The sequence below is a fragment of the Brevibacillus sp. SAFN-007a genome (assembly GCF_051967035.1).
Lineage (GTDB): Bacteria > Bacillota > Bacilli > Brevibacillales > Brevibacillaceae > Brevibacillus.
The window spans coordinates 1-57,671 of record NZ_JBQCKK010000002.1 but is presented as its reverse complement, the minus strand read 5'-3'; the positions used below and the strand labels follow the sequence as shown (position 1 = coordinate 57,671).

Annotated in this window: 55 protein-coding genes and 2 tRNA genes (1 of these 57 running past the window's edge); 12 read left to right on the top strand and 45 right to left on the bottom strand. The window is 50.7% G+C overall.

The window, feature by feature from the left end:
• From ACTHO6_RS03755 to ACTHO6_RS03710, 10 genes are all read right to left on the bottom strand, one after another.
• Nucleotides 1–393 carry the beginning of an alpha/beta hydrolase gene (locus ACTHO6_RS03755; RefSeq protein WP_440239517.1) on the bottom strand. The gene continues 423 nt to the left of window position 1, outside the view, so only the first 393 of its 816 coding nucleotides appear in the window; the start codon lies at nt 391–393; its stop codon lies beyond the left edge, outside the window.
• Nucleotides 390–1,418 carry an ABC transporter substrate-binding protein gene (locus tag ACTHO6_RS03750; protein WP_440240084.1) on the bottom strand — a complete coding sequence of 343 codons (1,029 nt, stop codon included), beginning with the start codon at nt 1,416–1,418 and terminating at the stop codon, nt 390–392. Before ACTHO6_RS03750 ends, ACTHO6_RS03755 begins: the two co-directional genes overlap by 4 nt.
• Nucleotides 1,419–1,478: 60 nt before the next feature.
• Nucleotides 1,479–2,666, bottom strand: a complete 1,188-nt coding sequence (locus ACTHO6_RS03745; protein ID WP_440239515.1) for a helix-turn-helix domain-containing protein — start codon at nt 2,664–2,666, stop codon at nt 1,479–1,481.
• Nucleotides 2,667–2,773: 107 nt separating this feature from the next.
• Entirely contained in the window at nt 2,774–3,766 is a 993-nt protein-coding gene (locus ACTHO6_RS03740) for an ABC transporter substrate-binding protein (RefSeq protein WP_440239513.1), read from the bottom strand.
• Between the two features lie 187 nt (nt 3,767–3,953).
• A complete protein-coding gene (locus tag ACTHO6_RS03735) occupies nt 3,954–5,498 on the bottom strand; it encodes a malate:quinone oxidoreductase (RefSeq protein WP_440240082.1) in 1,545 nt (514 codons plus the stop codon).
• A gap of 304 nt (nt 5,499–5,802) precedes the next feature.
• A complete protein-coding gene (locus ACTHO6_RS03730) occupies nt 5,803–6,444 on the bottom strand; it encodes an ABC transporter ATP-binding protein (protein ID WP_440239511.1) in 642 nt (213 codons plus the stop codon).
• Nucleotides 6,441–8,741, bottom strand: coding sequence for a DUF1430 domain-containing protein (locus ACTHO6_RS03725; protein WP_440239509.1), 2,301 nt, complete (start codon nt 8,739–8,741; stop codon nt 6,441–6,443). Before ACTHO6_RS03725 ends, ACTHO6_RS03730 begins: the two co-directional genes overlap by 4 nt.
• A gap of 1,380 nt (nt 8,742–10,121) precedes the next feature.
• Nucleotides 10,122–10,601: a 23S rRNA (pseudouridine(1915)-N(3))-methyltransferase RlmH gene (gene rlmH, locus ACTHO6_RS03720; protein ID WP_440239507.1), complete on the bottom strand. Its 480-nt coding sequence runs from the start codon at nt 10,599–10,601 to the stop codon at nt 10,122–10,124.
• A gap of 6 nt (nt 10,602–10,607) precedes the next feature.
• A complete protein-coding gene (locus ACTHO6_RS03715) occupies nt 10,608–10,841 on the bottom strand; it encodes a CxxH/CxxC protein (protein WP_440239505.1) in 234 nt (77 codons plus the stop codon).
• A 389-nt stretch (nt 10,842–11,230) separates the two neighbouring features.
• Complete coding sequence (locus ACTHO6_RS03710; protein WP_440239503.1) at nt 11,231–12,451, bottom strand: S1C family serine protease; 1,221 nt, start codon at nt 12,449–12,451, stop codon at nt 11,231–11,233.
• 275 nt (nt 12,452–12,726) lie between these two features.
• Here ACTHO6_RS03710 and ACTHO6_RS03705 point away from each other — a divergent pair, with 275 nt between their 5' ends.
• On the top strand, nt 12,727–12,963 hold the full coding sequence (locus ACTHO6_RS03705; RefSeq protein ID WP_440239501.1) for a hypothetical protein: 237 nt from the start codon (nt 12,727–12,729) through the stop codon (nt 12,961–12,963).
• On the opposite strand, the gene ACTHO6_RS03700 is transcribed toward ACTHO6_RS03705, so the two are convergent.
• From ACTHO6_RS03700 to ychF, 16 genes are all read right to left on the bottom strand, one after another.
• Nucleotides 12,958–13,746: an MBL fold metallo-hydrolase gene (locus tag ACTHO6_RS03700; RefSeq protein ID WP_440239499.1), complete on the bottom strand. Its 789-nt coding sequence runs from the start codon at nt 13,744–13,746 to the stop codon at nt 12,958–12,960. The two genes, ACTHO6_RS03705 and ACTHO6_RS03700, sit on opposite strands and share 6 nt — an antisense overlap.
• Before the next feature lie 18 nt (nt 13,747–13,764).
• Nucleotides 13,765–14,562: a two-component system regulatory protein YycI gene (locus ACTHO6_RS03695; RefSeq protein WP_440239497.1), complete on the bottom strand. Its 798-nt coding sequence runs from the start codon at nt 14,560–14,562 to the stop codon at nt 13,765–13,767.
• Nucleotides 14,549–15,937 carry a YycH family regulatory protein gene (locus tag ACTHO6_RS03690; RefSeq protein WP_440239495.1) on the bottom strand — a complete coding sequence of 463 codons (1,389 nt, stop codon included), beginning with the start codon at nt 15,935–15,937 and terminating at the stop codon, nt 14,549–14,551. The genes ACTHO6_RS03695 and ACTHO6_RS03690 overlap by 14 nt, the downstream gene beginning before the upstream one ends.
• Nucleotides 15,934–17,757, bottom strand: coding sequence for a cell wall metabolism sensor histidine kinase WalK (gene walK / locus ACTHO6_RS03685; RefSeq protein ID WP_440240080.1), 1,824 nt, complete (start codon nt 17,755–17,757; stop codon nt 15,934–15,936). Before walK ends, ACTHO6_RS03690 begins: the two co-directional genes overlap by 4 nt.
• Complete coding sequence (gene yycF / locus ACTHO6_RS03680; RefSeq protein WP_440239493.1) at nt 17,757–18,467, bottom strand: response regulator YycF; 711 nt, start codon at nt 18,465–18,467, stop codon at nt 17,757–17,759. The genes walK and yycF overlap by 1 nt, the downstream gene beginning before the upstream one ends.
• A 184-nt stretch (nt 18,468–18,651) precedes the next feature.
• Nucleotides 18,652–20,148: a peptidoglycan DD-metalloendopeptidase family protein gene (locus ACTHO6_RS03675; protein WP_440239491.1), complete on the bottom strand. Its 1,497-nt coding sequence runs from the start codon at nt 20,146–20,148 to the stop codon at nt 18,652–18,654.
• A gap of 393 nt (nt 20,149–20,541) precedes the next feature.
• The gene (locus ACTHO6_RS03670) at nt 20,542–20,751 is read right to left on the bottom strand and encodes a hypothetical protein (protein ID WP_440240078.1); all 210 of its coding nucleotides are present in this window, start codon (nt 20,749–20,751) and stop codon (nt 20,542–20,544) included.
• Nucleotides 20,752–20,920: 169 nt separating this feature from the next.
• Entirely contained in the window at nt 20,921–22,207 is a 1,287-nt protein-coding gene (locus ACTHO6_RS03665) for an adenylosuccinate synthase (protein WP_440239489.1), read from the bottom strand.
• A gap of 184 nt (nt 22,208–22,391) precedes the next feature.
• Nucleotides 22,392–23,741 (bottom strand): replicative DNA helicase, encoded by a 1,350-nt coding sequence (gene dnaB / locus ACTHO6_RS03660; protein WP_440239487.1) that lies wholly within the window; start codon nt 23,739–23,741, stop codon nt 22,392–22,394.
• Nucleotides 23,742–23,765: 24 nt separating this feature from the next.
• Entirely contained in the window at nt 23,766–24,209 is a 444-nt protein-coding gene (gene rplI, locus ACTHO6_RS03655; protein WP_440240076.1) for a 50S ribosomal protein L9, read from the bottom strand.
• Between the two features lie 26 nt (nt 24,210–24,235).
• Nucleotides 24,236–26,173: a DHH family phosphoesterase gene (locus ACTHO6_RS03650; protein ID WP_440239485.1), complete on the bottom strand. Its 1,938-nt coding sequence runs from the start codon at nt 26,171–26,173 to the stop codon at nt 24,236–24,238.
• A 4-nt stretch (nt 26,174–26,177) separates the two neighbouring features.
• Entirely contained in the window at nt 26,178–27,086 is a 909-nt protein-coding gene (locus ACTHO6_RS03645) for a DUF2232 domain-containing protein (protein ID WP_440239483.1), read from the bottom strand.
• Between the two features lie 85 nt (nt 27,087–27,171).
• The gene (rpsR, locus tag ACTHO6_RS03640; protein WP_440239481.1) at nt 27,172–27,402 is read right to left on the bottom strand and encodes a 30S ribosomal protein S18; all 231 of its coding nucleotides are present in this window, start codon (nt 27,400–27,402) and stop codon (nt 27,172–27,174) included.
• Nucleotides 27,403–27,443: 41 nt separating this feature from the next.
• Nucleotides 27,444–27,923 (bottom strand): single-stranded DNA-binding protein, encoded by a 480-nt coding sequence (locus tag ACTHO6_RS03635; RefSeq protein ID WP_440239479.1) that lies wholly within the window; start codon nt 27,921–27,923, stop codon nt 27,444–27,446.
• 29 nt (nt 27,924–27,952) lie between these two features.
• Nucleotides 27,953–28,240, bottom strand: coding sequence for a 30S ribosomal protein S6 (rpsF, locus tag ACTHO6_RS03630; protein ID WP_440239477.1), 288 nt, complete (start codon nt 28,238–28,240; stop codon nt 27,953–27,955).
• 143 nt (nt 28,241–28,383) lie between these two features.
• Nucleotides 28,384–29,484, bottom strand: a complete 1,101-nt coding sequence (ychF, locus tag ACTHO6_RS03625) for a redox-regulated ATPase YchF (protein WP_440239475.1) — start codon at nt 29,482–29,484, stop codon at nt 28,384–28,386.
• Between the two features lie 239 nt (nt 29,485–29,723).
• On the opposite strand from ychF, the gene ACTHO6_RS03620 reads away from it, so the two are divergent.
• The gene (locus ACTHO6_RS03620; protein WP_440239473.1) at nt 29,724–30,347 is read left to right on the top strand and encodes an NAD(P)-dependent oxidoreductase; all 624 of its coding nucleotides are present in this window, start codon (nt 29,724–29,726) and stop codon (nt 30,345–30,347) included.
• A gap of 90 nt (nt 30,348–30,437) precedes the next feature.
• Here the strand turns inward: ACTHO6_RS03620 and pepF are convergent, their stop codons facing one another.
• Entirely contained in the window at nt 30,438–32,348 is a 1,911-nt protein-coding gene (gene pepF, locus ACTHO6_RS03615; protein WP_440239471.1) for an oligoendopeptidase F, read from the bottom strand.
• A gap of 360 nt (nt 32,349–32,708) precedes the next feature.
• Between pepF and ACTHO6_RS03610 the strand changes: the two genes are divergently transcribed.
• Nucleotides 32,709–32,795: a YjcZ family sporulation protein gene (locus tag ACTHO6_RS03610; protein WP_017246824.1), complete on the top strand. Its 87-nt coding sequence runs from the start codon at nt 32,709–32,711 to the stop codon at nt 32,793–32,795.
• A 324-nt stretch (nt 32,796–33,119) separates the two neighbouring features.
• Here ACTHO6_RS03610 and ACTHO6_RS03605 read toward each other — a convergent pair whose 3' ends face one another.
• Genes ACTHO6_RS03605 through ACTHO6_RS03595 form a run of 3 tightly spaced genes read right to left on the bottom strand, consistent with a single transcriptional unit; the run spans nt 33,120 to nt 34,523 of the window.
• A complete protein-coding gene (locus ACTHO6_RS03605) occupies nt 33,120–33,329 on the bottom strand; it encodes a DUF951 domain-containing protein (protein ID WP_440239469.1) in 210 nt (69 codons plus the stop codon).
• Between the two features lie 19 nt (nt 33,330–33,348).
• Nucleotides 33,349–34,245 carry a mechanosensitive ion channel family protein gene (locus ACTHO6_RS03600; protein WP_440239467.1) on the bottom strand — a complete coding sequence of 299 codons (897 nt, stop codon included), beginning with the start codon at nt 34,243–34,245 and terminating at the stop codon, nt 33,349–33,351.
• Complete coding sequence (locus tag ACTHO6_RS03595; RefSeq protein ID WP_440239465.1) at nt 34,242–34,523, bottom strand: DUF3343 domain-containing protein; 282 nt, start codon at nt 34,521–34,523, stop codon at nt 34,242–34,244. Before ACTHO6_RS03595 ends, ACTHO6_RS03600 begins: the two co-directional genes overlap by 4 nt.
• 217 nt (nt 34,524–34,740) lie before the next feature.
• On the opposite strand from ACTHO6_RS03595, the gene yyaC reads away from it, so the two are divergent.
• On the top strand, nt 34,741–35,346 hold the full coding sequence (gene yyaC, locus ACTHO6_RS03590) for a spore protease YyaC (protein WP_440239463.1): 606 nt from the start codon (nt 34,741–34,743) through the stop codon (nt 35,344–35,346).
• 78 nt (nt 35,347–35,424) lie between these two features.
• Here yyaC and ACTHO6_RS03585 read toward each other — a convergent pair whose 3' ends face one another.
• The 15 genes from ACTHO6_RS03585 to rpmH all read right to left on the bottom strand — a co-directional run bounded on the left by ACTHO6_RS03585 (nt 35,425) and on the right by rpmH (nt 50,336).
• A complete protein-coding gene (locus ACTHO6_RS03585) occupies nt 35,425–36,324 on the bottom strand; it encodes a diacylglycerol/lipid kinase family protein (RefSeq protein ID WP_440239461.1) in 900 nt (299 codons plus the stop codon).
• Between the two features lie 175 nt (nt 36,325–36,499).
• Entirely contained in the window at nt 36,500–37,210 is a 711-nt protein-coding gene (locus tag ACTHO6_RS03580) for a DUF554 domain-containing protein (RefSeq protein ID WP_440239459.1), read from the bottom strand.
• 23 nt (nt 37,211–37,233) lie between these two features.
• Nucleotides 37,234–38,388, bottom strand: coding sequence for an aminotransferase class V-fold PLP-dependent enzyme (locus tag ACTHO6_RS03575; protein ID WP_440239457.1), 1,155 nt, complete (start codon nt 38,386–38,388; stop codon nt 37,234–37,236).
• Between the two features lie 15 nt (nt 38,389–38,403).
• Nucleotides 38,404–39,249 carry a ParB/RepB/Spo0J family partition protein gene (locus tag ACTHO6_RS03570; RefSeq protein WP_440239455.1) on the bottom strand — a complete coding sequence of 282 codons (846 nt, stop codon included), beginning with the start codon at nt 39,247–39,249 and terminating at the stop codon, nt 38,404–38,406.
• Entirely contained in the window at nt 39,246–40,004 is a 759-nt protein-coding gene (locus ACTHO6_RS03565; protein ID WP_007779793.1) for a ParA family protein, read from the bottom strand. The genes ACTHO6_RS03570 and ACTHO6_RS03565 overlap by 4 nt, the downstream gene beginning before the upstream one ends.
• A gap of 854 nt (nt 40,005–40,858) precedes the next feature.
• Complete coding sequence (gene noc / locus ACTHO6_RS03560; protein ID WP_440239453.1) at nt 40,859–41,704, bottom strand: nucleoid occlusion protein; 846 nt, start codon at nt 41,702–41,704, stop codon at nt 40,859–40,861.
• A gap of 863 nt (nt 41,705–42,567) precedes the next feature.
• Nucleotides 42,568–43,128, bottom strand: a complete 561-nt coding sequence (locus tag ACTHO6_RS03555) for an MgtC/SapB family protein (RefSeq protein WP_440239451.1) — start codon at nt 43,126–43,128, stop codon at nt 42,568–42,570.
• Nucleotides 43,129–43,309: 181 nt separating this feature from the next.
• Nucleotides 43,310–44,026, bottom strand: a complete 717-nt coding sequence (rsmG, locus tag ACTHO6_RS03550; RefSeq protein WP_440239449.1) for a 16S rRNA (guanine(527)-N(7))-methyltransferase RsmG — start codon at nt 44,024–44,026, stop codon at nt 43,310–43,312.
• A 13-nt stretch (nt 44,027–44,039) separates the two neighbouring features.
• Nucleotides 44,040–45,938 (bottom strand): tRNA uridine-5-carboxymethylaminomethyl(34) synthesis enzyme MnmG, encoded by a 1,899-nt coding sequence (mnmG, locus tag ACTHO6_RS03545; RefSeq protein ID WP_440239447.1) that lies wholly within the window; start codon nt 45,936–45,938, stop codon nt 44,040–44,042.
• Nucleotides 45,939–46,121: 183 nt separating this feature from the next.
• Complete coding sequence (gene mnmE / locus ACTHO6_RS03540; RefSeq protein ID WP_440239445.1) at nt 46,122–47,498, bottom strand: tRNA uridine-5-carboxymethylaminomethyl(34) synthesis GTPase MnmE; 1,377 nt, start codon at nt 47,496–47,498, stop codon at nt 46,122–46,124.
• A 339-nt stretch (nt 47,499–47,837) separates the two neighbouring features.
• A complete protein-coding gene (jag, locus tag ACTHO6_RS03535; protein WP_440239443.1) occupies nt 47,838–48,467 on the bottom strand; it encodes an RNA-binding cell elongation regulator Jag/EloR in 630 nt (209 codons plus the stop codon).
• Nucleotides 48,464–49,222 carry a membrane protein insertase YidC gene (yidC, locus tag ACTHO6_RS03530; RefSeq protein WP_440239441.1) on the bottom strand — a complete coding sequence of 253 codons (759 nt, stop codon included), beginning with the start codon at nt 49,220–49,222 and terminating at the stop codon, nt 48,464–48,466. Before yidC ends, jag begins: the two co-directional genes overlap by 4 nt.
• Before the next feature lie 37 nt (nt 49,223–49,259).
• Nucleotides 49,260–49,484, bottom strand: coding sequence for a membrane protein insertion efficiency factor YidD (yidD, locus tag ACTHO6_RS03525; RefSeq protein WP_083955845.1), 225 nt, complete (start codon nt 49,482–49,484; stop codon nt 49,260–49,262).
• Nucleotides 49,485–49,488: 4 nt separating this feature from the next.
• On the bottom strand, nt 49,489–49,863 hold the full coding sequence (gene rnpA / locus ACTHO6_RS03520; protein WP_440239439.1) for a ribonuclease P protein component: 375 nt from the start codon (nt 49,861–49,863) through the stop codon (nt 49,489–49,491).
• A 338-nt stretch (nt 49,864–50,201) separates the two neighbouring features.
• Nucleotides 50,202–50,336, bottom strand: coding sequence for a 50S ribosomal protein L34 (gene rpmH, locus ACTHO6_RS03515; protein WP_440239437.1), 135 nt, complete (start codon nt 50,334–50,336; stop codon nt 50,202–50,204).
• Nucleotides 50,337–50,918: 582 nt separating this feature from the next.
• Here rpmH and dnaA point away from each other — a divergent pair.
• From dnaA to ACTHO6_RS03475, 8 genes are all read left to right on the top strand, one after another.
• A complete protein-coding gene (dnaA, locus tag ACTHO6_RS03510; protein ID WP_440239435.1) occupies nt 50,919–52,280 on the top strand; it encodes a chromosomal replication initiator protein DnaA in 1,362 nt (453 codons plus the stop codon).
• Nucleotides 52,281–52,485: 205 nt separating this feature from the next.
• Entirely contained in the window at nt 52,486–53,625 is a 1,140-nt protein-coding gene (gene dnaN, locus ACTHO6_RS03505; protein ID WP_440239433.1) for a DNA polymerase III subunit beta, read from the top strand.
• A gap of 48 nt (nt 53,626–53,673) precedes the next feature.
• A complete protein-coding gene (yaaA, locus tag ACTHO6_RS03500; protein ID WP_440239431.1) occupies nt 53,674–53,889 on the top strand; it encodes a S4 domain-containing protein YaaA in 216 nt (71 codons plus the stop codon).
• A gap of 16 nt (nt 53,890–53,905) precedes the next feature.
• The gene (gene recF, locus ACTHO6_RS03495; protein ID WP_440239429.1) at nt 53,906–55,024 is read left to right on the top strand and encodes a DNA replication/repair protein RecF; all 1,119 of its coding nucleotides are present in this window, start codon (nt 53,906–53,908) and stop codon (nt 55,022–55,024) included.
• 9 nt (nt 55,025–55,033) lie between these two features.
• Entirely contained in the window at nt 55,034–55,321 is a 288-nt protein-coding gene (gene remB, locus ACTHO6_RS03490; protein WP_005828313.1) for an extracellular matrix regulator RemB, read from the top strand.
• A gap of 8 nt (nt 55,322–55,329) precedes the next feature.
• A complete protein-coding gene (gene gyrB / locus ACTHO6_RS03485) occupies nt 55,330–57,246 on the top strand; it encodes a DNA topoisomerase (ATP-hydrolyzing) subunit B (protein WP_440240073.1) in 1,917 nt (638 codons plus the stop codon).
• A 223-nt stretch (nt 57,247–57,469) separates the two neighbouring features.
• Nucleotides 57,470–57,546 (top strand) — tRNA-Ile (locus ACTHO6_RS03480).
• A 50-nt stretch (nt 57,547–57,596) separates the two neighbouring features.
• Nucleotides 57,597–57,669 (top strand) — tRNA-Ala (locus tag ACTHO6_RS03475).
• Nucleotides 57,670–57,671 lie beyond the last annotated feature (2 nt).

Sequence of the window (57,671 nt, the reverse complement as noted above, 5' to 3'; positions counted from 1 at the left end):
TTCCTGTTCGAGAAAATCGAGAAAATAGTCTGCCTCTCCATGCGGCGGCCACGGTGAACCGTCCGGCCGCTTCGGAAGCGTTCCTTCCCTGGCCGGGATCGTAAAATCGCGGCAACGCCGCTCCATATCGAACGGCTCCCTGGACGGATAGCCGATCCCGACGACGAGAATCGGATCAAAACCCTTCGGCTTGCGGGTTTGCAGCTTGACCGCCTCGGCGAGCGTCTGAAACAGCGCATCCCCGTCCAGCGCATAGACGACCGCGTATCCGCTCGGCGGCGGCTCGTCTTTTGGCGCGGCAATCAAAATCCGGTAGTCGAGTTGCCTGCTCGACGTCATTTCGTACGCAAAGCAACGCTCCGCCATATGAGGTCTTTCTGTCATGTGGTTCATGGCTGCAGGAACCTCACTACATCGTCAATCACTTTGCTTTGGGCAATAAACCCGCCACTCAGCCAGTAGTCGTTGGATGTCTCGAAGACGTGACCGTTTTTCACGGCCGGAATGTTCTTCCACACTTCGCTTTCCTTCAACTCTTTTACAAACGAATCTCCCTGATTGCCGTCGTTCACGAGGAAAATATAATCGGCATCCAGCTCAGGCAAAATTTCCAGGGACACTTCAAAAGCACCGCCTTTCACCAGGCTGCTTGGCTCGAAGCCCAGGTCATGCGCAAGCACATAGCCGCTGAAATAATCGCTGTTCATGAAAAACATGCCTTTGGCATTAAAGCGGATGATTGCGGCTTTTTTTCCGTTTGTCCTTCCTTCCAGCTCAGCTTTTGCCTTCGCGACCTTGTCGGCGTAGTCTTGGATCGCTTGCGCTGCCTTGTCTTCCTCCCCCAGCAATTTGCCCAGCTGGCGAATCGAGCTGTTCAAATCAGTCGATGCCTGCTTGAACACATACGTCGGCGCGATTTTCGCATATTGTTCATACAAGCCGTTCTCTACAGCATACGCATTGTGCAAAATAATCAACTCCGGCTGCGACTCCAGAATCGCTTCAAAAGAAGGCTGCCCGCCCGCAAAGCTGATCTGCGGCACGCTGCCGAGCTGATCCTGCAAGTATGCCTGCGGACTTACGCCGTTCGACCATTGCCGCACGGGCTTGATCCCCAACGTGAGCAAAGCGTCTTCCATAACCGGAGCAAAGATTTTGGTCGGCTTCGCTGGGATCGTCACCTCATGCCCAAGCTCGTCTTTGACGGTCAGCGGGTAGAGGCTCGTCTGCTCCGCCTGGCTCTGTTCTGCATCTGCCGTATGGTTCTGTGTCGCTGTCTCCTGTTTGCTTGCCTGTGCCGTAGGTGCATCCGCATTCGTCCCGCATGCGGCCAGCAGTCCGGATACAAGCAACAAGGCCGACAGCAGAGCCAACGGTTTGCGAATGCGTCCCCGCCCTTTGTTTCCCGCATGTATCATCACAACAGCTCCCCTCCAAATGATAACCATTCTCATATGAAGGAATTATAAAGCAATCCGCTACGTGACTCCATGGACAGGAACAGGTGACGGGGCTGGATTTTTCCCCGTTAGCATCAAGGTAGCCTCCTCCAGCATCCGGTTCATGGCCAAAGCCGAATATTCAAACCACGGGTTGGAAGGAAGGACGTATAGCTGCCCGTTTTTGACCGCATCCAGTTCCCGCCATGGCGTGTTGTACTGCAAGGTCAGCCAGTACCTCCTGGTGCTTGCGTTCGGACAAATCAACAGCAGCAGCCTGTCGGGATTGAGCTGCGCCAACTCGTCGAGCGTCAGCTCCTGATTGGACCATTGTTTTTGCTCCGGAATTGTCGACAGCGCCAGGTCTTTGTACAGCAGGTCGCAAATGCCTCGGTTGCTGTAGAGGTACATTTGCTCTCCCGAGATGCGAAGCGTGATGAACAGATCGGTTCCGACTGCCTGGCTCACGCTCTCCCTTGCTTCGGCGACTCTCGTCTCGTAAGCTGCCAGCCATTGTTCGCCCCGTGCCCGTCTGTCTACAACTTCTGCCGTTTCGAGGAGCTGCTCCCGCCAATCCGCCCCTCTGATTTCGACGCATTCAATCCCCGCGGTCATGAGCTGCTTACGAATCAGGGGATCGTATTTCTGATGCAGGATCAGCACGTCCGGCTTGGCCGACATCAGCTTGCGAAGGCTTTCCTCGTCCAGCTCGGCTTCTGGCGAGCTCAGATGGACCTTGATCTGCTCGTGATAGTAGTAGTGGTAATACGGACTCCACTTCGGATCAAGCGGAGCTGCAACCGGAACGACCCCCAGTATGAGCAAATTGCCGATCGCGGCCGACGACGTGACGGCTACCCGCTTTCTCGCGTTTTTGCTGTAGGCAGAGGGAGAGACTCCGACTACTTTTTTGAACTTTCTGCTGAAGTAAAACTCATCCTGATAGCCGACCCTTCGTGCGATTTCCCGCATATACAGATCGGTATCGCGCAAAAGCTGCTTGGCATGACCGATACGCAGCTCCGTCACATAATCCATGACACTCTGCCCATACGCTTTTTTGAACGCCTCTCCAAAATAATTGGGGCTGCGTCCGGCCAACTGCGCCAAGCTCTGGATCGACAGCTGCTCCGCAAATCGGCTGGCGATATACTCACGCACTTCATCCATCGACATGTGCGCACCCTTGCTGCCTGCTTGGCTTTGATTCCGCTCATGACGAAACATGCACAGCCACCTCCTGCCCTTTTTCCATACGAATGGGTAAAAGCAAAGCCGCTCGCACAACTTGCACGAGCAGCTTCTTCTGACCAGTATGAACGGCTATGCCGTGATTATGACTTGCCGGCGTTTCCCGAGATGACCTGCACGATTTCATCCAGCAGCTTGTCCAAGGTAATCGGGTCGTCAAAATTGAATTTGCTGTCCAGGATATACACGCGGCCTTGCTGGACGGCCGGGATCGTCTTCCACAACGCGCTGTCCATCAATTGCTTCTGTAGAGCGCCCGTTTCGTCGCTACCGTCGGTCAAAACAAAAATAGCAGATCCCATGTAGTCGGGAAGCACTTCGTTCGAGACGGTGACGAAGCGTTCGTTTTTGTCGACAAGCTTTTGCGTTCCAGGGGATGGCTTGAAGCCAAGCTGGCCGTACAACGTCGTGTTCAGCCCTTGGTTCCCCATGATGTACATCTCTTTGCCCAACAGCAACAGCGATACAGCCGTCTCGTCGCCCTTCAACTTCAGCTTTTCTTTTGTTGCGTTCACTTTTTCCTCGTAGGTTTTGAACCACGCCTCAGCTGCCTCGGTTTTTCCAAGCGCGTCAGCAATCAGCATGACTCGCTCTTTTGTCGGGGTAGCGTCATCCAAACCCGTGACAACCGTCGGAGCGATCTTTTCCAGAGGCTCCAGCCCTTTTACATCCCAGTCGTCAAAAATAATGAGATCCGGGTTCAAAGCCAGCACCTTCTCCTGCGAATACGGATAGCCGACATCCTCGATTCCTTGAAGCAATTCAGGATAGGCAACCTGGCTTGCAATCACGCTCAGGCTCGCACCGACCGGCTTGACGCCAATCGCCAGCAAATCGCCCGGATTGCTGCCGACGTAGACAACTCGTTGCGGATGAACCGGAATTTTCACTTCGCGTCCCTGTACGTCAGTAAACATTCTTGTTGCCTCTTCTGGCTTCGCCGCAGCGGAGGAAGTAGCCGATGTGCCGGAGCCTGTATGTTCCGCAGCGGGGGAAGCAGGTGTGCCGCAGGCGGACAAAATCGTCGTCAACAGTAGCAGGCCAAGCAGGGAAAGCAGACGTTTCTTTTTAAACATGGTAAATGGAAAGCCCCTCTCCGTTTATGAATTAGCTGCAAAAGATAATGATAATCATTTTCATTAAAGTAGTATACACCATGCGCTTGGACGGGTAAATAAAAATGTAGGCCGATCAAACAAACGGCCTTTCCCTCCTGCGAACAGGCATGGGAAAGGCCGCTTGGCTCCTGTATGTGGTTAACGACTACCGGGCGACAGCGACTTTCCTGTCGAGCCCCAGCGTTTTGGCCGTGTACGTGTGAATTTCCTGCAACAACTCCGGATTGTCCATCAGAGACACGCCATAGGAAGGAATCATTTCTTTCACTTTCGCTTCCCACTCGTTTACTTGCTGCGGGAAGCATTTTTTAATGACCTCCAGCATGACGGACACGGCTGTAGAAGCACCCGGAGAAGCACCTAACAACGCCGCAATTGAACCATCCGCCGCCGTAATGACTTCGGTCCCGAATTGCAGAGTTCCTTTGCCGCCTGTCTCGGTGTCCTTGATAACCTGCACGCGCTGCCCGGCCACGACCAAGTCCCAATCCTCGCTCTTCGCATTCGGGATGAACTCGCGCAGCTCTTTCATGCGCTGCTCCTTGGACAACATGACTTGCTGAATCAGATACTTCGTCAGCGCCATCTCTTTCGCGCCTGCTGCCAGCATGGTCAACACGTTGTTCGGTTTGACAGAAGTAATCAAATCGAACATGGAGCCGGTTTTCAGAAACTTCGGTGAGAAGCCGGCAAAAGGCCCGAACAGCAACGATTTCTTGCCATCGATATAACGTGTGTCCAAATGCGGAACAGACATGGGGGGAGCGCCAACCTTGGCTTTTCCGTATACTTTTGCATGATGCTGCGCCACGATGTCCGGGTTTTTACAGACCATAAAAATTCCGCTTACCGGGAATCCGCCAATGCGCTTCCCTTCCGGAATGCCGGATTTTTGCAGCAAATGCAGGCTTCCGCCGCCGCCGCCGATAAAGACGAACTTCGCCTTATGGCGTTGGACGATGCCGTTCCTGAGATTTTTGACCTTCAATTCCCAACAGCCATCGCTGGCACGTTTAATATCATCAACACTATGCTCATAGTTTACTTCCACGTTTTTCGTCTTCAGGTGGTCAAACAACATCCGCGTCAACGCCCCAAAGTTCACATCCGTTCCGGAGTCGATCTTTGTGGCTGCGATCGGCTCATCCGAGGAACGACCCTCCATCACGAGCGGAATCCATTCCTTCAGTTTTTCCGGGTCATCCGAAAACTCCATGCCCTGGAACAGAGGATTCTTGGACATCGCTTCGAAACGTTTTCTCAAGAAAGAGACATTTTTCTCCCCTTGCACCAAGCTCATATGAGGCAACGGCATGATAAAATCTTGCGGATTGCTAATCAGCTTGCTTTTTACGAGATAAGACCAAAACTGCATGGAAACCTGGAACTGCTCGTTGATCTTGATTGCCTTGCTGATGTCGATCGTTCCGTCTTTCTTTTCTGTTGTGTAGTTCAGCTCACAGAGTGCAGCATGCCCCGTTCCGGCATTGTTCCATTCATTAGAGCTTTCCTCTCCCGCTCTGGAGAGCTTTTCGAATACTGTAATTTTCCAGTCTGGTACTAATTCTTTCAGCAGTGACCCTAGAGTCGCACTCATGATGCCGGCACCAATTAAGATAACGTCTGTTTGCATTTGTCTGTTACTCATGTTTACCGTCCTAACTCGCTGGTATTTGGAGAAAAGATGCAGGCGGCTCCTGATCTGGCCCCGTTGCAAGTCAGGGTGCTACCTAGTACACACCTTTTCTGGAATAATTACAACCTGTATATAGTGTATCACTTTTGGCTTTAGAATAAAATATTTGCTATATATTGATAGTTATGTGCTATTAAAGTTGCGGAAAAATTTAGTTATTGTGTACTTTTTGTAGTTAAGTCAAAAAAGCGCGAGAAGTCCGGGATAGGTACAAAACAAAAACCAAAGCTTTCTCCGGTGGGTCGCACGGATAAAAGCTTTGGTTTGTAACGGAGGGGGCAGGCTCTACCTCTCGGCCTTATGACAGCGTAATTACTCTGCTGCATTCTCCTGCAACGTAGTCATCATGGGTGACCATGATGATGGTTTTTCCTTGGTGATTCAATTCCTTCAGAAGCTTCACAATTTCATTTCTGTTGTCCACATCCAATGAGCCTGTGGGTTCATCGGCCAGGATGAGGTCGCACGGCTTTAGCAATATTCTCGCGATTGCCACCCGCTGCTGCTCTCCGCCCGAAAGACCGTATGTTTTTTGCTTGAGCGAAAGATTCAATCCCACTTTCTCCAATGCTTCTTTTTTTGCTTTCTGCTTCTCCGCTCTTGTCTTCCCGGAATAGAGCAGTGGAATCTCAAGGTTATCGTCAACAGTGGCATCATCAATCAATGCGTAGTTCTGGAACAAATAAGCCATTCTTGTTCTGAGCAGCCTGTTTGCCTGAGCCGATCCAATCCGCGGACTCTTCTTATCGAAAAGTTTGACGGTGCCACTGCTCGGATTTTCCAACAATCCGATGATGTTGAGGACTGTTGTCTTACCTGAGCCGCTTTTCCCGGTAATGGCAACCATCTCTCCTTCATGTACTTTCAAATGGAAGCGATCAAGTACTTGGTGATCTTGATAGCATTTACTGACATCCACAAGCTCACATACCGTGTTCATGCTGCTCCCCCACCTCCTTTTAGGATTTTCCCTTTATTTGTACGCTCGATCGCAAAGAGCGCAAGAACAGACGCTATACATTCAATCGCGACCACGCCGCTCCCTATTACAAGCACACGATCACTAGACGATCCGATTGCCTGGTTGAGGGATGCCGCCACTACAAATACGCTTCCCGCCTTTTGCAACAGATAGGATGCGAACCCGCTGTTCACTAACAAGCAAACGCCGAGCTGAATAATCCATGTTGCCGATAGCCACCACATATATTCCTTGTATGTTCTGAAAAAACCAGTGCCGAATAATCGGCGCACGATAAATCTTCGCTGAAATTTACTAAAAAACACGCTCAAATTCTGTACGACCAACACTAACAATCCAGCTGCCAGCCCAAGACTGACGAACAACAGCTGGGTTCTTGTCTTTTTCAATTCATATATTTGTTGTAGCACGTATTGGTCGACTGATATCAGGTTTGTCAGGTTATCATCGAGCTGCAGCCTTTTCAGTTCAGATTCGAGCAATCTGAAAGTCTGTTCGCTATCTCTGTTAATCAATTTCACTTTTAACGAATCCCGCGCTCCGCCTCCAGTCATGATGTTGGCCTTGTCTGCAACGAGACTGTTTTTCTCCGTAACGACCTGAATAATTGGATCGACAATCCTATTGTTTTCCAATCGAAACACTTCGGGATTAAAGCTGAATATTTTCTGGTTATTTGCCGTCCAGATGATAGACAACCGTTGATTTCTTACACGATCTGGAACTCCTACCTGAAACAGATTTTCGTCTGCCTCAACAAGGTTCTTCCTGTTTTTCGTAAAGTAATTCAAAATTTCTTGTTCCTTGTTACGGTGTTTTTCAGGAACAAGCAAAATGAAGTCGCTTGTATCCTCTGAAATGTTCACAGGATTTCCTTGGGCATCGTAGACAGGAAACTCCTGGAGATAGTTGATATTTACCGAGATGGAGCGGATATTGCGAAAATTCTTGTTCAGAAGAAGCATTGATTCCCGGTAGCTACCTGCATCAATGAAGATAGCTCCCATTTTATTGAGCAGGGGATAGAGGCCTGTAACTTCCGCCGCAGTCGTTTTCGGCGAACCTCTCTCTAAATCTTCCAAATCATTTCCGACTTTGACGGGATAAAACACACCGTAATCCTTGCTTCGTTCCCAATTTTTCGCATTTTCTTGTTGGATGCGCAACTCATCAAACTGATTCCATATCGGAAGGATGACCAAGGCCAAAAATATAGAGCAACCGATTTTGAGTAGCGTGTTCAAAGCAACGATACCATTTGTTGCTTTGCGGTTTTTGATGGCATCCATGATCTTGATTCCAGCAATGCAGATATAGGCGAGTAGTGAGAGCAAAATGGCCACAACGTAACTTATCCATTGAGAAAGAATGACCCTTCCTATGAAAATAGAGGTTGTATCTTTCACAAGCAAGGCTGCGAGTACAGAAACGACTGCCGCCAGTACATAGATAACGGTCACCAATCTTCCGATGACCACGTACCATAGATACAAGTTAGACACGCCATGCAATTTCATGACGCCGATCTGCTTTGACTCGTTAAAAACATAGTAGACGAGCATCAATAGCGTCACGATAAAAACCAAGTATCTGATGTATGTAAAGAAATCTTCCTCGATTTCCATTTTTCCAGAAGTATCAAAGTCCCCCTTAAAGTCTTCAGAGGTTAGCTGTGTTCCATTTTCAACCAATTTTTTCGCAACGATCTTATTGATAACTTGGTTTACAAACTGATGATATTGTTCATCCGATCCCTCTATAAAATACTGACCCTCTACTGGGAGATGACTGTAGGCCATTTGCAGTGGCTTGATTTCGATCAGCCGCTGACTGCCGAACATTTTTATAATTCCACTTTGATTCTGGTCTTCAGATTCTACCGTAGATAGATAGGCATTCCCCTGTTGGGTATCTTGTACTGTGAGAAACCTGCCGCTTTTTAATCGAAACGAATCAAAAAACCGCGTGTTGCTTGTCAGTAGCACATACTTGTGAATCCGAACCTCGTCATCTACACCGTAATCAATAGATGTTCGAAACAGATTCACCTTAGCTTCTATAGCCGCATCAAGTAAAATCGGGTACATTTCACTGGGTGAAGCAAAGTTGGCATAATTCGGTATCTGGAAAGGCTTTGAGTCCCCCTCTCCTGCCTTTTCCATTTGCTCAAGCTCCGTACGATAAGTCTGATTGTATGCCAACAGAAAAGACAAAGCGAAAATAATGATAAGCAAACTTGATAACGTCCTTTTCATGCATCCGCTCCCCTTTTTTCAGGGCTCTTGTAAACGCAACGTTCAATCATTGCCAAAAGATATCGTCAAGTTTTCGACGATCAGATCTATAAGAGATATGTTCCCCTATTAACAGGTATTTTTACTATTTTTTACAATTGAATATTATAAATTGTACAAATTCCTTTGTCTATATGATTCTGCTTGCAGAAAAAGGGATTGCCCCCCTGTCTTACAGAAAGGGGGGCAATCCAAAGCAACAAATACGAGACTTTTATCTATATCCTTTGAGTTTCACAGATTTTCTTTTATTTCAAGTTAAACACTTGCACTTATTAACAAATACGTTGCCGATACTTGTAACACGGTGCCCCACGCTGCCATTAAAGTATAGCGATGAGCATAGAGAGTGGCATATTTCGCCTTATTTAAACTTAGCTCCAATATTTAGAAAAACATTTGCTGCTCACCAGCCTGTTGCCCAAGTTGGTAAAACTTTTGAATTAAAACTTTGCCCTAGTATTGGAGCTTTAATCTCCATTAACTGCCCCTTTCGATGTTTTCCATTTGAGGGCTGCGGATACTAGATACAAAATCGAAGTGACAAAAAACAGTTTAAACATCTCTCCTGTTAGCAATAAGTAAAGACTTAAAGGTAATGACACGACAAACGAAAGAATGATAAGCGGTTGTGAAAGAAATGAAGCAATTAACCCGAAAACTGCGGGGAGTAGCAGACAAATAGCGGTAAATACTGAAATGGAATGGTTTGGTACGTTATAGAGCAAAACGTACCAAAGAATTATGGTGCCTGTTGAGGCAAGCAAACCACAAAGCACCGACAGTGCAAGAAACGATCGTGAAGTCATCATTGATTCACCCCGGGGATAATGAGTTCATGTTTTCTCTTTTGGTCCACTGTTTGATCTGCTCTTTTGACATCATAAAAATCTCCCAACCTTTCTACTTCTCATTGTAGTGTAGAAGTTGAGAGATTACACAAAATTTTACAGAATTCCGGAGCGAGTTTGAACAACGGTTCGTAGAAATTCAAAACTAGAAACCCTCAGTGGCTCCGATAGATTTAGATATTGTCTACCTGTCTAACAGGGGGCAAGTTCTCCCTCTCTTCCCTTGTTCACCAATAAGAATAGAGTTTAACCTGATTCAGTAACAATAAAAATATTGATAAAATCTACCAATCATTCTTTAAAATCCTATCGTCCATTAAATTGTATACAAAGAGCATGTAATTTTTTTACTGGCACAGTGGCCTCTTGAAAGATGCTTTTTGAGGCTTAGTGGTTTCTTCTGTTCAATCCAATAACATTGCCTTAGACTTGCTAAGTAAATTCTCCCTCTAAGTTGACGAAGCATTTGTCCTTTCTTTCTAATTTACCACTATTTATGATAAGGCTCCCCCCTCCCAATCCGAAACGCCCGATAAACCTGCTCCAACAGCACCAGCCTCACCAACTGATGCGGAAACGTCATCTTCGAAAACGACAACAGCGCATCCGCCCGCTTCAGCACCGTATCCGCCAACCCGAGCGATCCGCCGATCACGAACGCCACCTGGCTGCGCCCGTGCAGCGCCAGCCTGTCCAGCTCCGCAGACAGCTTCTCCGACGACCACATCTGCCCCTCGATCGCCAGGGCGATCACATACTGGTCCTGCTTGATCTGTGCCAGGATGCGCTCGCCTTCCTTGCGCTTTACCTGCTCCATTTCGGCCGCGCTCATTTCTTCCGGGGCTTTTTCGTCGTTGACCTCGATTACTTGCAGCTTGCAGTAGGTAGACAGGCGCTTGCTGTACTCGTCGATGCCCTCACGCAAATACTTTTCTTTCAGCTTGCCTACGGTGATAATCGAAATGTGCACGTTCGTCTACATTCCTTTCTCTTTCAAGAGCACAATCTGGCCTGGCTCGCCGCATACCCGGCAACGCTTGTCGGCTGCGCTGTCGTCGATTGCCTGGGCCGGATAGGTGTCCGGTGCCGTCTCGAAGTCGTTTACGTAGTCGTCCAGCTCCTGCTCCAGATGCTCCATGCAGGAAATACGCACCGGATATCCCGCCTGTAGCTTCACTTCCTTGCCTTCTATGCGAATGCTTTCCATCATCTTGTCCATCTCCCTGACCTCATTTCCGCGCATTTTCACGTCGATTCTTATTCTACCCCAGAATGACAGCAAAACAAATCCATCATGTACCGTACCGATCCGATCCGAACTGTACCATCAGCTACATGCATTCCAGCCCCCCATCAAAAAAAAGAAAGCGTCGATCTCAGCTCGACGCTCTTCAAAGAAGGGATCTATTTTACAAATAGATAGAGGGGGGGAACTACTTATATGCAAACGGGACAAAATTGTCCCGGAATTGCCGTCAGTTGGTTGCTGGCGAGACGCTCCGGTCTGGCAAAGGCTTTCCGAAAGACTTCTGCCTTCCGTCTTTCCCCAGCCACCAGAGCGCCGCCAAGCTTGGTCTTACACAACTATCGCATCAGCCATCACTGCGGCGTTTTCGTCAGCTTGACGGTAGCCGTCTTCTTGAAGCCGTCCCGGTAGTACGTAATCACAACCGTGTCACCCGGCTTTTTGTTCAAGGTCAGGAATTTGCGCAGCTGCGCACTGTTGGCAATGTCCTTGTTGTCCATTTTGACGATGACGTCGTATTGTCTCAGGCCGGCTTCGCCTGCTGGAGAGAACTTGCCGACTTCGCCTTGGACGACGACCCCTGCTTTGACTTCATCCGGCAGGTTCAAGGTTTCTTTCCAGTGCACACGCGGCACGTTGGTCAGGTCGAATGGCTGTACGCCAAGGTAAGCGCGTTCCAGCTTGCCTTTTTCCATCAGCTCGCTGACGATGACTTTCACGTCATTGATCGGCAGGGCAAAGCCCAGACCTTCCACGCCGGCTTTGGAAATTTTCAAAGTGTTGATCCCGATGACCTGCCCTTGGATGTTGACGAGGGCGCCACCGCTGTTGCCCGGGTTGATCGCTGCGTCGGTTTGCAACACGTCCAGCTCCCAGTCGTCCTGGCCGTCTTCGTTTAAGTCCATGGGCATGGAGCGCTCCAGGGAACTGATTATGCCCTGTGTCACCGTACGGGAAAATTTCATGCCGAGAGGGTTCCCGATGGCGATTGCCGGCTCGCCTACTTGTAGCGTAGAGGAATCGCCCAGCTCGGCAACAGCCGTTACCTTGGAGCCGTCGATTTCCAGAACGGCGAGATCGGCATACGGGTCAGCCCCCAAAACCTTCGCTTCCACTTTTTCCCCTGACGCCAAGGCGACTTCCAGCTTCTGCGCCTGGTCGATGACGTGGTAGTTGGTGATGATATGGGCTTTGCCGCCCTTTTTCTCGAAAATGACGCCAGAACCTTCGCCCTGCTCGATATCTTGCGTATTACTGAACCAATTGCTTCGCGCACGGCCGATATTGATGACGCCGACAACCGCGTTCTCCACTTTTTTCACCGCGTTTACCGTACCGGTTTCTACCTTCACGGATACAGGCGTAGCGAACAGGTTGGCTGCGGGATTGCTCATGACGTTTGACGTTCCCGGCTCGACCATATTGATATATCCGGAGTTGGAGAGAGTCGGCAACATGAGCAGGACGACCATGCCCCCAATCACCGCTGACGTTACGGACGTCAAGACAGTGCGACCGATTGAACCGCTTCGTTTTTTCCGCTCCACTTGAGTCAAATCATCGTAAAACCCCATGATTCACACTCTCCTTCTTCCTCTACTAATACTAGGGTTACAGGTTTGCCTTCCACCTATACCCCTGTGTCAGCCGATTGCATGTATGAGTTCGCTGCTGTGTATTTCCTTTGACACCTTTAGTATACGTCCCGGTTTCGGCAAAATCGCGTGAGAAATATGGAAAGGTTGTGGAATGAAAAAAGCAAAAAGCTCTCGGAATATTTCACCGAGAGCCCGGATATGATAGATGCAAAGCTTTTCCGACACCAGCAAAACGAAAGGGTTGATAGAGGATGAAAGAAGTACAGCTGATCGCCAAGCTCGCCGATTTGCAGGAAACAGATTACCAGAATACGCTTGTCCTGCACGCCCTGATCGACATTCTCGTCGCAAAAGGACTGCTGACGCATGACGAGCTGACAACCAGGGCGAAAGAGCTCGACAGCCAGCTCAGCTTTCAGCTTGATACCCTGGTCAAGCTCTCCGATGCGCTCAGCAGTCGCCAGACCCGGATCGAACCGCTCCTATAGCTCTTCCAGCTTGGTCGGGCGGTCCGGGTAAGTATCGCGCAAATGCACATCATCCCCGACGGTCAGCCCCTTTTCTTCCAAAATATTTTTCACCGTCAACCGGGCCAGGTCGATCATGTTGTTTTCCTTGCTCAAATGGGCCAGGTACACGCGCTCGGCTCCGCCTGTCAAACACTCGGTCAGGGCGTCGCCCGCTGCTTCGTTGGACAAGTGGCCGACGTCGCTTAATATGCGCCGTTTGATGCTCCACGGATACTGCGACATCCGCAGCAGCTCGACATCGTGATTGGACTCGAATACATACGCGTCCGCACCGCGAATCGTCTCCTTGATCCGGTCGCTGACATAGCCCAGATCCGTTGCGATACTGAGCTTCTTCTTGCCGTGGTAAAAACAGAAACCCATCGGCTCGGCCGCATCGTGTGAGATGCCGAACGACTCGATGCCCAAGTCCTCCAGCTCCTGCTTTTCCCCTACCGCAAACAGGCGCTTCTGCTCCTCCCTAATCGCGCCGATCTGTCCATTCAGCTCTCCCCATGTTTTTTCATTGGCGTAAATCGGCAACTGGTAGCGCCGCGCCATAACGCCGATCCCTTTGATATGGTCGACGTGTTCGTGGGTGACGAGGATGGCCGTCAAATCGGCAGGATTAACGCCGATTGCTTGCAGCGCCGCCTCTGCCTGCTTGCCCGTAATCCCCACATCAACCAACACGGAAACACGGTCTGTCGCTACGTAAATGGCATTGCCTGTGCTTCCGCTTGCCAACACACTAAATCTCACCGAACATCCCTCTTCCCGTCACTTTCCCTGGCTGTCTATCTGTTCATCGCTGCGTACCATCGCCCGCTCCAGAGCGCCGGTAAATGCGTTGACAAAATGCTGCTTGCCATTGTGAACCACCCGCCATACCGGAGCCAGCGCCTGAATGTCCGCATCGTATGAACCGTAATAACCCAGGCTTACATTCTCAATCCGTTCACCCGGCTGGATCATTTGTTTTTCGACCAGCGAGAGTAGTGCCTTATAGCCGGAGATAACCTGCCGCCCGCCTTTTTGTTCGCGTACATGGAAAAACGTTTGCCGATAGCCCAAAATCGCTCCGTCGTCCACATACACTTCCAGAGGCGCTACGAAGATCGGCATTTTTTCGTGAACCTGCCAGTACAAAAGCCGCGATGGATTCGACTGATACGAATCCGGTCCGTACTGCTCGGCATACATCAGCCTTGGCCCGATCTGACGCAATAGCTCATTCGGCGTCAGCTGGCCGCGAATCTGGATCGGCGGGTTCAGCCTTGCCGCAAGCGACATTTTCTCCACGGTCGCCTCAATACCGGGCAGCTCATGCAAGTTTATCGGAGCAATTCCCACGTACTCCGCGTCCAGATAGGCCATTTCCGGCGTTTCTTGCGGTACTTCGGCGTCCAGGACAATATTTTGCTGATTCAGATACAGCTCCATATTCCACTTCTCTCCCTGCGCCACTTCCTTGTCATTCCAGTGGCTGATGCGCGTCACGTACACCTGATAGAACAGAAACAGATCGAGCAGAAGAAAGGCCCAGATCAGAATGGTCTTCGTTCTACTCCAATCCATGCGCCCCTCCTCCTCCCTGCTTCACTCGCGCGAGAATATACAGATTCCCCTGATTCGCCAGTTCGACAATCCAGGTCGGAATCAGATCCACGTACCCGTCTCCTATGACCGTTTGGTAGGCAAGGTAGGCATTCGTGATTTGCTCCGTATCGGCCAGCTTTTTGTCCCGGATCAGCTTGAACAGCTCCGGCCCCGACAGGACCGTCTGCTCATGGTTGTCGATATATTTATCCAAATCGAGCAGGGAACGGCTCATCGTCACAACCTGTCCCGCTTCCGAGGTAATCTGGATCGTATCAATCTGGATTCGCTCGTCTGTGCTTACCAACGGATACGCCCCGACGTACTGCCGGAAGGTGATGAGATCTTTTTCATTGTAGCTCTTCTTGATTTGTTCAAAATGAAATTCGTCCAGCCAGCCGAGATGCTTGTTGATAAACGTAACCGCACTCTGGACTTTTTCCTCGTCAGACAGCTCCTGCTCCTGCACCCTCTGCTGATAAGCCGGGTCTGTGAAGGTGATCGCCTGCTGATCCGCCCTCAACTGGATCGATCTGCTGCCATCCGTAAAAATGACGGTTTTGTCCCGTTCCATGATTTGTCTGACCAGCGACTGGTCGATAAAATACGCCTCCATCAGCTGCTCGTTGGTGACGGGCACATAGCTGTAACGGAACTGCTGCATCCGCATCTGGTTTTTCGGCAAGTAGTACGTACTCCAGATCGGCACCGGACCTTCAACCACGGAATAGGCCCGCTCCGGCTTGACGATCTTCATGATTTGCTCCGGCATGGAACTGCCGGAAGCCAGGTACGAATCCCGCAAATCTTTTGGGCTGATCGAAGTGCGCGAACGCATCATCCGGCCTTCCTCTGTGGAGAGAAACAGCGCGTAGACGGCATCCTCGTCTTTTTCGTAGTACAGCCACAGTCGGTCAATGCCCTTCATGCCGCTGTCATATTCATCGCGAAAGGTAACCAGTCGTCCCACGATCGACAACGGTACCGTATGGCGAAAACGGACCTCCAGCCCCAACTTTTCCCGGGCAATTTCTCCCCACTTGTCATTGGACAAGGCAAACGGGGAAAAATCGAGGAAAATCCATTTTGACATCTCGCTGACGATCAATCTGTACGGCGCATCTGTCGCGACAGCGCGCGTATGGCGCTCGTCCCCGTAATGAAACACGATCGACTCGGGGGTTACCAGCTGTTCCAGCGTCTTTTCCTTAACCGGCTTGGACTCCGTATATTGTGCAGGCTCGATGAACTGCAAATTGGGCTGGTTCGACCACAGCATGGCGGTCAAAACAAAGCTGGCGACCACCAGCAGGGTCAACAAGACGGTCTTGGCAGGCTCCAGCATTCGCTTCATCCCGCACTACCTCCTTGGGCAAATGGGACCCAGAACGTCACCGTCGTCCCCACGTTCCATTCGCTGGTAATCTCGATATCTGCGCCGTGAGCCTGAACCAGCTCGCGGGCGATAGCCAGTCCCAAGCCTGTGCCGCCTTGTCCGCGCGAGCGCGCTTTGTCTACCCGATAGAACCGTTCAAAAATGCGCTTCAAATCACGAGCCGGTATCCCGATCCCTGTATCGCTGATCGAGATTTGCACCCGCTTTTGTCGGCGGTTTTCTTTGGCGGATAGCACGACCGTGCCGCCCTGGGACGTATATTTGATCGCATTGGACAGCAAGTTGTCCAGTACCTGGTTGATCGCATCCAGGTCGATGTACACAGGCGGCAGTTTGTTTGGCACATCAACGATAAGCTGTACCTCCTGCTGCTCGCTGAACATGGAAAAACGGTCGGCCGCATAGCGCAAAAGCCGACTGATGTCCGCTTCCTTGCAGTGCAAACGCACTCCCTGGGAGTCGAAGCGGCTCAACTGGAGCAAATCATTGACCAGCCGGATCATCCGCTCTGTCTCGGACATAGTGACTTTCAAAAAGCGGTTGGACAGCTCCGGTTCATCTACCGCGCCGTCCAGCAAGGCTTCCACGTAGCTTTTGATCGTCGTCAGCGGAGTGCGCAGCTCGTGCGAGACGTTGGCTACAAACTCCCGCCGCTGCTGCTCCAGTCGCTGCTGCTCCGTTACATCCGCTACGACCGCGATGATCCCGCCCTTTTTCCCGCTGTCGTGCTGCAACGGTGTAAACGTTACGCGCAAAATGACTTCTTCCTGATTGGGAAGTCGCATCTCAATAAAGAGCGGCTCCTCCTGCGCGTACAACGACATCTCTTCCTCGGGAGGCAAGCCGAGCAGATCGGCCAACGTCCTTTTTTTGCGCAAAACGTCTGCCATGCGCACCTGTAGCATCTCTTCCGCTGCGCGGTTGAACAAAATAATCTGACCGCTGCGATTGGCCGCGATCACGCCATCCGTCATGTTGCTCAAAATACCCGCGAGCTTCTCCCGTTCTTCCTCCTGCTGCAAAATCGCCTCCTGCAACCGCAGCGTCATGTGATTGAAAGCCATTCCCAGTTGCCCGATCTCGTCATCGCTGTATACCCGCACGCTGCTGTTGAAATCGCCATCGGCCACAAGCCTTGCCTGTTTGGTCATTTCCTTGATCGGCTTGGTGATCGTTCGCGCAAGCACGACGCCCAAGCCCGCCGTAATGACGAGCGCAAACATGGTGCCCGTCGCCAAAATGCCGTTCATTTTGCGAATCGTCGTATATGTGCCTTCCATGGAAGCCATCATGTAGACCGCGCCATAGACGATCTGGTCCCCTTTGACGGGCAGTACCAACACTTTTACCCGTGCGCCGGTACGCGGATCGATGCGCATGGATTCGCTGCGTGTGCCGAGCAACGCTACCGCGACCTCCGGCTGCAACGTACGCTGACCAATCGTGCTCTTGTCCTCTGTCGTGCTGACGACTGTTCCGGTCTGGTCGATGACCTGCACATTGGCGCCGTTTATTTTCACCAGGTTGTTAATGAGGTTGTCAATATCTTGACGGTTTTGCTCCGCACTCGACTCCTTCCCGTCGCGCGGCCGCAGATCACTCTCCAGCAGGCTGGCCAACAGACTGGCCTGGGCATTCAATGCCTCGGAAAAGTTATTGATGTAATAGCTTTCTACTTCCCTGGCAAAATAAGCGCCAATGAACTGCATGGCGAGCAGGATCAGCAGCATGTAGATGACGACCATTTTCCACTGGATCGTTTTAAACAGCCGCCTCATCATCCAGGCGTGCCTCCTGCCCCGGGATTGCGCATGGTATAGCCTAATCCGCGTCGTGTGATAATGTACTTCGGCTGACTTGGATCATCCTCGATCTTTTCGCGCAGACGACGAATCGTTACATCCACCGTCCGTACATCGCCAAAATAGTCAAAGCCCCACACGGACTGGAGCAGATGCTCCCGGGTCAAAACCTGTCCCTGATGACGGGCCAAGTACATCAGCAGCTCAAACTCGCGATGGGTCAGATCAAGCAATTCTCCCGCCTTCTCCACCGTGTACGAGTTCAAATCAATTTCCAGCTCGTGTATACGCAACAAATGCTGGTTGTCTTTTTCCTCCGCTTTTGGACGATGGCGGCGCAAGTGCGCTTTGACCCGCGCCACCAGCTCACGGGTACTGAACGGCTTGGTCACGTAATCATCCGCCCCCAGCTCCAGCCCCAATACTTTATCCAGTTCTGAGTCCTTTGCCGTCAGCATGATGATCGGCACATCGTGCGTTTGACGGACAGCCCGGCATACGTCCATTCCATCCCTGCCTGGCAGCATGACATCGAGCAAAATCAAATCCGGCCGTTCATCCTGGACGACAGCAAGCGCTTCGTCGCCATCGTAGGCGCACACGACCTGATACCCTTCTTTTTCAAACGTGAACTTCAATATATCCGCAATCGGCTTTTCATCGTCTACCACGAGGAGTTTTGCCATCCCGCTCCCTCCTTTTCTCTATAAGAATTCCCTTTCATACGTCGCTATTCCTCTACAATACACCATGTCCTCTCTGCATAGAAGCCCCTGCCAGCCACTCCCTCTCTCGCGTATCGCCGGGATGCCGCCATAGCAAAAAAGGGCTCCTCCAAAAGAGTCGCCCTTTTCCTCCAAAAAAACAGATCTATTTTAAGAAACGCATCGGGTTCTGCACGCGTCCATTTTGATGAACCTCAAAATGGAGATGGACACCGGTAGAGTTTCCGGTCGAACCTTTTACGCCAATTTTCTTTCCTTTTTCCACTACATCGCCGGCTTTCACGTTAATGGTGTTCAAGTGACCATACAGCGTTTCCATCCCGTTTCCATGGTCAATGACGATCGCTTTTCCGTAATCGCCGTCCCAGCCCGCGAATTTGACGCGGCCGTTGTCTGCCGCCATGACAGATCCTGATCCGGCAATATCGATTCCTTTATGCAAGCGACCCCAGCGAGAGCCGAATCCGCTGCTGATATATCCGCCGGCAGGCCAGCTCAAACGGCCTGTCCCACGCGATGGAATCACCTTTGTCCCGCGCTCGATGATTTTGGCGACAGGCTGCGCAAGAACCTCTTGTTTCACAACCTTGCGTTCGATCACTTGTCCATTTTCTTTGACGACTTCGTACTGAACGAGCTTCTTGCCGTTTCTGCCTTCCTGAATGACCTTTGTTTCCCCTTTGGGAAGCTTGTCGTTGTTGTTGATCTGCGTAGGAAACGCAATGACTTCCTGCTGCGATACGTCTTCCTTCACCTGTACAGTGACCAAAGGACGCACCGCCGTAACGTTGATCTCCTGTCCCAACTGCAAAAGCGTGTTTTCTGTAATGCCCGGGTTATTGGCGTAAATGTCTTTTGTGGTAATTCCGTACTTTTTGGCAATGCAACCGATGCAATCGCCCTCTACGACCGTGTGCTTCAGTTCCTTGAAGGTGCCCTTGACCAAAAGCTCTTCCACTTTTTCGGCAGGCAAAATTTGAGCTGCATCTACGGACTCCGTCTGCAACTCTACCTTTTCTTTGAATGTCACTTCTTTTACCGGGGTGGCTCTCATTTCCGACATGGACGCCGCTGCTACTGCCGCTTTCCTGCCCGTGAGAACAGGGACACCGGAATACTTTTGCTTCACCTCAGCGAGCACTTGCTCAGCCGATTGCTGATCGGGCAAGTAGCCGACCACTTTGCCGTCAATCACGAGTTTTACTGCCTGAACCTTGATGGCTGCCATGGAAGAAAGGGCTTTGACTGCGGCCTCGTTGTCAAAAGGAGCCTTGAACTGGCGCTCTTCCTTGAACGTAATATAATCCGCCAGCGTCAGATCGACGCCTCTTTTGGCTTCTTCCTCTTTCAGCTTTGCTGCTGTCCAATTCTGAATGACCTCCGGATCGTTCACCACACCGATTTCCTGGCCGTTTACGATGACATGATAGACCGATGTGACATTGCTTGTATAGTAATATTGCGCCGAAGCTCCAGCGGCAATCGTCACCAACAACCCCGCTGCGATCGAAACCGTTTGCTTTTTGTGTTCCTGGATGTACAAGCTCGTATGTTTCATTGCACGTTTCGCCAAATCGCTGCAATTCCGAACGATGCGTTCGGACCGTTCCTGCAGCTTGGCCTTCCACTCAGACCATTGCATAACTTGTCCCTCCTGAAAACAGAAACAGCTACCTCATTCCATTTCCTGAAAATTTTTAATATACCGACTAGGTCGTACAACCTATTATTTCTTTCCAATTATCTGACAAAATGCCTAAAGAAACCAACTATGTCGACTTTACCATAGGATTCCCGACAACTTCAAGTGTAAATTGCTGTCGAATGACAAATCTGACAAAGCGTCACGATATGGACATATAATTGGGTGTTTCTTTCAAGACTGGTGGTTGATTGGGTGAAGAAGCGGCGGACAAACGACGATGTCGGATGCCCGCACCGTCAGACTGCGATGACGGCATGGTCTTCCCCACAATAAACAGCCATCTTCCCTGTCTGGAGGAAAGATGGCTGATTTCGTCTCCGGCATGATGGTCTACACCTCTTGCATCGACGTTACGTCTTTTAGCGCGAGTCTGCGAATCGTTGTTTTCTCCGCGTTGTTTTGCTGTTTGTACGTAGTGATAAAGCAAAGGTAACCGTTGTTGAAATGAGTCATCGTCCCCTTGATAACGACGCCGTTAATCATCTTCACCTGTACATTTTTCCCCAGCAGCTTTTTGGCTTTTTGGTCAAATCCCATCATCACGATCACCTCTCCATTTCTCCGTATGTCTAACCTTATGCCCAGAGGGTGTCGTTTCTTGTCTGTCCGTAAAAAAAGAAAAAGCTGCCAAAGATCGACAGCTTTTTTCATACGACTTGCCCATGAAAATGGTCAGGCCGACTTTTTTGCTATGACATTGGAACCAGGCTTATCCCCAGATGCCGCGCACCACGACGGTTTGCTCGCGATCTGGTCCTACCGAGAAGATCGACAGCGGAATCCCCGTCAGCTGTGTGATGCGCTCGATGTAGTGACGAGCGTTTTCCGGCAGGTCGTTCAGGTTGCGAACGCCTGTAATGTCCTCGGTCCAGCCTGGCAGCTCTTCGTATACAGGCTCGCATTTTGCCAACAGGTTTAGATTGGCCGGGAACGATTCAATGATCTGGCCATTGTATCTGTACGCCGTGCAAATACGCAGAGTCTCAATACCGGAGAGCGTATCCAGCTTGGTAATAGCCAAACCGGTGATCCCGCTCACACGACGGGCATGACGAACAACCACGCTGTCGAACCAGCCTACGCGGCGGGCACGGCCGGTTGTCGTACCGTACTCGAAGCCAACCTCACGGATGCGGTCGCCAGTCGCGTCAGTCAGCTCCGTCAGGAACGGACCGTCTCCTACGCGCGTGGTGTACGCCTTCGCTACCCCGATGACTTGATTGATTTTGGTCGGTCCTACTCCGGAACCGATCGTCACGCCACCCGCAATCGGGCTGGAGGAAGTGACATACGGATACGTACCTTGGTCGATGTCGAGCAGGACGCCTTGGGCCCCTTCAAAAAGAACACGGTTTCCATTATCAATCGCATCGTTGAGCACAACAGATGTATCGGTGACATAAGGACGAATGATTTCAGCCAGAGCGAGGTACTCATCCAGCACTTCTTGCAGGTCAAAACCAGTCGTATTGTACATCTTCTCCAGCAGCATGTTTTTCTCTGCCAGGTTGCGTTCCAGCTTGCGGGCAAACTCTTCGCGATCCAACAGATCGGCGATGCGGATGCCGATGCGCGCTGCTTTATCCATGTATGCCGGCCCGATCCCTTTCCGGGTGGTACCGATTTTATTTGCACCGCGGCTGTCTTCTTCCACGCCATCCAGCTTGATATGGTACGGCATAATCACATGCGCGCGATCGCTGATTTTCAGGTTGTTTGTAGAAAAACCAAAGCTGTGAATGTACTCCAGCTCTTTTACCAATGCCTTCGGATCGATGACCATACCGTTTCCAATCACGCAGATCTTATCCGTATAGAAAATTCCCGATGGAATCAGGTGCAGCTTATATTTGTTGCCATCAAAAATAATGGTATGGCCTGCGTTGTTACCACCTTGGTAACGAGCCACTACCTCTGCGCTTTCAGCCAAGTAGTCTGTAATTTTCCCTTTACCTTCATCGCCCCACTGGGTTCCGACGACAACGACTGTTGACATCGAAAAACACCTCCTGATATCATCATGTCCTTTTGGGCCTGAAACAATCTAAGTGTACTAAACCATTTCTTGTATGTCAACGGAAAATACGAACATTTAAATAGTGGGAAGATTATATGTTCGGTATTCAAAGCAAGAAAAAAAAATAGCCGGAAAGGTTCCGGCTTTGTTTTCATTTGCGGTTTTATCCAGCCTGATTGCGAAAACGCTGATCCAAGCTGACGAACTTGTTAAATTCTTTGAGGAATGCCAACTCAACCGTCCCGGTCGGGCCGTTACGCTGTTTGGCGATGATGACCTCGATGACGTTTTTGTTTTCCGTTTCCTTGTCGTAGTAGTCATCGCGGTACAGGAACGCGACGATATCGGCGTCCTGCTCGATCGAACCAGACTCACGGATATCGGACATCATCGGACGCTTGTCCTGCCGCTGCTCTACGCCCCGGCTCAGCTGGGACAAGGCGATCACGGGCACATTCAGCTCACGGGCAATCCCTTTCAGCGTACGGGAAATCTCGGATACTTCCTGTTGCCGATTGTCTCCCTTGCCGCGGCCGTGAATCAGTTGCAGGTAGTCGATGAGAATCATGCCGAGGCCCCGTTCAGCCTGCAATCTGCGGCATTTTGCGCGAATGTCCTGAACGGTCACGCCTGGCGTATCATCGATAAAAATCGGAGCCTTCGCCAGTGTGCCAATCGCCATCGTCAGCTTCTGCCAGTCGTCTTCCTCCAGCGTCCCGGAACGCAACCGCGAGGCATCAATATTGCCCTCGGCACAGATCATACGCTGTACCAACTGGGAAGCGCCCATCTCCAAAGAAAAGATGGCGACCGTCTCTCCAGCTCGTGCAGCGACGTTTTGTGCGACATTCAGGGCAAACGCCGTCTTCCCTACAGATGGACGTGCGGCCAGAATGATGAGGTCACTGCGCTGAAATCCCGCAGTCATTTTATCCAAATCAGTATATCCGGAAGGAATTCCGGTAATGTCTCCACGTCGTTGACTCAAAAACTCGATCCGTTCATACGTTTCCAACAGCACGTCACGAATGGGCGTAAAACCACCGCTGTTGCGATTTTGCGCGATCTCCATGATGTACTTTTCGGCATCGGCAATGATCTCGGTAACGTCGTCCTCGCGGGAGTAACCGTCATTGGCAATTTTGGTTGCGGTTTGAATCAAGCGCCGAAGCAGCGCTTTTTCTTCTACAATTTTGGCGTAGTATTCAATGTTCGCCGCAGTCGGAACCGAGCTGGCGATTTCCGTCAAATACGTGACGCCGCCTACTTCGTCCAGCAGCTTGTGGTCCTGCAGATTAGCGGTTACGGTTACCAGGTCGACTGGTTCGCCCTTTTCGTACAGGTCCACCATCGTTTGGAAGATGCGCTGATGCGCTGTCTTGTAAAAATCCTCCGGACGGAGAATCTCAATGGCCGTGCTTAAAGCTTCCTTAGACAAGAACACGGCACCCAGCACTGATTGTTCCGCTTCCTTGTTCTGCGGCGGCACACGATCCAAAAACAGGTCGCTCACGTCACACCCTCCAGGATTGCGTCATTATTCTTCCACCACGTGAACCTTGAGTGTCGCCGTTACTTCGTTGTGCAGTTTGACTTTGATTTGGGTGACACCCAGAGCGCGGATGGCGTCCATTTCCAGCTTGCGTTTGTCCAACTTGATTTTAAATTGCTCCTCCAGAGCTTGCGCTACTTGCTTGCTCGAAATCGCACCGAACAGCCGTCCGCCTTCGCCCGCTTTTCCAGCTACCTTGACTGTCAGCTCGCTCAGCTTCGCGCCCAGCTCCTGCGCTTCCAGCTTTTCCTGCTCCTTGCGCTTCTCTTCACTGCGTTTTTGCGCATCCAGCGTTTTGATATTGCTCTCCGTCGCTTCCTTCGCCAGCTTGCGCGGCAGCAGGAAGTTGCGTACGTACCCTTCGGACAGATCCTTGATTTCGCCTTTTTTCCCTTGGCCTTTTACATCTTGAAGAAAAATGACTTTCATCATCGTTTCCCCCTTTTTATATTGGCCTACATGACCGAATCAATCGCTTCTTTCAAACGCCGGGTCGCTTCCTTCACGGAAATGCCCTGAATTTGCGTGGCGGCTCCTGTCAGGTGTCCGCCCCCGCCCAAGATCTCCATGATCGATTGCACGTTGATGTCGCCCAGAGAACGTCCGCTAATCAGGATCGTACCGTCTCCCCGTTCGGCAACGACAAAAGATGCCTGAATGCCCGAGAGCGTGAGCAACTGTTCCGCTGCCTGCGCCACCTGGACTTGCGTATAATTTTCGGCAGGATCACCGGTCGCAATCGCCATGTTGTCTCTGTACGTTTCCGTGTTCATGATGATGCGCGCCCGCTTCACATACTGCGTCAAATCTTCCTTCAGCAAGCGTTGAACCGCAGCCGTATCGGCTCCGTTTCGCCGCAGGAAGGACGCCGCCTCAAACGTGCGCGAGCCTGTACGGAACGCAAAGCTTTTCGTATCGACCACAATCCCTGCCAACAGGGCAGTGGCGATCAAATTGTCGATATTCAAGCGCTCGCTCTGGTATTGCAAAAGCTCTGTGACCAGCTCGGAAGTCGAAGACGCATACGGTTCCAGGTACAACAGAACCGGTTCGATAAACTCTTCGGAGCGTCGATGGTGGTCAATGACGACGATCCTGCTTGTCTCACCAAGCAGCTTCGGCTCAATGACCAGCGAAGGTCGGTGCGTATCGACAACCACCAGCAGCGTACGGCCCGTCACCAGTCTGATCGCCTGTTCCGGCGTAATAAACGATTCAGCCAGTTCCTCATTCGCGTAAATCTCCCGCATCAAGCGTTCGACAGAGTTGTTGCCTTCATCCATGACGATATAGGCAGCCTTGTTGTTCAGCTGCACAGCCTTCAACACACCAAGCGAAGCACCGATGGAATCCATATCCGGCTGCTTGTGGCCCATTACGATCACATGCTCGGCTTCGTGGATCAAATCGCGCAGCGCATGGGCAATGACCCGGGCACGAACGCGCGTCCTCTTCTCCACCGCATTCGATTTGCCGCCGTAAAAGGTGAGCTTGTTGCCGATCTTGATTGCACACTGGTCGCCACCGCGCCCCAGCGCAATGTCCAAGCTCGATTGGGCCATTTGCCCCAGCTCGATGTACGTGCTTGCAGCCGCGCCCACCCCGATACTGAGCGTAATCGGAATTTTGTTGTCAGCCGTCATTTCCCGCACCACATCGAGAATGTCAAAACGCGTTTCTTCCAATTTATCAAGGGCTTCCCGTTCCATCAGCGCCAAAAATTTGTCAGCCGTGATTCGGCGAAGGTATATGCCATGTTTGTTGGCCCACTCTGTAATCACACCAGCCACGCTTGTCGACAAAAGCGTACGGCTCTGATCGTCCATGACTTGTCCAACCTCGTCCAGGTTGTCGAGGTGAATAATGGCGAGAGCAGCCTTTTCGCGATGGTAACGCGTGGTCAATTCCTTGAAGTCCGTAATGTCCTTGAAATACAACAGGCGCTCATCGGACCGAACCATGACCTCGTATACCCGCTCATTGTAAGTAAATTCAAGCCGTTTTTGCTCCGGCTTCCATACGAGTTGGGGGAATACCTCTTGGAGGCTTTTCCCGATCATCGACTCATCCCCGGACATTTGTGTCATGAACGGGTTGACCCACTCGATTGCCTTTTCCTCGTTGTAGAGGAGGATTCCGATCGGCAACTCCTGAATCACGCCTTCTCCGGCTTTTTTCACACGGTGGGTGACTGTCGCCAAATACAGGCGCAAGTCCCGCTGAAATCCTTTTTCCGCTTGAAGGGCGTATAGAACCAGGCCAATCAAGCAAACAATGCCGATCGCCCCGTACATCCAATGGTGCAGGGTCAAAATCCCCAACAACAGCAAGCTAAAGCTGAGTGCCAGGACCATGTGCATCCCGTACCAACGCTTTAACAGGAATTTGGGCATCTCCTCAGCCCCTCTTCACTCTTGTTTCCAGTTTTTCACGCAAACGCAGCCCTATGTCAAAAATCCCTACCAGACTAAGTATAGTGCTTAGGAACGGAAAAATAAATAGACAGACAACGAGCACCGGAGTCAATCTCTTCCACCCGTACAGGTACGCAGCAAACAGGCAGAAGCTCAAGCCCTGAAGCGTAAAAATCCCGTCCAGCATGACTTTTACGTTCATGATGGCTGTTTCCCAAAACGTTCCCTGCATACTGCTGCCAAACACCAGAATGCTTATCATAGCGAAGAAGTAGTAGTACAGCAAGGATTTGGGGAAACTCCACTCCCGAATCGGCTTCAATGCCGGAATCGGCTTCCTGATCCTTCTTCCAATCAGACTGGCCAATCCATGCGTAACGGCGCTGTAGATAAAGCTGAACATCACAATGCTTGTAGGCAGCACCATTTTGATAAGAGCGACCATCTGGTCAAATTGCTCTTTTGTCATAAAGGAAGGGCGCATGCGAGCCGTCTCTTGCAGGATGGTCTCGAAATTCAGGTTCATCCCGAACGCCATGAAGGCAAGCGAGGAAACGGTGCTGAGGAAAACAACAACGGCTCCGGCTACAATCGCCGGGAGTGCCTTCCCTCTCTTCGTGTAGACAATTCCCATGGCAGAACCCCAAATCGCCCCGATCAAGGCAACAACGGCAGCGAATGGCCCTGCGACGATCCAGCCAAGAAACGTGTAGATGACGGAGATCCACACCATGTTGGACACGTTGCGGTTTACCGCCAGGAAAAGAAACGGCAGCGGTAAAAGGAAACTGACCAATGCTCCCAGTACGGTATATGTACTAAGGAACAACAGTACCAGTGCAATACCCAGCATCAGGGCATTTTCAGCCAATTGCTTCGTTTTGGAAGGCATGTCAGCACCTCATTTTGCGAGTAGCAAAAAATATGGAAAAAAGAGGGCCACGCAATTGTGTCCCCCTTTTTATCGCTTGTGTAAATTATTCAGCCGTGTAAGGCAGCAGCGCGATTTGACGAGCGCGTTTGATCGCGATTGTCAACGCACGTTGATACTTCGCAGAAGTACCTGTTACACGACGTGGCAAGATTTTGCCGCGTTCGCTGATGAATTTTTTGAGCAAGTCTACATCTTTATAGTCGATGTGCTTGATTTTGTTCACTTTAAAGAAGCATACTTTACGACGCTTATTAGGACGTCCTTTGCGTGCCATGATAGTCCCTCCTTCTTAGGAATGTGAAAGTTGTACGATTCTTAGAACGGCAAGTCATCATCAGAAATGTTGATCGGCTTGCCTGCACTCGCGAAGGGATCACCAAACGGATCATCAAAGTCATTGTTTCTCTGACCGGATGGCTTGTTTCCGCCACCAAATCCTGGGCCTGGATCGTATCCTGCGCCATCTCCGCCTTCATTGCCTCGACCGCCCAAAAATTGAACGTTCTCTGCAACGACCTCTGTTACGTATACGCGCTTTCCTTCTTTATTGTCGTAGGAACGCGTTTGAATGCGTCCTTCAATGGCAGCTTGTCTGCCTTTGCGCAAATAGGTTGCACAAAGATCGGCAAGCTTTTGCCAAGCGACAATATTAATGAAATCAGCTTCTCTCTCACCCGCCTGATTCGTGCGGGGACGATTGATAGCAACGGTAAAAGTAGCAACGGCAACGCCATTTGGCGTATAGCGGAGTTCAGGATCTTTCGTCAGGTTGCCGATGAGAATAACTTTATTCATCTTGGTTCCCCCTCTGACCGCGACAATGATTACTTCTCATCACGAACGAACATGAAGCGGATTACGTCGTCATTGATTTTCATCAAACGCTCAGCTTCCGCAACAGCATCGGGGTTCGCTTTGAAGTTCATCAGAACGTAGTAACCTTCACGGAACTTATTGATCTCGTACGCAAGACGACGTTTGCCCATTTCTTGAAGTTTGGAGATTTCGCCACCGTAGTTGGTCACAATTTCACTGTAACGAGCTACATTGGATTTTACTTTCTCTTCTTCAAGGTCTGGACGCAATACATACATAACTTCGTATTGACGCATACCTTTTCACCTCCTTATGGACTTTGCGGCCCTGTACGGGCAAGGAGCGAGTGCTAAAACGAAACGCATCAAAACATGCACTCCATAAATACTCGCATTATCGTATTATAGCAAAACAACTATAGCGAAGCAACTCTTTCGTCTTACACATTGAAGCGGAAATGCATGACATCTCCGTCTGCCACAACGTACTCTTTGCCTTCCAGTCGGTACTTCCCGCGTTCTCTGGCTGCCGCCACAGAACCAGCATCTACCAGATCGTCATAGGAAATGACCTCAGCGCGAATGAAGCCGCGCTCGAAATCGGTATGAATCACGCCGGCCGCAGCTGGCGCCTTTGTGCCCTTGCGGATCGTCCACGCGCGCACTTCCTGTACCCCTGCCGTAAAGTAGGTAACCAGACCGAGCAGCTTGTAAGCAGCGCGAATCAGGCGGTCCAGACCGGACTCGGCCAAACCGAGCTCTTGCAGGAACATTTCTTTGTCTTCGCCTTCCAGTTCAGCAATTTCAGCCTCGACCTTCGCGCTGATGACAACGACCTCTGCTCCTTCCTTCGCCGCATGCTCGCGAACAGCCTGCACGTGCGGATTGTTGTCTGCGTCCAGGATTCCGTCCTCTGCCACGTTGCACACATACAGCATCGGCTTGATCGTCAACAGGTGCAGGTCGCGAATCCATTTGCGCTCCTCGTCGTCCAACTCCACGCTGCGGGCGGGCTGCCCCTCTTCGAAAGCAGCTTTCAGTTTTTCCAACACGTCCAGCTCCTGCTTGGACTCCTTGTCGCCGGATTTCACTTTGCGTGCAATCCGGTCGATCCGGCGCTCAACGGAATCGAGATCGGCAAAAATCAGCTCCAGATTGATCGTCTCGATATCGCTCAATGGATCGACACGGCCTGCCACGTGCGTGATATTTTCATCCTCGAAGCAGCGAACCACATGCGCGATCGCGTCTACTTCCCGGATATGTCCGAGGAACTGGTTGCCAAGCCCCTCGCCTTTGCTCGCGCCTTTTACCAGGCCGGCAATGTCCACGAACTCAAATGCCGTCGGAACGACTTTGTTCGGAACCACGATCTCTGTCAGCTTTGTGAGACGCGGATCCGGAACTTCCACGATCCCTACGTTCGGGTCAATCGTACAGAACGGGTAGTTCGCCGACTCGGCACCCGCTTGTGTAATGGCATTGAACAATGTCGATTTTCCAACATTTGGAAGTCCGACAATTCCGCAAGAAGCACCCATCTATATACACTCCCTTGTCATCATCCTAACATCCTTTTAAGTATATAGATTTGGTTTTCAGAATACAATTGTCTCCTTGTGGCAACTTTAGGCCCAGGCAGGAAGCTTGTTGTGCTGGCGAAATCTCCCCCTTTGACTCCAACGATAGCCGATGGTGGTGGGACAAAAAAAGAAATGATAGACTGACAGTAACCAAAAAAAGTCATGAACCGATCACTCATGCATGAGGTGAATACATAATGAAGCTATTGCTTTTCGGAGCAACCGGCCGCGTTGGCAGCCATCTTTTACGCCATGCGCTGGAAGATGGCCACGAAGTTACGGTTCTGGTTCGCTCTGCGGACAAGCTCCCCCAGCCCTTGACGAAAAACGTGCGCGTGCTCACGGGAAACGTATTGAATGAACAGGACGTCAGACTGGCGATGCAAGGAGTCGATGCCGTTATCAGCGCCCTTGGCACAGATGGCACGACAACACTGTCGGAAGGGATGCCGCTCATCCTGGGTGCCATGAAGCAGGAAGGCGTCTCCCGGATTATCACGGTAGGCACGGCAGGAATTTTGCAAAGCAGAGTTTCCCCCGACTTGCTTCGCTACCAGTCCAGCGAATCGCGACAAAAGCTGACCAGGGCCGCCGAGGAGCACCACAAGGCGTACTTGCTCTTGGAACAATCCGGGCTGGACTGGACGATTGTGTGCCCAACTTATTTGCCGGACGGCAGCTACACAGGCCATTACCGGGTCGAGGCCGATTATTTGCCTGTAGATGGCCTGCAAATTTCCGTTCCCGATACGGCGGAATTTACGTACAGGCAGCTCGGCTGTTCTGATTATTTGCGTGTACGGGTGGGGATTGCTTATTAGTTCCTGAACAAGCTCCTGGATTGCCCAAAAAAGGCTCCCTGCCGCTTACAGACAGGGAGCCTTTGCTTTGTTTATGCAGCGATAGACGCTTTACTTTTCGTTCACCAGTTTTTCCAGCTCATTCAAAGTCTCTTCAAAAATCTCCATAGCCTGCTCGATCGGCTTGGATGTAGACATGTCTACGCCCGCTGCCTTCAGCACCTCGATTGGCGGAGCAGAGTTGCCCGCTTCGAGGAAGTTTTTGCGGATGCGGTCAACTGCCGGCTGTCCTTCATCCAGGATTTGTTTCGCCAGCGCCTGGGACGCCGCAAAGCTCGTGGAGTATTGGTACACGTAGTACTTATAGTTGAAGAAATGCGATACGCGCGCCCACTCCATGGCGATTTCCTCGTCGGAAACCATGTCTTTGCCGTAGTATTTTTGGTTGATGTCGAGGTAGATTTTTTTGATCGCTTCGGCGTTGAGCGACTCTCCTGCCTGCTCCTTTTCGTGAATCGCCTTTTCAAACTCGGCAAATTGCGTTTGGCGGAACAAGGTCGAGCGGAAATTCTCCAGATAGTGGTTCAAAAGGTACATTTTCTCTTCCTTCGTCTTCGCCTGCGCGTACATGCTCTTGAACAGCAACGTCTCATTCATCGTGGAAGCCACTTCCGCCGTAAAGGTCGGATAGTTGGACGAAATGTACGGCTGATTCTTGTTCGTGTAGTACGACTGCATCGCATGGCCCATCTCGTGGGCGATCGTGTACACGTCATCGAGCGTGCCCTGATAGTTCAAAAGCACGTACGGATGCGTGTCATAGGCTCCCCACTGGTAAGCGCCGGTGCGTTTGTCGTCGGTGGAATAGACATCTACCCAACCGCCATCCAGCCCTTCCGACAGCACTTTCACGTAATCGTCGCCCATGGCTTTCAATCCGTCGGCGACGATTTTTTTTCCTTCCTCGAAGGAAATGTATTTGTCGTCGGATGGAACGATCGGCACATAGATGTCGTACATGTGCAATTCCTTCACGCCGAGCATTTTCTTTTTCAAGGCAATATAGCGGTGCAAAAGCGGCAAGTTGTCGTTGACCGTGTCGATCAGTTCATCGTACACCTTGGTCGGAATGTTGTTCGGTGTCAGGCTCGCTTCCAGCGCCGATTTGTAGTTGCGTGCCTGCGCGTAGAAATTGTCGCCTTTCACTTTTGCTGCCAGCGTCTGTGCGAACGAATCCTGGAAGTCGATCAGGGCGCTGTAGTACGCTTTGAAGGCATCCCTTCTCACCCGCTGGTCCTTGCTCTCCAGGTACGAAATGAAGTTCGCACGCGTCAGCTGGACTTCCTTGCCTTGCTCATCCTTGATTTTGGGGAACTTCACATCTTTGGACAGCATGCTGTAAATGTTGGTTGGCGCATTGCCCAGCGGAGAGGATTTTGCCAGCAGCTCCTCCATCTCCGTGGATAACGAATGCGGCTTGGTTCTCAGCATGTCCTCAATAAACAGCTTGTACGGCGCCAAAGACTTGTCAGCCAGCAAGCTTTTCATTTTCTCATCCGGAATGGCAACGATTTCTGGCTGAATCCACGCTGTCTTTTCCGAAACGAGCGTGTACATTTTCTCGGCGCGGTCGGCCAGCTTCTGCAAATCAGCGTTGGCGGAGTTTACATCAAGCGACATGTTGGCATACACATACGCCTTGTCGTTGAGTCGCATCAAGGCGACATAATCGTCAAAAGCAGCAAGCATGGCTGCTGCCGATGTCCCCAGCTTGCCCTGGTGCTTGGCAAACGCATTCGCCAAAGCCTCCACCTTGACTACGTCTTTTTCCCAGTCCTGAACAGTGGAGTAAATATGATTCAGTTTCCACTTATAGGATTCGGGAATTTCAGCGCGGGTCTGGTAATTTGGCTTTTCCGCAGCAAAAGCGACTGCCGGCGTGCTGTACGGGATCAATGGTACCGATACGGCGGAAAACGCAATAGCCAGAGCTGTAACCGATGCACATACTTGCTTTTTCAAGTCTCAATCGCCCCTTTTCCTTCTTTCCTTATCCTTTCCAATTTCTAGTTAGTGTAATTACGTTGTTCCCTTCAAAATCCCTTCTTACTAATAAAAATTTTTTAAATATTTAGCGTCAACAGCCAATTTATCCAGAGAAAATTCAGCATTGTGGATAAACTTGTGGATATCTACCTATCCACAGCGGACTTATTCCCAAACAGTCTTTGTATTCTCCTTTTTTCGACAAGTTGTTATCCACATTTTCTGTGGATAGAATGTGAATAACTTATTTTCATGGGAACCAGGGCATTCGCCCATACCCATCTTCATGTTCCTACATAGCATGAGTATTGAAACTAGGGTAGGAGGTGTTAGCAAGTGGGTATCTTTAACGGATTCGACGATTTCGCGCTGATCCTGGTTCTCTTCATCCTTCTCGTCATCGTAGGTTGTGACTGCGACTAAGCTTCCCGCTGCCATCCGGCCTATCTGAAGGTAAGCTTGCACCAACATGCATCTTACCTTCCCCATTCCACATAGATCATTGACAGGCTACGCAGCCGGCGGAAAATGATCGGTCATAACCTGAAGTACAGTCACCGGGAGATACATCTGATCGTACAAAAGGAAAAAGGATGCGCCTATGCAACAGGCTGCATCCTTTTTTTATCCACAACCAGCTTTTCAACGGTCTGCGGCGCCCTGTTATCCACCGGTTTTCCTGTCGGAAGCGTGGCGGTCAGCTCAGGATTCCGCTCTATTCGCACATCCTTGACTTGGCTTTACGCTTTACGCTTTCGGCTCTTCCTCTGCGCGAACCAATACCTTTTTCAGCTTCCGCTCAAATTCCAGCCGAGCGATCATGACACTGTGGTCGCAACCGGTACATTTGATCCGCACGTCCATCCCCATGCGAATGACCTTCCACGCATTGGTCCCGCACGGATGCGGCTTTTTCATTTGTACGATGTCCCCCAGTCCAAATTGCTTCCTTTCCATCTCTCTTCTCCCCTCTGCTCTATGCTTGACCTTGTGTTTGCCCTTGTGTTTGGCCCGACATCGCCACGATTTTTGGATACGGAATTTGAATGCCCCGTTTGGTAAACTCGGTGCGAATCATCGCTCGCAGGCTGCGATTCACGCCATGGTGGGTATTCGGCTTGCACTCGGCCGTCACCCGCATGACGACCTCCGACGGACCGAGGGCATGTACACCCAAAATCTGCGGTTCCGCCACGATATCCGTCAGCTCTGTCTGCGCTTTTGCCAGCACTTCTTTCAAAACTTCCTCAACCTGCCCCAGGTTTTCTTCGTATGCTACGGAAACATCCACGACAGCCAACGTATTTTGCAGCGAAAAATTGGTCACCTGAGTAATCGTGCCATTCGGGAAAATATGCACCTCTCCCGTCCAACTGCGCACGCGTGTGATCCGCAAGCCAATCTCCTGTACGGTACCTGTCATGTTGTTGATCGTCACGACATCCCCTACCGCAAACTGGTCCTCAAAAATAATAAAGAAGCCGGTGATGACATCGCGCACGAGACTCTGCGCACCAAAGCCGACTGCCAGTCCGAGAACCCCCGCACTCACCAAAACAGGCCGCAGGTCAATCCCGATCAGCTGCAAGATCATCAAAATCGCCAGGAAATAAATCGTGTACTGCACGACATTATTGACGAGCACGCGCATCGTATCGACGCGACGTTGGTCCAGCTGGATTTTGCCTCCTCCATGGCGATGATGGAAAATCCGGTTGACGGTCGCATGCAGCAACGAAACAACAATCCGCGATGCAATCACGATCCCCAGAATTTTAATCAGCACCATCCCTATCGTTACCCACATATCGGCATCTGTGAGATAGTTGTACACTTGGTTGTAAAGTTTTTGAAAAAAACCTTCTGTATTCATTCTGCCCTCTCCTTCCGTCTGCCGTTTTCGTCAATCTCCTCGTATCGGCCAGAAAACGGACGAAAATATCCACGGATGACTACTTGCTGCTCTTCCATGATCGTTTTGGCACGAGAATAATCAGGGAAAGGAAGCTCAATGGAAAGGGCACAGCCGGCCGTTATCTCTTTTGGGGTCGGTCTTGTGTCGATTTCGATATCTTCGTACTCCAGCAGCATTTCCGCACGCAGCGCTTGCTGGGTGGAATCAAATGCAATCAGTACAGTCTCTCCTTCCATCGCTCCCCCTCCTTCGGAACCTTTGTGGTCTTTTTCACAAGGTTTTGCTGACATGCTCCTTTTATTTTACCCGTTCCCTTCCGCGCTTGCCAGCTTCGCTGATTTTTCAAAACCTCCACAACCTTCTCATTAGCAGGTATAAAAATCCCTTCCCGGTACTATACTGTGAATACTCTTCTATAACGTTTAGGCCAAGTCCGCAAGAGTGGGGGTAGCCATGAGTACATTTGAAAATCTCAAAAACTGTTCTTTGCCACCATTTAAAGTGGAATACCGCAGTGAAAACGCAGAGGATCACCTGGCTAGACACCTTGCTCAGCGCTTTCGCTTAAAACCGTATGAGGAAGACATTGTCATTGTGTGTATCGGTACAGACCGTTCAACAGGCGACGCGCTCGGTCCTCTCGTCGGGACGAAACTGCAAACGGCCGCTCCTGGCCATTTACAGGTGTACGGAACGCTGGACGATCCGGTTCATGCGATGAATCTGAAAGAAAAACTCGATCTCATCCAAACAAGCCACCCCAACGCTACGCTGATTGCCGTAGATGCCTGTCTGGGCCAATTCAGCCACGTCGGCAACATCAATGTCATCAGCGGACCGCTCAAGCCGGGGGCCGGGGTCAAGAAGGAACTGCCGCCTGTCGGTACGTTCCATATTACAGGAATCGTCAATGTCGGCGGCTTCATGGAGTATTTTGTACTCCAAAATACTCGACTTGCCGTCGTCATGAACATGGCCGAGATTATTGCCTCTGGTTTGGCCAAAGCGGCGACACTCGCTCTTGCGCCGAACCGTTTGGATAGTGTTTTGCACGACTGACCATCTTCCCTCGACCTTTTCACATCCATCGTCATTTCCTTGACTTGCCTGATTCGCTTGCGAATGGCAAGTCTTTTTTTAGACGAGGATCACCTGTTGACCGGGAAGCATTTTCACCTGAACAGGGGTTTCCCCTATCGCTTCCCCATCCGCATGAACCATAAGCGGCGTAGCCGTTTCAATCGTAATCTGACTGCCTCGAAAAAAGGAGACTTTGGGATGCGTGACATGGGCACCTGTGTATATTTTCAAAAAGGCGCGCAGCAGTTCGACACGGCTTAGATTGCTGATGACGCAAATATCGGCCAGTCCATCGTCGGCAACCGCCATGGGACAAATTTTCATGCCACCGCCGTAATTCGCAATATTGGCGGCTGTCACGAGCCACACTCCCGTCTTGTCGATGGTTTGTCCGTCCACCTGCAAGTGCAGATGGCCCGGCTTGAATTTTCCCAACTCACGCAACACGGACAGGACGTAGGCCAATCCACCCAGTCCACAGCGATTCAACCACGCCTTGTATTTTGCTGAATCGGTTGCTTTCGCTACTTGCGCATCAAAGCCCGCTCCGATCGAATTGGCGGCAATTCGTCCGTTCATCAGCATCAAATCAATCCGTCTTTCCTCTGTTTCCGACAAAATCCGCTTCACTGCCACGACCGGATCGTTGACAATGCCATGCCCCCGCGCAAAATCGTTTCCCGATCCTGCCGGCACCAATCCAAACTTGCATGCTTGTCCGGACTGATAAATTCCGTTCAACACGCCATGAACGGTTCCATCTCCCCCTACTGCGACGATTTTCTTTACTCCCTCTTTTTGAATCAGCTCTTTGGCCAGCTTTTCCGCTTCTCCCTCTCCAGATGTCTCCCTTACGAAAAAAACGGCTTCCAGGCCGCTTACAGCAGGCTTTATTCTTTCCCATACCCTCTTTCCTTTGCCATTGCCCGCCACAGGATTGACGATAACCCCCACCATTGCTTTTCTCTCCCTACAACGCGCTTTTCATTCTATTGATTCATTATCGCACGACATTTTCTTCGGATGATAGCGTTTTTTATATCAAGCTCATCGATTGCCTGCCTTTCCCCGGAAACTCGCACCACACAAAAAAGACTCCTCCTGTACACAGAAAGAGTCAGTTTCCGCTAGCTTATAGCAAGGTGGACAACCATTCGCTAAAAGGGACTCCCAATGCTGCAATGACCAGTGCTGGCAGCATGTTCGCCACGTTGATTCGTTTGATCTCCAGAATGTTGATTCCAATCGCGATAATCATCAAGCCGCCCACTGCCGTTACTTCGGCCAGCATCGCATCGAGCATCGTTTGGCTTACAACGTTGGATATTTGGGTAGCGAGCAACGTCAGCAAGCTTTGGTACAAAAACACGGGTACAGCCGAAAACAGGACGCCGATCCCTAGCGTCGAGGTGAAAATAATCGCGGAAAAGCCGTCCAAAAGCGCCTTGGTGAACAAGATATCATGGTTGTTGCGCAATCCGCTATCCATTGCCCCCAGAACCGCCATAGCGCCGATACAATAGACCAGCGTAGCCGTGACAAAACCGGTAGCGATACTGTCTTTTCCGCCGCCAACCTTCCGCTCCAGCCAGTGCCCCAACTGATTCAAGCCCTTTTCAATCCCCATCCATTCGCCAATGATGGCCCCCAAAACAATACTGACGATCACCAGCAAGAAATGACTCGACCCAAGACTCATTTTGATGCCCAAAATCATTACAGCCAGTCCGATCCCTTGCATGACGGTATGACGGATCGAATCGGGAATTCTCGTCAAGAGCCTTCCCAACAATGCACCTGCCAGGATGGCGCCAGCATTAACCAGGGTTCCTAACAATATCACGTATGTGTCCTCCTACAGCTGCCTTACGAAAACGCGGATGCGATTTCGCTAACAGCCTTCCTAAGCGCTTCTACGTCTTGCTCTGTATTGAATATCCCAAAGCTGGCACGCACAGCTCCTCGCTGCTCCGTCCCTGCCGTCTGGTGCCCCAGCGGCGTGCAATGATAGCCCGATCGGGTGGCAATGCCGTATTGTTGATCGAGAATAAACGAAACCTCCGAAGCATCCACTTCTCCGATATTGAAGGCGATCACCGCGACCCGTTCTGTTTCCATCCCGGGACCGTAGACCTGGACCCCAGGAATTTGTTGCAGACCTGCGATCGTTAGCTTGGCAAGCTCCCATTCATGCTGGCGAATGTTTTCCACGCCTTTTTCCAGGACAAATTCGACCCCGGCCTGCAATCCTGCCAAACCGACTGTATTCAACGTCCCGCTCTCATAGCGGTCCGGACGGGTAGTCGGCTGTTCAATCGCTTCAGACTGACTGCCTGTTCCCCCATGAATCAACGGTTCCAGTTCGATATCGCTGTGTACATACAACCCGCCTGTCCCCTGTGGACCATACAGCCCTTTGTGGCCGGGGAATGCCAGCATGTCGATATTCATTTCTTCGACATGAATGGGCAACACTCCCGCCGACTGGGAGGCATCTACCAGAAACGTGATCCCCTTCTCCTTTGCCAGCTTGCCTAGCTCCGCAACCGGCAAAATGACACCTGTCAAGTTGGAAGCGTGGCTGACGACCAAAAGACGGGTGTTGGGCTGTATCGCCTTGGCAAAGTCCTCAACATGAAAAAGATGATCGCCTCTAGGCTGGACAAAAGTAGCTTCTACCTGATGAACGCGACGCATATACTCAATAGGTCGCCTCACCGAATTATGCTCCACGGATGAAGAAACCACATGATCGCCTGGCTTCAGAAACCCTTTGATCGCCTGGTTAAGCGCTTGTGTTGCATTGAGATAAAAAAAGAGGTTATTCGGGTTTTGAATCCCAAACAACCGCGATACCTGCACTCTTGTCCGAAACACGGTCTTGCTTGCTTTCATCGCCAACGCATGTCCGCCTCGACCAGGATTGGCGGCAAAATCTTCGATGACTTCAGCCATCCGCTCCTTCACACCGGGCGGTTTCGGCCAAGTTGAAGCTGCGTTATCCAAATAGATGATCGCCATGACTACCTCCTGGGCTTACTTCTCATCATTCAGTATCTCAATGATTCGCTGCAAATCTTCCTGTGAATAAAAGTCAATTTCGATTTTGCCCCGTTTCGCGCCTTTTTTAATTTTGACGGCAGTTCCAAAGCGACTGCGCAGCCGTTCTTCCAGCTCAATCAAAATCGGTTCGCTTTTCGCCGGCTTTTTCTTCTTTGTTTCACGTGAAACACTCATCTGCTTGACCAGTTCTTCCAGTTGTCGCACGTTCAGTCCCTTTTCCACAACATCCTTCGCCAGTTGCTTTTGCACATTCTCATCGGAAACAGCCAAAAGCGCCCGCGCGTGTCCCATGGACAACTCTGTCACCGAGACCATTTTTCGAATACTTTCCGGCAACTGCAACAACCGGAGCATGTTCGCTACATGCGGTCTGCTTTTTCCAATCCGTTGAGCGAGCTGCTCCTGGGTATAATCGTGGTGCGCGATCAGCTTTTCGTAAGCTTCCGCTTCCTCCAGCGGATTGAGGTTTTCCCGCTGCAGATTTTCAATCAGAGCGATTTCCATCAGTTGCTGATCGGTATAGGCTTTGACAACTACTGACACCTGCTTCAATCCGGCCTGCTTGGCTGCACGCAAGCGCCTTTCTCCCGCTACCAGCTCGTAACCCTTGATACTTTTTCGGACAATCAGCGGCTGGATCACTCCATGTTCTCGTATCGAGTTTGCCAATTCATCGATCGCCGATTGTTCGAATTCCTTACGGGGCTGATACGGGTTGGGACGAATCTCACTGATGGAAACAGATTTTACTTGCTCCCCTTCTTCAATGAGATTGGACGTAATGAGTGCATTCAGCCCTTTTCCCAAACCTCTGCTCATACCCCTACCACTTCCTTCGCCAAGTCAGAATAAACTTCTGCACCACGAGAGCGTGGATCATACGTAATAATAGCCTGTCCATGCGACGGCGCTTCGCTCAAGCGAACATTGCGCGGAATAATGGTTTTGTATACTTTCTCCTGGAAGTACTTTTTCACTTCTTCGATCACTTGCAGGCCCAGATTCGTCCGTGCATCCAGCATGGTCAACACAACGCCTTCAATTGCCAGCTGCGAATTGAGATGCTTTTGTACCAGGCGAATCGTATTCAGCAATTGGCTCAACCCTTCCAATGCGTAGTACTCGCATTGAATCGGAATCAGGACCGAGTCAGCAGCTGTCAGGGAGTTGACTGTCAAAATTCCCAGGGAAGGCGGGCAATCGATAATGACAAAGTCGTATTTGTCCTTCACAACTTCCAAGGCTTTTTTCAGACGAACCTCCCGAGATATCGTGGGAACCAATTCAATTTCCGCTCCTGCCAATTGAATCGTAGCCGGAATAATCATCAATCCTTCGATCTCGGTAGGCAGAGTCGCATCTACGGGGCTGATGTCGTTAATGAGAACATCATAAATACAATAGCGTACATCCGCTTTGTTTACCCCGATACCACTGGTTGCGTTCCCCTGCGGATCAATATCCACCAGCAGCACCTTTTTCCCCAATGCGGCCAGACAAGCACTTAGATTGACGGACGTAGTCGTTTTCCCGACGCCGCCTTTCTGGTTCGCAACCGCAATGATTTTACCCAACTTCTCCACCTCATTTTTCTCGTGTAGGAAAGCCTGTGCAAATGCCCTAGCAAACTAGACTCGTCAGCTTTCCGGAACGCCTCTAAAAATATCTGGTCTGTGCGAAAAACTTGTAAACCATCATCTGAACTGCGTATCATCAGCCTGATCGGACTGGACCAAGCCGGATTGTTTCACGATCTAGAAACGTATCCATTGGGGACGCATGGCGTGCCGCTCAACTATGCGCATCCGGCACCGGTACGAAAAGGGATGTTGCGCTTCCTTCCGTCCAACTTCTCCCCCCTGCACGAAAAAACTCCCTGTTTGCAGTGGATACGCACAAGAACCCTCGCCTAAGAAACGTCGCCAACCCCGCAATAGAAGGAAGGAACAGCTTGGTACTACTCATGTTACCAGATTTACTGCTTGCCCGTACGCTGTTTTTTTGATATTGAGAGAATTTATCCTTCTTTAGGATCCGAACCGTTCCCATTGTCCCGATTTTTCTGGGGAAAAGATGCTTCTTGTCCCCTTTGCCACCCATTTTCCGTGTAACACGGGGATTTGCCCAAAAAGAAAGGCGACCCTGTCGCCATGCCCTTGCCGTTTTCTCATTCTCTCGTTTGGATGTACCCATTTTCCGCAATGGCAAATGGCATTTCGTTCTCCCTAGAGGATGCTTGCTGCTGTTTTTGCGCCTCCTGCCACGATTCGCAACGCCATTTCCACTCACAGGCTTTCACCTGGCACCATCATCGGCAAAATCGCGCTGCTATAAAAAATCTGCCATTGGCCTCGCCATGTTGCGAGAACCGCCTGACCATAAAAACAGGCAAACAACCTCCTGGCATTTTGCGTGTGCCTTTGCTTCCCTACTTGTTGTTTTTCGGAATCCGAATGGTGAACTGGTAAAATTCCTCATGGTCTTCCTCGTTCGTCTCTACCGGCAAGCCCGTTTGCATGACCATGTCAATCGACTGCCGCACCGTATTGATGGCGATTCGGGCATCCCGGGAGAATGCTTTCCAGCGCGGCTTTGACTCTTTTTCCGCCTTTGGATTTTCCGCCGCTTCCAGAAGCTGCTTGACGCGCACTTCTGTCTGTTTGACATTCCACTCTCGTTCCAAGATTTCGGCCAGCACTTTTACTTGCAGCTCGGCGTCTTTGAGTGGAATCAAAGCGCGCGCGTGCCGCTCTGTCACTTGGCGAGTCAACAGCGCATCTTGAATCTCCTGCGGCAAATGCAACAGTCTCAGCTTGTTGGCGATGGTCGATTGCCCTTTTCCCAAACGCTGCGCCAGACTCTCCTGTGTCAAATCGTGCAAATCGATCAGCTTCTGGTAGGCAACAGCCTCTTCAATCGCCGTCAGTCCTTCGCGCTGAAGATTTTCAATCAAGGCAATCGAGGCTGTTTGGGCATCATTGAAATCTTTGATGATCGCAGGAATCTTCTCCATGCCTAATTTTTTCGTTGCGCGCAAACGCCGTTCCCCGGCAATCAACTCGTAGCGACCGTCTCTCATCCGTACAACGATCGGTTGAATAAGCCCGTGCGTACGAATCGTTTGACACAACTCATCGATTTTCTCGTCATCAAAAACCGTTCGAGGCTGATATGGATTCGGTACAATCTCCTCTACTGGTAGTTGCCTGATTTCTTCGTTATCCGTCTTGTCCGTCAATCCAAAAATCCGAGAAAATGAATCCTTCACTGCCATAGAAAAATCCCCCACTTCTACCCGTTCCATCCGCGCTACTGTAAAACCACTGCTGCCCTGCTGATCTGTGCCCTAAGCGTTAGAAGACTCCCACTCGCCAATCGTCTGTCAAAAAGCGGAATGCTGTACGGGCATAGGCTTCTTCCTCAGTCATTCCCATTCACGCTTCTCGCTGCCCTTATCGACTCGACTAGCTACGCCGCCAAAAGCTGTCATGCATCAACCGTTTCGCTCCGACACGCCTCGTTAATCGAAAACATCTCTCCACGTGAAAAAAAGGTCCTGTCCATTCACATGACAGAATCTCAGCATAGAGCTATTTGTCTTTCTGATGTAGGCATCGGCTGGAATTGATTGTTAGAGCGTATCCAAGATTTGTCGGTTTGCTCGCTTGGCCCACGCTATCGCGCATGACGAAGTGCACAGCCTCCGCATCGACATTTTGCAGGCAAACCCTTCTGGTAGGCTACGTGTTGCCGCTCCGATTGGAGCAGGCTTGCTAGGGCCTTGCTTATGCCGTTACGTGGATGCTGCTTTCCTGTGTACACTGTGAAACGAGGCTAGTTCTTCAGAGCTAGTGTCCGTCCCCCTCGCCGTTCAGATCGTTAGCCACTTCACGCAGAAACGTCTTTTTCCCTTGCTTCCCCCGCTTTTACCAGCGGCTCGCGATTGACTCCCGCGAACAAGGTTCCCAAGCCCTACACGATATACTTCCTGACCAACTTGTACTGCCTATCCGTTCGTTTGAAAATCCCCTTTGACCTATTGCCATTTTCTCTGTAAATGACTTAGCTTCTTTTATAGTAAGTAATTCTGCAAGCTTTGCCCAATTCCTGCTAGGGAAAAACGTTTCACGTGAAACATCAATCGTGATCGTGGTCATAGAAATTGGCTCTGCCACTGTGTTTTCCCCGTTCCTCCCCTCCTATGCTCTCATCACTAGGATGTGAAATCTTCGTGACAGCGAAGAGCTTGGGAAACAGCCGATAGAAATCCAAGGTCAGGTACGCAAAAAAGGCAGCGACAATCGCTGTAATATACATGCCAGCGCTAAACATCAGTCCGATCGCAGATGCTACCCACATCCCAGCCGCAGTCGTCAAACCTTTGATGGAACCGTTGAATTTGAGAATAGCCCCTGCTCCCAAAAAGCCCATGCCCGTGACCACTTGAGCAGCTACCCTGCCGGGGTCGTTGTTTACCCCGCTGGATTGAAAGCCGTAGATGGAGGCAAGTCCAAACAGACACGATCCGAAACAAACGAGACTGTACGTACGAAAGCCAGCCCCTCGTTGCCTGCTTACATCCTTGATAAACCGCTCCCGCTCCCACCCCATGATGGCCCCCGCCAGGAAAGCGAGGAACAGCCGCAATAAAATGGTAGGAAGCTCCGGTGGGAAAAGGGAGGTCCACACTTCTTCCATATCTATCATCCTCTCAGAACGGAAATGGTTCTCGTCGTTGTTACTGGTATGTATATGCGTCCTGAGAGAGCCGCATGCCCAAAGCGGTAGACTCCTTTTGGCTCCGCCACTTGTGGCGATTCTTCTTTGCGCACAAAAAAAAGACCGCAGCAATCCACTGCGATCTTTTGGCACGCCCTGGCTATCCTAACGGCTTTTTGGCCGGAACGCCCGCTTTGCGCGGATAGTTCTTCGGCGTCGCTTCTATTTTTTCAATGATGACGATGTTGCGCTCACCTGCGTCCTCCAGCAATTGAAACGTCTCGACCTTTCTTGTTTTTCCGCCCAACGTTTTGATCGCCTTTTTCGCTTCGTTCAGCTCCAGCGTAATATCGGCCCCTTTGAGCGCGATAAAATGACCTTTCAGTTGGGCAAATGGCAGGCAAAATTCAGCCAGCAGGTTCAGCCGCGCGACAGCCCGGGCAACCACGAGATCAAACTGCTCGCGATAGCCTGCCTCCTGGCCGCGATCCTCTGCCCGTCCATGCACAGGATGGACGTCTTCCAGACCCAATTCGCTGGCTACATGCTGCAAAAAGCTCATGCGCTTGTTCAACGAATCAATAATCGTCATTTTCAGATGCGGGAAGCAAATTTTCAGCGGAATACTGGGAAAGCCGGCACCGCCGCCAATATCCACGACCGACTTTACCTGGTCGAACGGAAAGTAAAAGGCGGGCGTGATCGAATCGTAAAAGTGTTTGACGTATACTTGCCCCTCTTCGGTAATGCCCGTCAGATTCATTTTCTCGTTCCATTCCACAAGCAGCCGGAAAAAATGGTCAAACTGCTCCAACTGACGATCCGTCAAGGAAATGCCTTGTGCTGCAAGAGCCTCGGCAAACTGTTCTTTGGTCATGTAGCTGATCTCCTTACTCCGCTACCCCTACGCGCTTGTACTCCAGATACACCATCAAAACGGAAATGTCTGCAGGAGTTACTCCGGCGATCCGTGCCGCTTGCCCGATATTCAACGGGCGAATTTTGGACAAATTCTCACGGGACTCCTTGGACAAACCGGAAATCTGATGGTAGTCGATGTCTGCGGGAATGCGGCGTTCCTCCATTTTTTTCATCCGCTCTACTTGCTGTAGAGACTTTTTAATGTAGCCATCGTATTTAATCTGAATTTCTACCTGCTCGGTCACATCCTCCGGCAAGGCTTGCGGCGCCGGCACCATCGCGGCAATGTGGCTATAGGTAAGCTCTGGACGGCGCAGCAGTTGGGCCAACTCGATCACTTCCGTCAATTCTGGCGATCCCGCTGCACGCAGCACCTCCTGAACATGTTCCATATCCGGACGTACGCGCGTATTTTCCACGCGTTCTTTTTCCTGCGCGATCAATCGGCGTTTCTCGTTAAACCGTTTGTAACGCTCTTCGCTAATCAGGCCGATTTCGTAGCCGATGTCGGTCAGGCGCAGGTCGGCATTGTCATGACGCAAAAGCAGACGATACTCGGCACGGGAAGTCAGCAGACGATACGGCTCATGTGTCCCTTTCGTCACGAGGTCGTCGATCAGGACGCCAATATACGCTTCATCTCGGCCCAAAATGACGGGCGGCTTGCCTTGAACCCGGCGCGCCGCGTTGATTCCGGCCATCAGCCCTTGCCCGGCTGCCTCTTCATACCCCGAGGTGCCGTTGATTTGCCCTGCGGTAAACAAGCCAGGCAATCTTTTCGTTTCCAACGACGGCCACAGTTGCGTTGGCACGATGGAATCGTATTCGATCGCATAGCCAGGGCGCATCATTTTGACTTCTTCCAGCCCCGCCATCGAACGCAGCATAGACAGCTGCACATCTTCCGGCAAGCTGGTAGACAAGCCCTGTACGTACATTTCCTCCGTATTCCGCCCTTCCGGCTCCAGGAAGATTTGATGGCGTGGCTTATCGTTAAAGCGGACGACTTTGTCTTCAATGGACGGGCAGTAGCGCGGCCCAGTCCCTTCAATCATTCCCGAGTACATCGGAGCGCGGTGCAGATTCGTATTGATGAGTTCGTGCGTTTGCTCATTGGTATACGTCAGCCAGCAAGGCAGCTGATCCATGATAAACTCCGTTGTTTCGTACGAAAAAGCGCGTGGCACCGAATCTCCGGGCTGAATCTCCATTTTGGAAAAATCGACGCTGTTTTTATGCACGCGAGGAGGCGTTCCTGTCTTGAAGCGCGTCATTTCAAAGCCGAGCTCTTTCAAATGGTGCGCCAGACGAATCGACGGACGCATGTTGTTCGGGCCACTCTCATACTGCAGATCCCCGAGAATGATTTTTCCGCGCAAATACGTTCCGGTCGTCAATACAACCGATTTTGCCTTGTAACGTGCGCCTGTCTGGGTGATAACCCCCACACAAACCCCATCCTCGACAAGCAACTCCTCCACCATCGCTTGACGGAGGATCAGATTCGGCGTGTTTTCGATCGTTTTTTTCATTTCGTGCTGATAAGCGAACTTGTCCGCTTGTGCGCGCAAGGCATGCACAGCAGGACCTTTCCCCGTATTGAGCATTCGCATTTGAATGTGGGTTTTATCAATGTTGCGTCCCATTTCGCCGCCGAGAGCATCCAGTTCCCGTACGACATGTCCTTTGGCCGGTCCGCCGACAGATGGGTTGCACGGCATGTATGCAACAGCGTCCAGGTTGATCGTCAAAAGCAACGTGCTGCAGCCCATACGCGCCGCTGCCAAAGCCGCTTCACACCCGGCATGACCTGCCCCGATTACGATGACGTCAAACGAACCCGCTTCATACGCAGGTACAGCGTTCATTTTGTTTTCCCCCTTGCTCATGAGTTCTACCTCGTATACAACTTCCTTTTCAACAAGACGATGCGTCCTGCCAATACGACTTGCTTCTACCTGCTACCTACTATCCTGCAAACTCGCCGCTAACTGACTACACGCCAAGCGAGCGCTCCTTGCCTGCATGAATGACAAACTGCTTCTTTTCGATCACTTGCCCAGACAAAACTGGGAGAAAATCTGGTCGATCAAATCTTCACCGACACTCTCTCCGATCACTTCGCCGAGCAGCTCCCACGACTTTTTGATGTCGATCTGGATCATGTCGACCGGCATCAACTCATCAATTCCGGCCAGCGCTTCGTCAATTGCTTTTTCCGCCTGGCGAAGCAGTTGAATATGCCGGGCATTGCTCACATAGGTCAAATCATCTTGCTGTACGCGTCCGCTGAAGAAAATGTCTCCGATCGCCTGCTCCAGCAAGTCGATACCCTTCTCCTCACGCGCTGAGGTCATGATAAGCGGCTGCTGCGGGAAATGACGCTTGATCTCTTCCAGGTCCACTTTTTGCGGCAAGTCGAACTTGTTTACAATCACGATCACCTGAAAGCCTTTTGCCGCTTCAAAAATCGCATAATCGTCGGCAGTGAGCGGCTCGTTGTAGTTGACGACGAGCAGAACGAGATCAGCTTTTTGCAAAAGCTGCCGTGATTTTTCCACGCCGATTTTCTCCACGATATCATCGGTATCGCGAATTCCTGCCGTATCAATGAGACGCAGCGGAACCCCTCGCACATTGACGTACTCTTCAATGACGTCGCGAGTCGTTCCGGCCACATCGGTGACAATGGCTTTTTCCTCCTGAACGAGACTGTTCAACAAAGAGGATTTTCCTACATTCGGCCGCCCGATTATCGCCGTAGACAAGCCTTCGCGCAATATTTTCCCTTGCTTGGCTGTCTGCAAAAGCCGTTGAATCTCGGCTTTTACCTCCTGGCATTTGCCGCGCAGGAAGCTTTGCGTAAACTCCTCGACATCATGCTCGGGATAATCCAGCGTTACTTCGATATGCGCCATGGCTTCAATCAAATTTTGGCGCAGCTGTCGAATGAGCCGTGACAGCTTGCCCTCTACCTGGTTCAAAGCCACCTTCATCGCCCTGTCTGTTTTGGCCCGGATCAAGTCGATCACAGCCTCCGCCTGAGACAAGTCGATGCGTCCGTTTAAAAACGCACGCTTCGTAAATTCGCCCGGCTCCGCCAGTCTGGCTCCGTTATCCAGAATCAGCTCCAACACCTTTTCGACGGATACGATGCCCCCGTGGCAGTTGACCTCCACTACATCCTCTCGCGTGAACGTACGTGGAGCCTTCATCACAGACACAAGCACCTCTTCCACCCGTTCGCCCGTCTGTGGATCGTACAAGTGACCGTAGTGGATCGTATGGCTGTCCACTGTGGACAACCGCTGTTTTCCTTTATATATCTTATCCACAACTTCAATCGCTTCCGAACCGCTTACCCGAATGACGGCAATGCCGCCTTCGCCCATCGGTGTCGCAACCGCTGCAATTGTATCGAATTTCATGCCCTTCACCTCAAGCTTTCCAATCAGACAAGTCAGCCACTAACTTACTAGCTTAACAGATCGCCTTGAAAAATTCCAAACGAAAGTGCAAATTTTACACACTCTCCTTCGCCAGCCAGAAAAAGCAACCCCGCCGTCCAAGGTTGCTGTCCGTTCTCGTTATCCACAGTATGATCTTTTTGCGAAAAGCTCAACCCTTCCTGCTATTGTCCACAGTGGACAACTGCTTTGGTTTGCACGTCGCAAGTTGTCGATTCTTCGTCCGCTCCCAACGGTTGTCTGCTCTGACCGTGGCACCGGGCCGCTCCCGCGTCGAGCGAACGCAAAAAAAAAAGAAGCCTAACGAGAGGCTTCTTTCGGTGCAATGACGATATAGCGGTTTGGCTCGTCTCCTTCACTGAACGTGACGACATCCGCTCTTTTTTGCAGGAAGGCATGAATCACTTTGCGCTCCGCAGCTGACATCGGCTCCAGCCTTACATCCCGCCTGGTCGACAGGGCCTTTTTCGCCACCCGGTCAGCCAGCTGCTCCAATGTTTCCTTGCGGCGCATCCTGTAATTCTCCGCATCCAATGTGATGCGCACATGCTTGTCCGCATGACGGTTCGCTACGACGTTTACGAGATACTGTAAGGAATCCAGCGTTTGCCCTCTGCGGCCAATGATGATTCCCAGGTTGCTGCCCTGGATATCAAACAGGATGCCTTCTTCGTTTGTGCGCGTCTCCACTTTGGCGTTCACCTTCATGTTAGACAAAACATCTTGAAGAAAGTCGCGTCCTTGCGCAACCGGGTCAAAATGAAATTCCACTTCCACTTTGGCGTCCTTGGCTCCGATCAGTCCAAAAAGGCCCCTGCTTGGCTCCTCCAGAACGCGGATACGCGCCTTTTCACGCGGTACACCCAATTCCAGCAAAGCTTTTTGCACAGCATCGTCTATCGTTTTTGCCGTAGCTACCACCTTTTTCACTTGGAGGTTCCCTCCTTGGGAGTAAGCTTAGTGCCTTTATCACGATACAGGAAATACGTTTGTACGATGGTAAACAGGTTGCCGTATACCCAGTACAGGGAAAGCGCAGATGGCAATGTAACGGCGATAGCCAAAATCATCAGCGGCATCATGACCAGCATCATTTGCATTTGCGGGTTGCCCTGCGTTGCTTGTCCCATCATTTTCGACTGCAAGTACGTCGTAATCGCAGCGATGATCGGCAAGATGTAGTACGGGTCTTTTTCGCCCAAAGTCAGCCAGAGGAACGTTTGCGACTTGATTTCCTCCGTCCGGATGATGGCATGGTAAAAGGCGATCAGGATGGGCATTTGCACCAGCATCGGCAAGCAACCGGCAAGCGGATTGACGCCGTTTTTCTGGAAGATTGCCATGGTTTCCTGTTGCGCTTTTTGCGGATCGTTTTTATACTTCTCACGGATTTTTTGCATCTCCGGTTGAAGCTCCTGCATTTTCTTGGAGCTCTTGATTTGCTTGACCATCAAAGGCAGCACAATCAACCGGATGATGACTGTCGCTACCAGGATACCGAAGCCATAGTTGTTTCCAAGCACCAAAGCGCTTTCTTTAATCAACCAGGACAAGGGATATACAAAATACTTGTCCCAGAAGCCGGTTGCGTCAGGACCGATGGGCGCAGCAGTCGCCGGGTTACAGCCTGACAGCACAAGAACCAGCAGAGTCAGCATAAGCATGCTGAGGGTACGTCTACTCAAGGGTGATCCTCCTTTTCCCCGCTTCAATGAGGTATGCTTATTTGCGTTGATCCGGAACTGGATCAAACCCGCCCGGGTGGAACGGATGACATTTCAGGATGCGACGAAGAGCCAGCCAGCCTCCGCGCCACGCACCAAAACGGCGAACCGATTCGATCGCGTAGTGCGAGCAGGTAGGCGCGAATCTGCATGTAGGAGGCTTCAGCGGAGAAATAAACAACTGGTATCCCCGAATCAACCAAACCATGATTTTCGCAACCATCGTTTCACCCTCTTTTTCCATTTCCATTATGTACGGGTGCCCGTCTGATTACTTTGGCGCGCTTCATCACGTGCAACAAAGACTGCTCAATGGCTTCAAGCGACATGTCTTCCACTCCCGTACGGGCGATGATGACGAGATCGAGGCCGACTGGAATGTCTGACTCCAGCCGGGCTACCGCTTCGCGAATCAGCCGCTTGACTCTGTTGCGGACAACAGCGTTTCCAATTTTTTTGCTGACAGAAATTCCGACGCGAAAAGCAGCCTGTCCCTCCTGTTTGGCTGAATACAGGACAAATTGCTTGTTGGCAGCGGAAGTTCCTCGTTGAAACACTGCTTGAAAGTGCTCATTTTTTTTGAGCCGGTGTGAACGATGCAAGGTAAACAACCCCTAACATCCCAATTATAGTAGAAAACGCAAACAGCATCTACCAGTATATCCTTGTTTCGTCCACTTTTTTCCCTCAGTCTATGTACTTTGTGCGAAAATCAAAAAAACGCCAGAGAATCTTCGCCTCTTTTTTCGACAAATCCAGCCTTCGCTCGCCGCAGCGTAGAGGCTCCCGCCCCCCGTCTTCCAAAGCTTTTGCGGCTTCTCCCGCCTCTTTTTCTATCAGGATGCAAGCGTCTTTCCATAGCTAGGTAATGATTCTCCGCACCTTAAAAAGAATTTTCCGACATCATGACGCAAACAAAAAGGCCACTGGAAATGTGGCCTTACGCGGAAAGAACTTTTCTACCTTTTCGACGACGAGCAGCCAAAATTTTACGGCCGTTTTTTGTGCTCATGCGCTTACGGAATCCATGATCCTTTTTGCGCTTGCGATTGTTAGGATTAAAAGATGGTTTCATTTCGTATTACACCTCCGTCTCGCACAGACATTCTTTTGCATTATAAGGACATATAGTAAAAAAGTCAAGCAACAGTGGAATTTCATTTCCAAGGCAAATATCCCCACAAAACTATTTCCCGAATCTGTGGATATCATTTTATCCACAAAATCAGATTTCGACAAGTTTATCTACAGCTTGTACACAAAATATAGAGGTGTGAATATGTGACAGATACCAGTGGTTGTGTTTGTGGATAAGTGTGAAAAAACCATTGATACCATGCCTTATATCTGTTATTATGTTTTTGTTTTGAAGCGTGAATAACTCCGATAGGCAAATCTATTTTTCCACAGGGTGTGGATAAGTTTGTGGACAGATTCCTTCCTATGTGTATGTCGTTACTCACAGGGATGCGGATAACCGTCTGCTTTTTTTCTCTTCTACGAGCGGAATCCCTATTTTTCGACTTTTTTTATCCACAGTCGCTGTAAACGACCGTGTTGACAATTGGGTCGCACCTATGAGATTTTTGGCAATTGCTATCATTCATTTTCTATCGATACTTTTATTTTTCGGATGGCCCAAAAGGAGGGATTCTGGTTGGATGCAGCGATTAGCGAACTATGGCGCAAAGTTCTCGCCAAGATAGAAAAATCGCTAAGCAAACCAAGTTTTGATACCTGGCTCAAAGCGACGAGAGCAACCACCTTGGAAGAGGATGCACTAATCGTCGCCGCACCCAATGACTTTGCGAGGGACTGGCTTGAAACCAGGTACGCTCAACTGATTACCGATACACTATATGAAGTGACAGGTATCAATATGAAGGTAAAATTCGTCGCCCTGCAAAATCAGGATGCCGCATTTACCGAAGAACAACCAGCCCCGCGGGTGAAAATGAGCGCGCCGCCTTCCGCAGCGGACGACCAACCGCCCAGCATTTTAAATCCCAAATACACCTTTGACACCTTCGTCATCGGGGCGGGAAATCGCTTCGCTCACGCCGCTTCGCTTGCGGTCGCGGAAGCTCCTGCCAAAGCTTACAACCCTCTCTTCATTTACGGAGGAGTCGGACTTGGCAAAACTCACTTGATGCATGCAATTGGCCATTATGTCATTCAGCACAACCCATCGGCAAAAGTGGTCTATTTGTCGTCAGAGAAGTTCACCAATGAATTCATCAACTCGATTCGCGACAACAAGGCCGTCGAATTCCGCAATAAGTACCGGAGTGTAGACGTTCTTTTAATTGATGATATTCAGTTTTTGGCAGGCAAGGAATCGACGCAGGAAGAGTTTTTCCATACGTTTAATGCCCTGCATGAAGAAAGCAAGCAGATCATTATCTCCTCTGACCGGCCTCCCAAAGAGATCCCGACTCTGGAGGATCGCTTGCGTTCCCGCTTCGAATGGGGGCTGATTACCGATATCCAGCCGCCAGATCTGGAAACGCGGATTGCCATTTTGCGCAAAAAAGCGAAAGCGGAGAATTTGGACATTCCGAACGAGGTAATGGCCTACATCGCGAACCAAATCGACAGCAACATCCGTGAGCTGGAAGGCGCCCTGATTCGTGTCGTGGCTTATTCTTCCCTGATTAATCGCGACATTGATACGCAGCTGGCCGCGGAAGCGTTGAAAGACATCATTCCGTCTTCTCGCCCTCGCGTGATTACGATCATGGATATCCAGCGCGCGGTCGGAGAAGCCTTTAGCCTGAAGCTGGAAGACTTTAAGGCGAAAAAACGGACCAAAACCGTTGCGTTTCCGCGGCAAATCGCGATGTATTTGTCTCGGGAACTGACAGATGCCTCATTGCCAAAAATCGGGGATGAATTTGGCGGACGCGACCATACTACCGTCATTCATGCCCACGAAAAAATCTCACGGGCGCTGGCAAGTGACCCGCAGATGCAAGCTACGATTCAGTCGCTCATTGAAAAGTTAAAAGCAAACCATTAAACCTGTGCATAACGCAAAAAGCCTATACACAACTTACCCACATGTGTATAGGCTATCTTTTACGTTCTCCATCCGCATATCCACATATCCACAAGACCTATTACTACTTCTGTTAAAAAGATTTATCCTAATAAGATATGATAAAGACGCAGCCATTATGCATAGCCAATGAAAAAATGGCGCAGATAGAGGGAGGATCACGTTAATGCATATTACCGTTCAGCGAGACAAGCTGTCTAACGCCGTGTCACATGTCAGCAAAGCGGTTTCCAGCAGAACAACCATTCCGATTTTGACTGGGATTAAGATAAAGACGGATGATGAGGGACTTACTCTGACTGCAAGCGATTCGGATGTATCCATTGAGGTGCAGATTCCTTTGGAAGAAGCGGGAGAATGGGGAGTAACGATCCATCAGCCCGGAAGCGTTGTTTTGACAGCGCGAATTTTTAGCGAAATCGTGCGCAAACTGCCAAGCAACGAGATCGACATTCAAGTAGACGACCGTCTCGTTACCCAGATCCGTTCGGGACAAGCCGAATTCACCATCAACGGTATGGATGCCAGCGAGTTTCCTCAACTGCCGCATCTGGAAGAGGACAAAGTTTTCAGCGTTCCCTGTGACTTGCTGAAGACCATGATCCGGCAAACGGTTTTTGGCGTCTCTACTTCCGAAATGCGTCCGATTCTCACTGGATTGATGTGGTCTCTGGAGCAAGGCAAGCTTCGCTTTGTCGCTACTGACAGTCACCGTTTGGCCAGCCGTACTGCGATGGTAGAATGCCCGGAAGACCTGTCCTTCCACAACGTAGTCGTGCCAGGAAAAAGCTGCAACGAATTGGTGAAAATCCTCGATGATGACCAAAATCCGGCTGATATCGTCGTAGCCGACAATCAAATTTTGGTGAAATCCAAGCACATTCTGTTCTATTCCCGTCTGCTGGAAGGAACGTATCCGGACACGACCAGAATCATTCCTCAAGGCAGCAAAACCGATATCACGGTCAGCACCAAGGAATTTTTGCAATCGATCGAGCGCGCATCCTTGCTCAGCCGCGAAGGCAAATCGAACGTGGTCAAGCTGGTGACATTGCCGGACGGCAGCGTGGAGATCACTTCCAACGCACCGGAAATCGGTAAGGTTACCGACATTTTGATGCCGAAAGCCATGGACGGGGAAGAGCTGAAGATCTCCTTCAACGCGAAATACATGATTGATGCCTTGCGGGCGATCGACAGCCCCGAGATCAAAGCCAGCTTCACTGGCCCGATGAGTCCGTTTGTGATTCGTCCGACCGACCACGACTGGATGCTGCATTTGATTCTGCCAGTTCGTACCTACTAGGTCTTTTTCGTAAAAAAGTTCTTTTTCGTAAAAGAAAGGAGCCAAACCATGCGTGAGGTTTCCATCCATACCGAATATATTACGCTCGGCCAATTTTTGAAGCTAGCTGACGTCATTGACACAGGCGGCATGGCCAAAGCGTTTTTGGCAGAAGTCCCGATCAAGGTCAATGACGAACTGGACAACAGACGGGGCCGCAAGCTATATCCTGGCGATGAAGTGGCGATTGAAGGCCATGGCCGCTTTCAAGTGGTGCGTCGCTGAGAGGAGAGCGTGATTCTTGTTTCTCAAGAACCTGTCGCTAACCAACTATCGCAACTACCAATCCTTATCCTTGGATTTTGACGGCCCCATCCAGTTGTTCATCGGGAACAACGCCCAAGGAAAAACCAATGCACTCGAATCGATATACGTCTTGGCTCTGGCCAAATCCCACCGCACGCCCCGCGACAAGGAGCTGATTGCGTGGGATGCCGATTACGCCACGATCCGTAGCGATGTTTCTCGTCGCTACGGTTCTGTTCGTTTGGAGCTGCAGTTGACAACCAAGGGAAAGCGGGCCAAAATCAACGGGATGGAGCAGCAAAAGCTAAGCGCCTACGTGGGAGCTTTGAATGTGGTCATGTTTGCGCCGGAGGACCTGTCTATCGTCAAAGGAGCGCCTGCCCAGCGCAGACGTTTTATTGACATGGAAATTGGCCAAGTTTCCCCCACCTATCTGTACTATTTGAGCAATTACAACAAAGTGCTGGCTCAGCGAAACCAACTGTTGAAGGACTTGGCGATGAAAAAAAGCCATTCGCTGGAAATGCTGGCAATTTGGAATACCCAACTGGCTGATTTAGCGGTAAAATTGTTGAGGAAGCGATTTGAGTTTCTGCGCAAGCTGGAAGTTTGGGCGCAGGAGATCCACACGGGCATTACCGACGGCAGGGAACTGCTTTCTTTGCACTACGTGAACTCATCGCCCGTTACGGCTGAAATGACGGCAGAGCAGGCTGTTGAAAAAATGCTGGCTGCCTATGAAGAGATGCGTGACCGGGAAATCATGCGCGGAAGCACGCTAATCGGGCCGCATCGCGACGATTTTTCGCTAAAAGTGAACAATATGGACGTTCAGACGTACGGTTCGCAAGGGCAGCAGCGCACAAGCGCCTTGTCCATCAAATTGGCCGAAATTGAATTGATTAAAGAAGAAGTCGGGGAATACCCCGTTCTTTTGTTGGATGATGTCTTGTCAGAGTTGGATGAACATCGGCAAACCCTGCTGCTCGAAACCATTCAGGATCGGGTTCAGACGTTTGTAAGCACGACGGGTGTGGAAGGCTTAAAGCATCAGGTCCTCCAGCAAGCCTCTCGTTTTTACGTGAAGGAAGGGACAATCTCGGGAGAAAGGTAGGGGTCAGGGATGTTTATTCACATTGGTGGAGATACTGTGGTGAGCACAAAGGAAGTCATTTCCATCCTCGACCATCAAACCGTGAAATCCTCGAAGGTCAACAAGGCTTTTCTTGAGGAAAAACGGAAAACGATTGTCGATCACAGCGTGGAAGAAACAAAATCGTATGTAATCACCCAGGACGCCATTTACTGTTCACCTATTTCTTCTCTGACGCTAAAGCGACGCGCTCAGTTCGTGGACAGCTTGGATCAGTTTCCCTTTGTACAAGCTGAAGTGGAGGAGTTGACAGAGTAGTGGATCAAGTGACGACGAACGATACAAACTACGATGCGAGTCAGATTCAGGTTCTGGAAGGTCTGGAAGCGGTCCGGAAGCGTCCCGGCATGTATATTGGCTCGACCAGCAGCCGCGGTTTGCATCACCTGGTATGGGAAATTGTCGACAATGCCATCGACGAAGCGCTTGCCGGTTATTGCGACAACATCTCGGTGGTCATTCATCCGGACAACTCCGTATCTGTAACCGATAATGGACGGGGAATTCCGACCGGCATTCATGAAAAAACCGGGAAATCAACCGTTGAGACGGTTTTGACTGTCCTGCACGCAGGCGGAAAATTTGGCGGTGGCGGATACAAAGTCTCCGGTGGTCTTCACGGGGTAGGTAGCTCGGTAGTGAACGCGCTATCCGAATGGCTGGAAGTTGAAGTAAAACAAAACAACCAGATTCACTATATGCGCTTTACCGTCGGAACGCCTGATGCTGATCTTGCCGTGATTGGCGAGACAAAGGAGACGGGAACGAAAGTCACCTTCAAGCCAGATCCGACGATCTTTACGGAAACGACTGTTTTCGAATACGACATTTTGCAAAAACGTATCCGCGAACTTGCCTTTCTCAACAAAGGGCTGCGCATTACGTTGAAAGATACGCGCCCGGGCCAGGAGAGAGAAGAATCGTTTTGCTATGAGGGCGGTATCGTGCAGTTCGTGGAATACTTGAATAAAAACCGGGAAGCGTTGCATGAAGAGGTCATTTATTGCGAAGGCGAAAAGGACGGCCTTATGGTTGAGGTGGCCCTGCAATACAATGACAGCTATGTGAGCAACATTTACTCATTTGCCAATAACATCAATACGCATGAGGGCGGAACCCACGAAACAGGCTTCAAGACGGCTCTGACCCGTGTCATCAACGATTACAGCCGCAAATTCAATTTTCTGAAGGAAAAAGACCCGAACCTCTCCGGTGATGACGTGCGCGAAGGAATCACGGCGATTATCTCCGTGAAGATTCAGGAGCCTCAGTTTGAAGGCCAGACGAAAACCAAGCTCGGCAATTCGGAAGCGCGTAGCATTACCGAATCCGTCTTTGGTGAGCGTTTTAGCACGTTTATGGAGGAAAATCCGGGCATAGCCAAAAAAATCGTAGAGAAAGCCTTGATGGCTTCGCGTGCCCGGGAGGCAGCGCGTAAAGCCCGCGAAATGACACGCCGCAAAAGCGCGCTCGAAGTCAGTGCATTGCCGGGTAAATTGGCCGACTGCTCCTCGAAAGACGCTTCGGAATCCGAACTGTTCATCGTCGAGGGGGACTCCGCGGGCGGTTCTGCCAAGTCGGGCCGTGATCGCCATTTCCAGGCCATTCTTCCTTTGCGCGGAAAAGTGCTGAATGTAGAGAAAGCGCGCTTGGACAAAATTCTCGGCAATAATGAGATTCGCATGATCATTACTGCGCTCGGTACCGGGGTAGGCGAAGATTTTGACATTACCAAAGCGCGCTACCATAAAGTTGTGATTATGACGGACGCAGACGTGGACGGTTCGCATATTCGCACATTGCTGCTGACGTTCTTTTATCGTTACATGCGACAGCTCATTGAAGCGGGATATATCTATATCGCGCAGCCGCCGCTTTACAGCATCAAGCAAGGCAAGACATTGCATTACGCGTACAACGACAAGCAGCGCGACGAGATACTCGCGACCCTCAAGTCTACTCCGAAGCCAAGTGTCCAGCGTTATAAAGGGTTGGGCGAGATGAACGCGGACCAATTGTGGGAGACGACTATGGATCCGGAGATGCGTACACTCCTGCAAGTGACCCTGGAAGACGCTATGGAAGCAGACATGGTGTTTGAGACACTCATGGGTGACGAAGTAGAGCCGCGCAGGGAGTTTATTGAGCAGCACGCTGCATCCGTAAGGGATTTGGATATTTAAGCTTTTGATTGGAGTCCATTTTTGGCAGGAAGGCTCGGCTATGCAAACGTATCGCAAAAGCTTCCACAAACGTTTTGCGTTGAAACGAAGCCGTTTTTCGCTGCGTTCTGAATAGCTGAGCATGCCTTCTTGCAAAAAATTCACTGAAGCATGATAAAAAAATCAAAAATTCTATTGCAATGAATCAGAAAGTGTGCTAGATTAAAGTTCCAGGAAGTGATACGGGCCTATAGCTCAGTTGGTTAGAGCGCACGCCTGATAAGCGTGAGGTCGGCTGTTCGAGTCAGCCTAGGCCCACCACTTACATGGCGATAGCGCCGGATGCGACATCGCTTCTCTTTTGTGAAAATGGGGCTGTAGCTCAGTTGGGAGAGCGCCTGCCTTGCAAGCAGGAGGTCATCGGTTCGATCCCGTTCAGCTCCACC

Excerpts from the sequence above, each read along its gene's own strand:
- yyaC (WP_440239463.1), top strand. The coding sequence starts at position 34,741 with ATGAGTACATTTGAAAATCTCAAAAACTGTTCTTTGCCACCATTTAAA.
- yidD (WP_083955845.1), bottom strand. The coding sequence starts at position 49,484 with ATGGTTGCGAAAATCATGGTTTGGTTGATTCGGGGATACCAGTTGTTT.
- yycF (WP_440239493.1), bottom strand. The coding sequence starts at position 18,467 with ATGGCAAAACTCCTCGTGGTAGACGATGAAAAGCCGATTGCGGATATA.
- ACTHO6_RS03705 (WP_440239501.1), top strand. The coding sequence starts at position 12,727 with ATGAAAGAAGTACAGCTGATCGCCAAGCTCGCCGATTTGCAGGAAACA.
- ACTHO6_RS03605 (WP_440239469.1), bottom strand. The coding sequence starts at position 33,329 with ATGGAAAGGAAGCAATTTGGACTGGGGGACATCGTACAAATGAAAAAG.
- ACTHO6_RS03555 (WP_440239451.1), bottom strand. The coding sequence starts at position 43,128 with ATGGAAGAAGTGTGGACCTCCCTTTTCCCACCGGAGCTTCCTACCATT.
- ACTHO6_RS03650 (WP_440239485.1), bottom strand. The coding sequence starts at position 26,173 with ATGCCCAAATTCCTGTTAAAGCGTTGGTACGGGATGCACATGGTCCTG.
- ACTHO6_RS03725 (WP_440239509.1), bottom strand. The coding sequence starts at position 8,741 with ATGAAAAGGACGTTATCAAGTTTGCTTATCATTATTTTCGCTTTGTCT.
- ACTHO6_RS03750 (WP_440240084.1), bottom strand. The coding sequence starts at position 1,418 with ATGATACATGCGGGAAACAAAGGGCGGGGACGCATTCGCAAACCGTTG.
- ACTHO6_RS03595 (WP_440239465.1), bottom strand. The coding sequence starts at position 34,523 with ATGGAAGGAGAGACTGTACTGATTGCATTTGATTCCACCCAGCAAGCG.
- rpsF (WP_440239477.1), bottom strand. The coding sequence starts at position 28,240 with ATGCGTCAATACGAAGTTATGTATGTATTGCGTCCAGACCTTGAAGAA.
- ACTHO6_RS03670 (WP_440240078.1), bottom strand. The coding sequence starts at position 20,751 with ATGATGGGATTTGACCAAAAAGCCAAAAAGCTGCTGGGGAAAAATGTA.
- ACTHO6_RS03695 (WP_440239497.1), bottom strand. The coding sequence starts at position 14,562 with ATGGATTGGAGTAGAACGAAGACCATTCTGATCTGGGCCTTTCTTCTG.
- ACTHO6_RS03730 (WP_440239511.1), bottom strand. The coding sequence starts at position 6,444 with ATGAACACGGTATGTGAGCTTGTGGATGTCAGTAAATGCTATCAAGAT.
- yaaA (WP_440239431.1), top strand. The coding sequence starts at position 53,674 with ATGCGTGAGGTTTCCATCCATACCGAATATATTACGCTCGGCCAATTT.
- ACTHO6_RS03620 (WP_440239473.1), top strand. The coding sequence starts at position 29,724 with ATGAAGCTATTGCTTTTCGGAGCAACCGGCCGCGTTGGCAGCCATCTT.
- ychF (WP_440239475.1), bottom strand. The coding sequence starts at position 29,484 with ATGGGTGCTTCTTGCGGAATTGTCGGACTTCCAAATGTTGGAAAATCG.
- rsmG (WP_440239449.1), bottom strand. The coding sequence starts at position 44,026 with ATGACCAAAGAACAGTTTGCCGAGGCTCTTGCAGCACAAGGCATTTCC.
- ACTHO6_RS03715 (WP_440239505.1), bottom strand. The coding sequence starts at position 10,841 with ATGATGGAAAGCATTCGCATAGAAGGCAAGGAAGTGAAGCTACAGGCG.
- ACTHO6_RS03740 (WP_440239513.1), bottom strand. The coding sequence starts at position 3,766 with ATGTTTAAAAAGAAACGTCTGCTTTCCCTGCTTGGCCTGCTACTGTTG.
- ACTHO6_RS03585 (WP_440239461.1), bottom strand. The coding sequence starts at position 36,324 with ATGGTGGGGGTTATCGTCAATCCTGTGGCGGGCAATGGCAAAGGAAAG.
- ACTHO6_RS03745 (WP_440239515.1), bottom strand. The coding sequence starts at position 2,666 with ATGTTTCGTCATGAGCGGAATCAAAGCCAAGCAGGCAGCAAGGGTGCG.
- rplI (WP_440240076.1), bottom strand. The coding sequence starts at position 24,209 with ATGAAAGTCATTTTTCTTCAAGATGTAAAAGGCCAAGGGAAAAAAGGC.
- noc (WP_440239453.1), bottom strand. The coding sequence starts at position 41,704 with ATGGCAGTGAAGGATTCATTTTCTCGGATTTTTGGATTGACGGACAAG.
- ACTHO6_RS03575 (WP_440239457.1), bottom strand. The coding sequence starts at position 38,388 with ATGGCGATCATCTATTTGGATAACGCAGCTTCAACTTGGCCGAAACCG.
- dnaN (WP_440239433.1), top strand. The coding sequence starts at position 52,486 with ATGCATATTACCGTTCAGCGAGACAAGCTGTCTAACGCCGTGTCACAT.
- mnmG (WP_440239447.1), bottom strand. The coding sequence starts at position 45,938 with ATGAACGCTGTACCTGCGTATGAAGCGGGTTCGTTTGACGTCATCGTA.
- remB (WP_005828313.1), top strand. The coding sequence starts at position 55,034 with ATGTTTATTCACATTGGTGGAGATACTGTGGTGAGCACAAAGGAAGTC.
- ACTHO6_RS03690 (WP_440239495.1), bottom strand. The coding sequence starts at position 15,937 with ATGAAGCGAATGCTGGAGCCTGCCAAGACCGTCTTGTTGACCCTGCTG.
- ACTHO6_RS03600 (WP_440239467.1), bottom strand. The coding sequence starts at position 34,245 with ATGAATACAGAAGGTTTTTTTCAAAAACTTTACAACCAAGTGTACAAC.
- ACTHO6_RS03710 (WP_440239503.1), bottom strand. The coding sequence starts at position 12,451 with ATGGGGTTTTACGATGATTTGACTCAAGTGGAGCGGAAAAAACGAAGC.
- ACTHO6_RS03665 (WP_440239489.1), bottom strand. The coding sequence starts at position 22,207 with ATGTCAACAGTCGTTGTCGTCGGAACCCAGTGGGGCGATGAAGGTAAA.
- ACTHO6_RS03570 (WP_440239455.1), bottom strand. The coding sequence starts at position 39,249 with ATGAGCAGAGGTTTGGGAAAAGGGCTGAATGCACTCATTACGTCCAAT.
- ACTHO6_RS03675 (WP_440239491.1), bottom strand. The coding sequence starts at position 20,148 with ATGCAATGGTCTGAGTGGAAGGCCAAGCTGCAGGAACGGTCCGAACGC.
- rpsR (WP_440239481.1), bottom strand. The coding sequence starts at position 27,402 with ATGGCACGCAAAGGACGTCCTAATAAGCGTCGTAAAGTATGCTTCTTT.
- mnmE (WP_440239445.1), bottom strand. The coding sequence starts at position 47,498 with ATGAAATTCGATACAATTGCAGCGGTTGCGACACCGATGGGCGAAGGC.
- ACTHO6_RS03645 (WP_440239483.1), bottom strand. The coding sequence starts at position 27,086 with ATGCCTTCCAAAACGAAGCAATTGGCTGAAAATGCCCTGATGCTGGGT.
- ACTHO6_RS03635 (WP_440239479.1), bottom strand. The coding sequence starts at position 27,923 with ATGAATAAAGTTATTCTCATCGGCAACCTGACGAAAGATCCTGAACTC.
- walK (WP_440240080.1), bottom strand. The coding sequence starts at position 17,757 with ATGAGGCGGCTGTTTAAAACGATCCAGTGGAAAATGGTCGTCATCTAC.
- rpmH (WP_440239437.1), bottom strand. The coding sequence starts at position 50,336 with ATGAAACCATCTTTTAATCCTAACAATCGCAAGCGCAAAAAGGATCAT.